At 55.1% G+C, this 56501-nt stretch carries 61 protein-coding genes, 1 tRNA gene, 1 riboswitch and 1 other annotated feature (2 of these 64 only partly in view); of the genes, 51 read left to right on the plus strand and 11 right to left on the minus strand.

The genetic code is table 11. The annotated features are described in order from the left end of the window. Positions 1-589, minus strand: the 5' portion of a protein-coding gene (gene polA, locus D7024_RS02935; protein WP_121452434.1) for a DNA polymerase I. Its footprint begins 2078 nt before the window's first position; the window shows 589 of its 2667 coding nt (coding positions 1-589); its start codon is at positions 587-589; its stop codon lies off the left edge, out of view. 176 nt (positions 590-765) lie between these two features. Between polA and D7024_RS02940 the strand changes: the two genes are divergently transcribed. From D7024_RS02940 to D7024_RS02960, 5 genes are all read left to right on the plus strand, one after another. Further along, positions 766-2250, plus strand: a complete 1485-nt coding sequence (locus D7024_RS02940) for a S41 family peptidase (RefSeq protein ID WP_121450453.1) — start codon at positions 766-768, stop codon at positions 2248-2250. A 99-nt stretch (positions 2251-2349) separates the two neighbouring features. After that, the gene (locus tag D7024_RS02945) at positions 2350-3849 is read left to right on the plus strand and encodes a DUF7986 domain-containing protein (protein ID WP_121452435.1); all 1500 of its coding nucleotides are present in this window, start codon (positions 2350-2352) and stop codon (positions 3847-3849) included. Between the two features lie 79 nt (positions 3850-3928). Next, the gene (locus D7024_RS02950) at positions 3929-4540 is read left to right on the plus strand and encodes a DedA family protein (protein ID WP_121450454.1); all 612 of its coding nucleotides are present in this window, start codon (positions 3929-3931) and stop codon (positions 4538-4540) included. A 134-nt stretch (positions 4541-4674) separates the two neighbouring features. Continuing rightward, positions 4675-5898 (plus strand): D-alanyl-D-alanine carboxypeptidase family protein, encoded by a 1224-nt coding sequence (locus D7024_RS02955; protein ID WP_121450455.1) that lies wholly within the window; start codon positions 4675-4677, stop codon positions 5896-5898. Positions 5899-6019: 121 nt separating this feature from the next. Further along, positions 6020-6094: transfer RNA gene (locus tag D7024_RS02960), tRNA-Val, on the plus strand. Here the strand turns inward: D7024_RS02960 and D7024_RS14915 are convergent. After that, complete coding sequence (locus D7024_RS14915) at positions 6080-6244, minus strand: hypothetical protein (RefSeq protein ID WP_207666885.1); 165 nt, start codon at positions 6242-6244, stop codon at positions 6080-6082. The two genes, D7024_RS02960 and D7024_RS14915, sit on opposite strands and share 15 nt — an antisense overlap. Before the next feature lie 202 nt (positions 6245-6446). Between D7024_RS14915 and D7024_RS02965 the strand changes: the two genes are divergently transcribed. After that, a complete protein-coding gene (locus tag D7024_RS02965; protein ID WP_243113669.1) occupies positions 6447-6632 on the plus strand; it encodes an aspartyl-phosphate phosphatase Spo0E family protein in 186 nt (61 codons plus the stop codon). Between the two features lie 64 nt (positions 6633-6696). Here D7024_RS02965 and D7024_RS02970 read toward each other — a convergent pair whose 3' ends face one another. After that, a complete protein-coding gene (locus tag D7024_RS02970; RefSeq protein ID WP_125185608.1) occupies positions 6697-7119 on the minus strand; it encodes an efflux MFS transporter permease in 423 nt (140 codons plus the stop codon). A gap of 189 nt (positions 7120-7308) precedes the next feature. Here D7024_RS02970 and D7024_RS02975 point away from each other — a divergent pair, with 189 nt between their 5' ends. From D7024_RS02975 to D7024_RS02985, 4 genes are all read left to right on the plus strand, one after another. Further along, positions 7309-7644 (plus strand): nucleotidyltransferase domain-containing protein, encoded by a 336-nt coding sequence (locus tag D7024_RS02975; protein WP_121450457.1) that lies wholly within the window; start codon positions 7309-7311, stop codon positions 7642-7644. Beyond that, the gene (locus D7024_RS02980) at positions 7641-8060 is read left to right on the plus strand and encodes a HEPN domain-containing protein (protein ID WP_243113670.1); all 420 of its coding nucleotides are present in this window, start codon (positions 7641-7643) and stop codon (positions 8058-8060) included. Before D7024_RS02975 ends, D7024_RS02980 begins: the two co-directional genes overlap by 4 nt. Positions 8061-8386: 326 nt before the next feature. Continuing rightward, a complete protein-coding gene (locus D7024_RS14560) occupies positions 8387-8617 on the plus strand; it encodes a hypothetical protein (RefSeq protein ID WP_125185609.1) in 231 nt (76 codons plus the stop codon). A gap of 48 nt (positions 8618-8665) precedes the next feature. Continuing rightward, a complete protein-coding gene (locus D7024_RS02985; RefSeq protein ID WP_121450458.1) occupies positions 8666-9505 on the plus strand; it encodes a DNA adenine methylase in 840 nt (279 codons plus the stop codon). A 253-nt stretch (positions 9506-9758) separates the two neighbouring features. Here the strand turns inward: D7024_RS02985 and D7024_RS02990 are convergent, their stop codons facing one another. After that, entirely contained in the window at positions 9759-10940 is a 1182-nt protein-coding gene (locus tag D7024_RS02990; RefSeq protein ID WP_121450459.1) for a YkvI family membrane protein, read from the minus strand. 118 nt (positions 10941-11058) lie between these two features. Between D7024_RS02990 and ytxC the strand changes: the two genes are divergently transcribed. The 11 genes from ytxC (at position 11059) to D7024_RS03045 (ending at position 20652) form a co-directional block, all read left to right on the plus strand. Then, positions 11059-11937 (plus strand): putative sporulation protein YtxC, encoded by an 879-nt coding sequence (gene ytxC / locus D7024_RS02995; protein WP_121450460.1) that lies wholly within the window; start codon positions 11059-11061, stop codon positions 11935-11937. 67 nt (positions 11938-12004) lie between these two features. Then, positions 12005-12604, plus strand: a complete 600-nt coding sequence (locus D7024_RS03000; protein ID WP_121450461.1) for a DUF445 domain-containing protein — start codon at positions 12005-12007, stop codon at positions 12602-12604. A gap of 81 nt (positions 12605-12685) precedes the next feature. Continuing rightward, positions 12686-12928: a binding site (T-box leader), on the plus strand. A gap of 45 nt (positions 12929-12973) precedes the next feature. Further along, complete coding sequence (thrS, locus tag D7024_RS03005) at positions 12974-14884, plus strand: threonine--tRNA ligase (protein ID WP_121452438.1); 1911 nt, start codon at positions 12974-12976, stop codon at positions 14882-14884. Between the two features lie 514 nt (positions 14885-15398). Continuing rightward, on the plus strand, positions 15399-15620 hold the full coding sequence (locus D7024_RS03010; RefSeq protein WP_013821630.1) for a NifU family protein: 222 nt from the start codon (positions 15399-15401) through the stop codon (positions 15618-15620). A gap of 57 nt (positions 15621-15677) precedes the next feature. Continuing rightward, positions 15678-16511, plus strand: coding sequence for a carbon-nitrogen hydrolase family protein (locus tag D7024_RS03015; RefSeq protein ID WP_121450462.1), 834 nt, complete (start codon positions 15678-15680; stop codon positions 16509-16511). A 36-nt stretch (positions 16512-16547) separates the two neighbouring features. Next, a complete protein-coding gene (gene ychF, locus D7024_RS03020) occupies positions 16548-17639 on the plus strand; it encodes a redox-regulated ATPase YchF (RefSeq protein WP_121450463.1) in 1092 nt (363 codons plus the stop codon). A gap of 49 nt (positions 17640-17688) precedes the next feature. Further along, complete coding sequence (locus D7024_RS03025; protein WP_121450464.1) at positions 17689-18582, plus strand: radical SAM protein; 894 nt, start codon at positions 17689-17691, stop codon at positions 18580-18582. Between the two features lie 163 nt (positions 18583-18745). Continuing rightward, entirely contained in the window at positions 18746-18970 is a 225-nt protein-coding gene (locus D7024_RS03030) for a hypothetical protein (protein ID WP_121450465.1), read from the plus strand. A 32-nt stretch (positions 18971-19002) separates the two neighbouring features. Next, positions 19003-19305 carry a spore coat protein gene (locus tag D7024_RS03035; protein ID WP_072869820.1) on the plus strand — a complete coding sequence of 101 codons (303 nt, stop codon included), beginning with the start codon at positions 19003-19005 and terminating at the stop codon, positions 19303-19305. A gap of 355 nt (positions 19306-19660) precedes the next feature. Next, on the plus strand, positions 19661-19879 hold the full coding sequence (locus D7024_RS15070) for a hypothetical protein (protein WP_243113671.1): 219 nt from the start codon (positions 19661-19663) through the stop codon (positions 19877-19879). A 143-nt stretch (positions 19880-20022) separates the two neighbouring features. Further along, positions 20023-20652: an ATP/GTP-binding protein gene (locus tag D7024_RS03045; protein ID WP_121450466.1), complete on the plus strand. Its 630-nt coding sequence runs from the start codon at positions 20023-20025 to the stop codon at positions 20650-20652. A 128-nt stretch (positions 20653-20780) separates the two neighbouring features. Here the strand turns inward: D7024_RS03045 and D7024_RS03050 are convergent, their stop codons facing one another. Both D7024_RS03050 and D7024_RS03055 read right to left on the minus strand, forming a co-directional pair. Next, a complete protein-coding gene (locus D7024_RS03050) occupies positions 20781-22877 on the minus strand; it encodes a heavy metal translocating P-type ATPase (RefSeq protein WP_243113672.1) in 2097 nt (698 codons plus the stop codon). 7 nt (positions 22878-22884) lie between these two features. Then, the gene (locus tag D7024_RS03055; RefSeq protein ID WP_165859249.1) at positions 22885-23199 is read right to left on the minus strand and encodes an ArsR/SmtB family transcription factor; all 315 of its coding nucleotides are present in this window, start codon (positions 23197-23199) and stop codon (positions 22885-22887) included. Positions 23200-23454: 255 nt separating this feature from the next. Between D7024_RS03055 and D7024_RS03060 the strand changes: the two genes are divergently transcribed. Continuing rightward, positions 23455-24837 (plus strand): DNA recombination protein RmuC, encoded by a 1383-nt coding sequence (locus tag D7024_RS03060; RefSeq protein ID WP_121450468.1) that lies wholly within the window; start codon positions 23455-23457, stop codon positions 24835-24837. A gap of 20 nt (positions 24838-24857) precedes the next feature. Then, complete coding sequence (locus tag D7024_RS03065; RefSeq protein WP_243113673.1) at positions 24858-25712, plus strand: carbohydrate deacetylase; 855 nt, start codon at positions 24858-24860, stop codon at positions 25710-25712. On the opposite strand, the gene D7024_RS15325 is transcribed toward D7024_RS03065, so the two are convergent. From D7024_RS15325 to D7024_RS03085, 4 genes are all read right to left on the minus strand, one after another. Continuing rightward, positions 25709-26566, minus strand: coding sequence for a methyl-accepting chemotaxis protein (locus tag D7024_RS15325; RefSeq protein ID WP_121450470.1), 858 nt, complete (start codon positions 26564-26566; stop codon positions 25709-25711). The genes D7024_RS03065 and D7024_RS15325 overlap by 4 nt on opposite strands. 331 nt (positions 26567-26897) lie before the next feature. Next, a complete protein-coding gene (locus tag D7024_RS03075) occupies positions 26898-27128 on the minus strand; it encodes a UPF0175 family protein (RefSeq protein WP_279220965.1) in 231 nt (76 codons plus the stop codon). Then, a complete protein-coding gene (locus D7024_RS03080; protein ID WP_121450471.1) occupies positions 27106-27327 on the minus strand; it encodes a hypothetical protein in 222 nt (73 codons plus the stop codon). The genes D7024_RS03075 and D7024_RS03080 overlap by 23 nt, the downstream gene beginning before the upstream one ends. Before the next feature lie 82 nt (positions 27328-27409). After that, positions 27410-28531 (minus strand): PRK06851 family protein, encoded by a 1122-nt coding sequence (locus tag D7024_RS03085; protein ID WP_121450472.1) that lies wholly within the window; start codon positions 28529-28531, stop codon positions 27410-27412. A 202-nt stretch (positions 28532-28733) separates the two neighbouring features. On the opposite strand from D7024_RS03085, the gene D7024_RS03090 reads away from it, so the two are divergent. After that, positions 28734-29309 (plus strand): ANTAR domain-containing response regulator, encoded by a 576-nt coding sequence (locus D7024_RS03090; RefSeq protein ID WP_121450473.1) that lies wholly within the window; start codon positions 28734-28736, stop codon positions 29307-29309. A gap of 27 nt (positions 29310-29336) precedes the next feature. Here the strand turns inward: D7024_RS03090 and D7024_RS03095 are convergent, their stop codons facing one another. Then, complete coding sequence (locus D7024_RS03095; protein WP_125185611.1) at positions 29337-29528, minus strand: hypothetical protein; 192 nt, start codon at positions 29526-29528, stop codon at positions 29337-29339. Here D7024_RS03095 and glnA (D7024_RS03100) point away from each other — a divergent pair. The 27 genes from glnA (D7024_RS03100) to D7024_RS03230 all read left to right on the plus strand — a co-directional run. Further along, a complete protein-coding gene (gene glnA / locus D7024_RS03100) occupies positions 29521-30840 on the plus strand; it encodes a type I glutamate--ammonia ligase (protein WP_121450475.1) in 1320 nt (439 codons plus the stop codon). The two genes, D7024_RS03095 and glnA (D7024_RS03100), sit on opposite strands and share 8 nt — an antisense overlap. 232 nt (positions 30841-31072) lie before the next feature. Next, entirely contained in the window at positions 31073-32653 is a 1581-nt protein-coding gene (locus tag D7024_RS03105) for an FMN-binding glutamate synthase family protein (RefSeq protein ID WP_121450476.1), read from the plus strand. Between the two features lie 230 nt (positions 32654-32883). Further along, positions 32884-33465, plus strand: coding sequence for an ANTAR domain-containing response regulator (locus tag D7024_RS03110; protein ID WP_121450477.1), 582 nt, complete (start codon positions 32884-32886; stop codon positions 33463-33465). Between the two features lie 116 nt (positions 33466-33581). Further along, complete coding sequence (glnA, locus tag D7024_RS03115) at positions 33582-34913, plus strand: type I glutamate--ammonia ligase (RefSeq protein WP_121452440.1); 1332 nt, start codon at positions 33582-33584, stop codon at positions 34911-34913. A gap of 286 nt (positions 34914-35199) precedes the next feature. After that, a complete protein-coding gene (glnA, locus tag D7024_RS03125; protein WP_121450479.1) occupies positions 35200-36531 on the plus strand; it encodes a type I glutamate--ammonia ligase in 1332 nt (443 codons plus the stop codon). A gap of 244 nt (positions 36532-36775) precedes the next feature. Further along, positions 36776-37222 carry a 4Fe-4S dicluster domain-containing protein gene (locus D7024_RS03130; protein ID WP_121450480.1) on the plus strand — a complete coding sequence of 149 codons (447 nt, stop codon included), beginning with the start codon at positions 36776-36778 and terminating at the stop codon, positions 37220-37222. Between the two features lie 15 nt (positions 37223-37237). Beyond that, positions 37238-38545: an NAD(P)/FAD-dependent oxidoreductase gene (locus tag D7024_RS03135; protein ID WP_121450481.1), complete on the plus strand. Its 1308-nt coding sequence runs from the start codon at positions 37238-37240 to the stop codon at positions 38543-38545. Next, the gene (locus tag D7024_RS03140) at positions 38526-39665 is read left to right on the plus strand and encodes a class II glutamine amidotransferase (protein WP_121450482.1); all 1140 of its coding nucleotides are present in this window, start codon (positions 38526-38528) and stop codon (positions 39663-39665) included. Before D7024_RS03135 ends, D7024_RS03140 begins: the two co-directional genes overlap by 20 nt. Positions 39666-40070: 405 nt before the next feature. After that, entirely contained in the window at positions 40071-41585 is a 1515-nt protein-coding gene (locus D7024_RS03145) for a glutamate synthase-related protein (protein WP_121450483.1), read from the plus strand. Between the two features lie 4 nt (positions 41586-41589). Further along, positions 41590-42441, plus strand: a complete 852-nt coding sequence (locus D7024_RS03150) for a GltB/FmdC/FwdC-like GXGXG domain-containing protein (protein ID WP_121450484.1) — start codon at positions 41590-41592, stop codon at positions 42439-42441. Between the two features lie 351 nt (positions 42442-42792). Continuing rightward, the gene (gene ilvN / locus D7024_RS03155; protein WP_121450485.1) at positions 42793-43296 is read left to right on the plus strand and encodes an acetolactate synthase small subunit; all 504 of its coding nucleotides are present in this window, start codon (positions 42793-42795) and stop codon (positions 43294-43296) included. Positions 43297-43397: 101 nt separating this feature from the next. Then, positions 43398-43667, plus strand: a complete 270-nt coding sequence (locus tag D7024_RS03160) for a CopG family ribbon-helix-helix protein (RefSeq protein ID WP_121450486.1) — start codon at positions 43398-43400, stop codon at positions 43665-43667. Between the two features lie 4 nt (positions 43668-43671). Beyond that, positions 43672-44022: a type II toxin-antitoxin system PemK/MazF family toxin gene (locus tag D7024_RS03165; RefSeq protein WP_121450487.1), complete on the plus strand. Its 351-nt coding sequence runs from the start codon at positions 43672-43674 to the stop codon at positions 44020-44022. 46 nt (positions 44023-44068) lie between these two features. After that, the gene (locus D7024_RS03170) at positions 44069-44794 is read left to right on the plus strand and encodes a gamma-glutamyl-gamma-aminobutyrate hydrolase family protein (protein WP_121450488.1); all 726 of its coding nucleotides are present in this window, start codon (positions 44069-44071) and stop codon (positions 44792-44794) included. Positions 44795-44800: 6 nt separating this feature from the next. Next, positions 44801-45958 carry an amidohydrolase gene (locus tag D7024_RS03175; protein ID WP_121450489.1) on the plus strand — a complete coding sequence of 386 codons (1158 nt, stop codon included), beginning with the start codon at positions 44801-44803 and terminating at the stop codon, positions 45956-45958. A gap of 311 nt (positions 45959-46269) precedes the next feature. After that, positions 46270-46680 carry a response regulator gene (locus D7024_RS03180; RefSeq protein ID WP_121450490.1) on the plus strand — a complete coding sequence of 137 codons (411 nt, stop codon included), beginning with the start codon at positions 46270-46272 and terminating at the stop codon, positions 46678-46680. 63 nt (positions 46681-46743) lie between these two features. Beyond that, positions 46744-46918, plus strand: a riboswitch (TPP riboswitch). A 54-nt stretch (positions 46919-46972) separates the two neighbouring features. Continuing rightward, positions 46973-48061 carry a thiamine phosphate synthase gene (locus tag D7024_RS03185; RefSeq protein WP_121450491.1) on the plus strand — a complete coding sequence of 363 codons (1089 nt, stop codon included), beginning with the start codon at positions 46973-46975 and terminating at the stop codon, positions 48059-48061. Then, positions 48058-49359, plus strand: a complete 1302-nt coding sequence (thiC, locus tag D7024_RS03190; protein WP_121450492.1) for a phosphomethylpyrimidine synthase ThiC — start codon at positions 48058-48060, stop codon at positions 49357-49359. Before D7024_RS03185 ends, thiC begins: the two co-directional genes overlap by 4 nt. 15 nt (positions 49360-49374) lie before the next feature. After that, complete coding sequence (gene thiL / locus D7024_RS03195; RefSeq protein ID WP_121450493.1) at positions 49375-50382, plus strand: thiamine-phosphate kinase; 1008 nt, start codon at positions 49375-49377, stop codon at positions 50380-50382. A 104-nt stretch (positions 50383-50486) separates the two neighbouring features. Then, positions 50487-50969 carry a tRNA (adenosine(37)-N6)-threonylcarbamoyltransferase complex ATPase subunit type 1 TsaE gene (tsaE, locus tag D7024_RS03200; protein WP_121450494.1) on the plus strand — a complete coding sequence of 161 codons (483 nt, stop codon included), beginning with the start codon at positions 50487-50489 and terminating at the stop codon, positions 50967-50969. After that, positions 50950-51654 carry a tRNA (adenosine(37)-N6)-threonylcarbamoyltransferase complex dimerization subunit type 1 TsaB gene (gene tsaB, locus D7024_RS03205; protein ID WP_121450495.1) on the plus strand — a complete coding sequence of 235 codons (705 nt, stop codon included), beginning with the start codon at positions 50950-50952 and terminating at the stop codon, positions 51652-51654. Before tsaE ends, tsaB begins: the two co-directional genes overlap by 20 nt. Positions 51655-51662: 8 nt before the next feature. After that, positions 51663-52139, plus strand: a complete 477-nt coding sequence (rimI, locus tag D7024_RS03210; protein WP_121450496.1) for a ribosomal protein S18-alanine N-acetyltransferase — start codon at positions 51663-51665, stop codon at positions 52137-52139. Next, positions 52140-52286 (plus strand): hypothetical protein, encoded by a 147-nt coding sequence (locus tag D7024_RS14695; protein ID WP_165859250.1) that lies wholly within the window; start codon positions 52140-52142, stop codon positions 52284-52286. A gap of 262 nt (positions 52287-52548) precedes the next feature. Then, the gene (locus D7024_RS03215) at positions 52549-52803 is read left to right on the plus strand and encodes a sulfurtransferase TusA family protein (protein ID WP_121450497.1); all 255 of its coding nucleotides are present in this window, start codon (positions 52549-52551) and stop codon (positions 52801-52803) included. A 1-nt stretch (position 52804) separates the two neighbouring features. After that, positions 52805-53233 carry a hydrogenase iron-sulfur subunit gene (locus tag D7024_RS03220; protein ID WP_121450498.1) on the plus strand — a complete coding sequence of 143 codons (429 nt, stop codon included), beginning with the start codon at positions 52805-52807 and terminating at the stop codon, positions 53231-53233. A 3-nt stretch (positions 53234-53236) separates the two neighbouring features. After that, positions 53237-55945, plus strand: coding sequence for an FAD-dependent oxidoreductase (locus tag D7024_RS03225; RefSeq protein WP_121450499.1), 2709 nt, complete (start codon positions 53237-53239; stop codon positions 55943-55945). Further along, positions 55942-56501: the 5' portion of a CoB--CoM heterodisulfide reductase iron-sulfur subunit A family protein gene (locus D7024_RS03230; RefSeq protein ID WP_121450500.1), read on the plus strand. Its footprint extends 1174 nt past the window's final position; the window shows 560 of its 1734 coding nt (coding positions 1-560); it begins with the start codon at positions 55942-55944; the stop codon falls past the right edge of the window. The genes D7024_RS03225 and D7024_RS03230 overlap by 4 nt, the downstream gene beginning before the upstream one ends.

Raw genomic sequence — 56501 nt, forward strand, 5'->3', positions numbered from 1 at the left:
TTCCCGGTACGCCGGGAATATTGTCGGAAGGATCTCCTACCAGCCCTTTATAATCTGGAAACTGTGCCGGGGTAATGCCAAAACGTTCCCATACCCGGCCTTCAGTGTATTCCTCCAGTTCACTGATTCCCTTACGGGTGAGGAACACCCTGGTCAGGGGTGAAACCAGTTGCAGGGTATCCTGGTCACCGGTAACGATAATGCTGGAGATTCCCGCTTGCTCTGCCCGGCCGGCCAGCGTACCTATTAGATCATCAGCCTCGTATCCCTCACACTCCAGCACGGGGATGTTCATGGCCGCTAAAACTTCTTTGATCAGGGGGAACTGGGGGCGCAATTCATCGGGGGTACCCGGACGGTGGGCCTTGTAGTCCTCATAATGATCGTGGCGAAAGGTAACCCTCCCCTTATCAAAGCAAACGGCTGCCAGGTCGGGTTTGACCTCTTTGAGGACTTTAAAAAGCATATTGGTAAAACCGTAGACGGCATTGGTTGCTACCCCTTGACTGGTCGCCAGGTGGGGTATGGCATGAAAGGCCCGGTGGGCCAGGCTGTTGCCGTCCAGGATTAGAAACGTGCTTGCCTGCAAAACCACGCACCTGCCTTTTTTTTAATTATTTCACCGTGTAAATCTGCAATACCTTCCGCATAAAAATGTTGATAAATTTAAACATGCCCCTGTTTTCTTTCGGAGGTTCCGGCAGGAGATTAACCCGGGCAGGGCGAATTACAACTTATGGATCATAAGCTTTGAGGTGAGCCGGTTTGCAAATAAGAATAATCCTTTTGGTGATGGCTTTATTATTTTTTCTGCCTGTTTTTCCTGCCGGTGCGGGCGACGACCTGGAACGGGCAGCTGCTACGGTGTCAGAAGTGATGGACTATGTTTACCATTACCATATTGCCCGTCCCGGTGTGGACCAGCTGGTTGACGGGGCCATTAATGGCCTTTTAAGCAGGCTGGGTGACCCTTATACGGAATATTTTACTGCCGAAGACCTTGATAATTTTACCAATTCCCTGGAAGGAAATTTCGCCGGAATTGGCGTGGAACTGGAAGGATGGCCCCCTTACCCGCAGGTGGCCAGGGTACTGCGCGACTCACCTGCTTACCGGGCCGGAATCAGGGAAAAAGACCTGATTATCCGGGTGAATGGGGAAGATACAGCCGGGTTGACCCTTTCCCAGGTGGTGGAAAGAATTCGCGGTCCTGCCGGTTCCCGGGTGCAACTGACCATTCGCCGTGGAGGTGTTCCCGATTTCAATGTGGAACTTGTACGGGAAAAAGTGAGCAGTTCCACGGTTGAATGGGAGGTGCTTCCTGGAAATATCGGCTACGTTAGAGTGCATTTTTTTAGTTCCAGGACGGTCGAGGAATTTGGTATCCTGATGCAGGAATTCCGGGCCAGGGGGATCAAGGGAATGATCCTGGACCTGCGTAACGATCCGGGGGGATACCTGCAGGCTGCCGTTGATCTGGCCGGTTATTTCTTGCCGGCCGGTCAGGTGGTAGTCACCACGGTGGACCGGAATGATCAAAAGGAAGTTTATTATACCGCCGGTAAAACCCCTGCCCTTGATCTGCCCCTGGTGGTCCTGGTCAACAACATGAGTGCCAGTTCCGCCGAAGTTCTGGCCGGAGCATTACAGGACTACCGGCGGGCAGTGCTGGTGGGCGACCGTACTTACGGCAAGGGGGTTGTCCAGGCCATCATTCCCCTGGAAACGGGAGGTGCACTGAAATTAACCATTGCCCGTTATTTAACTCCGGGAGGCAGGTCAATTGATGGCCGCGGCGTTGAGCCCGACCGGTGGGTTTCCACGCCATCCCTGCAACTGGTGGCTGCCCGGCAGGAATTGCAGCCCCGGTCACCGCGTACCGTATTATTTAATCTATCGGGTACCGGTGTCTTCGTTAACGGGGAAAAAATAAGCGATCATTTATCACCCCTGATTCAGGCCGGGGAAACCTGCGTTCCCCTGCGATTTACCCTGGAGGCTCTGGGGTTCAGTGTCCACTGGCAGCACGAAGGTCATAAGGTTTTAGCCCGCGCCGGTGACCGGGAGCTTATTCTGGACGTGGGCATGAAAACGGCCATAATCGGGGGACAAAAGTTGGGATTGGGATCTCTCATGATCCGGGGAGGAAGTATATACCTGCCGGTTTCCCTTTTTTCCCGGTTGGGAGTAAAAGTCGAACGGGAGGGGGAACAACTAAAACTGGAATTATTGCCGGTTAAGCAGGAATAATGCTGCCCGTGTTGAATCACTTAGAATAAACTAAAATAAACAAGAATGATTGCACAACCCGCGGGCCAGGTTCGCTGCCGGTAAAGGAGGTGTTTTGGAATGGCTGACTATCTTTGCCCTTGCGGGAGCGGGAAGTCTTATCGTAACTGCTGTGGTATCAGGGAAAAGGTAATTTTTTTGGAACAGTACAGGTGGCGGCGTGCCGGTCAGGAGTTACGCCGTAAACTGGGCGAATTTGCCGATAGCCAGTGTTTTGCCCAGGAAGTGGTTAAGGCGCAGGAAAAGTATCTCAATTGCCTTGATCCGGAACTGGTTGACCGCGATGACGAATTTACCATGGAAAGATGCTTTGAATGGTTTATTTTCGATTATGTTCTCCCTGACGGGTTAACCATCATTGAAACTTTCCGGCAGAATCCTGATCTCTCGGAAAGGGAGCAGGCCTTACTGGCAGACTGGGCCGCGGCGAGGATTTCCCTTTATGAAGTGCTAAAGGTTCTGCCCCGCAAAGGGGTTGTGTTACGGGATCTCCTTCAAAAAAGGGAACTAAAGGTACATGATATAAATGCAGCTGCCGAGCTTCAGCCGGGGACTATCCTGCTTATGCGGGTTTTAAAGGTGGGAGACGAGTACGAGTTTTCTACCAGTGGTCTTGCTTTACCGGGTTTCTGCAAAGATGTCCTGTTGAAAAAGCTGCGCCGGGACCTGCGGTTTTATGCCCGGAAACGGAATGCTCCTACCAGGCAGGTGCTCAGTGATTACCTGCGGGATCGTTCCCATATCATCAACGCCATCGTGGTGGAGATGGGGTTTAATTATACCCTGCCCCATTTAGTTGATGATAGTGAGGGAGACGAGTATTTTCCGCCGGTCAACGATGCCCTGTTTGACAGGATTTCGGCCCGGATTGCCCAGCAAATTACCGAGGCTGTGTTGGATGAATATTACGACCGCTGGATCGATAAGCCCGTTCCGGCCCTGGATGGGAAAACTCCCCGGGAGGCCTGCCGTACTGCCGAAGGCAGGGCCAGGCTGGAAGAGCTATTTCGCGAACTGGAATTGGTGGAAACCAGCCGGGAATTAAAGGGAGAACCCCATTATGACCTGCAGAAGCTGCGTCGCAAGCTGGGGCTTTTGCCGGCCGGTGGGAATGCAGAGGAGGGTTCCCGGGAACAGGAGAACTTTAAAAAGCCCGAGGATTACCAGTGGCCGACGGTAACCCATGCCGATGTGGCCCGGGGTGTGATGGAAGACCTCCGGGTGAGAGGTTACGGGCCGGGTCAGGTTCAGGGAGCTCTGCACCTGTGGCATGACTACTGTTCCAAGGTGCAGCCCTCCTTTCGCAAGCCCGAGCTGTGGGTGGCCACGGTGGTATATGCCATGGCCCGCCTGGAGTGCGACCATCGAATCAGCCAGCACGAGCTGGCCAGGCAATATGGGGTGGCTCCCTCGAGTATCTCGGCCAATTTCCGGGCCATGTGCCGGGCGCTGGATCTGGTGGTCTTCGACAAGCGCTATTCCACACGCAAGTCGCCGCTCGCCGGACTGAAGGAAGCTGATCCGCTTCTGGCCCAGATACTGGAGAACCTGAAGTTATAACCCTGGTTGAGATACATGATATTGCAAGGGAAAAGGGCGGGTTAAGCACCCGCCCTTTTTCAGGTGGAGGGATTGCTGGTTGGGTTATCTTTCTTCCTTACTGGAAATTGTTGTTGAATGGGTGGTTGGTTTTATTTCCGACCTGGGCTATTGGGGGATTGCCATTGGCATGGCCATTGAGAGTGCCAATATACCCCTGCCCAGCGAGGTCATCCTCCCCTTTGGCGGCTACCTGGTATCCACAGGCCGGTTGGATTTCTTCTGGGCGGCAATGGCCGGTACCATTGGCGGTACCGTGGGGTCGATCATCTCTTATTTTATCGGTTTGTGGGGTGGACGCCCTTTTTTACTGCGTTACGGGCGCTACATTGGGATTTCCCACAAACACTTCGAACTGGCAGAGAGATGGTTTCATCGCTATGGTGAGGCAACGGTATTCTTCACCCGGTTGATGCCTGTTGTGCGTACCTTTATTTCCTTGCCGGCGGGAATCACCGGCATGAACTTTCCCCGTTTTGTCATTTACACCTTTTTAGGTTCCTTGCCCTGGTGCTTTTTCCTCACCTACCTGGGTGTAAAAATGGGCCAGCACTGGCAGGATTTGAAATACTGGTTTCACCGCCTCGATCTGGTGGTGGCCCTTGTGCTGCTTGTGCTTGTGCTTTACCTGTGGCGCAAACGGAAAAGATAGGCCGGATTTTGTCCGGCTGACGGGCATTGAACGAGTTCTGTTACAACCAGCCTTTTCTTACGGCTGGTTTTTTTTGTTTTCATAAAGCGCCCGGCAGGCGAGGAAAAATAAAGGGGTGAAAGGAAGGGGTCGCTTTGAAACGGAAAACAGGTGAAAAAACGGGCGACAAGATGCCCTTTAAAAACTCAGCCGTCATCCGGTATTCCTTTATTTTAAGCCTGACATTGTTCCTGTCTGGCGCTTTGCTTTTATCCTTCCCTGCGCCTGCAGGAGCAGTCCCGCCTTCTGTCACTGCAGATGCTGCCGTGCTCATGGATGCACGCACGGGGCAAATCTTCTATGATAAAAATGGCCTGCAGAGGCGCGAGCCGGCCAGCCTGACCAAGATCATGACGGCTATCATTGCCCTGGAGTACGGCCGTTTAAACGACGTGGTAACCGTAAGCCGCAATGCCGCCGCCGTAGGCATGGGTTCCGTGCTGGACCTGCGCGCCGGCGAAAAAATTACCCTGGAAAACCTGCTCAAGGCCGCCCTGATTATGTCGGCCAACGACAGCACCGTCGCCATCGCCGAACATGTGGCCGGCTCCGAAGAGGACTTTATCAGGATGATGAATGCCAAGGCACCGGTCCTGGGGGCCCTGCACACACGCTTTGCCAATACCAACGGTTATCATGATCCCCGGCATTATACCTGCGCCCGCGACCTGGCCGTGATTACCCGTTACGCCCTGCAAAACCCCCTTTTTAACCGGATGGTACGCACCCGGGAAACAACCATCAGCTTTTGTGATTCCAAGCGGAAAGAAACCATTTCCAACACCAACCGCCTTTTGCGCGAAGGCAGTTGCCCGGGCATTGACGGGGTAAAGACCGGTTCCACCCCCCGGGCCGGCAATTGCCTGATTGCATCGGCCACCCGGGGCGATCGCCAATTGATTGCGGTGGTGCTCCACAGTGCCAACCGCTACCGGGACGCCGTCACCCTTCTGGACTATGGTTTTAACGAAGTGGAACGGGTGACCCTGGGTGCTGAAGGGGAAGAGGTGGCCCGGCTACCCGTTTCCAACGGCCTGGCCGGTACGGTACCCGTTGTTATTGCCACCCCCGTGGAGGTTGACCTGGCCCGCGACCAGCTTTCCCGGGTGCGAAGGGAAGTCAGGATGGTGCCGTCTCTTACCGCCCCCGTTAAGGCTGGAGAAAAAGTGGGCGAAATCACTTTTCGTTTAAAGGATGAGGAACTGGGCCGGTCGGCCCTGGTGACTGCACGGGACGTACCGAAAAAAGGCTTGTTTGCCCGCTGGCGAAAAGGTACCCGGGCGAACACACCCAATGGCAGGGAAATTATCCGCGAATGACCCAGCGCAAAGAGGCTCACATTATGCAGTCTGATTTTCTGGCCAGGCTACAACTTTCCCGGGGGCACCCCTTGACATCCTCCCCGGTTTGCGTCATAATATAGGTGTTATAACCGCATACGGGCGGGTAGTTCAGTGGGAGAACGTCTGCTTGACGCGCAGAAGGTCGTAGGTTCAATTCCTACCCCGCCCACCAGGAAAATAAAGGTGTCGTCAGCCCATCATTAGCCTTCCTGAACGGAAGGCTTTTCTCTTTGCCTTCAGAAGTTCGTTTGGTCGCCGCCCGCTTCACCAGCTCCGGGCTGGTGTGGGTGTAAATATCCAGCGTGGTTTGCAGATTGTTCATAACTGATGGATAACTCCCACAACCCGCCAAAACAATATTTTTGCCAGACCTGGAAGCCAGTTCAGGAGTTGCCCAGGTCTGGATCAATTTTTTGGGGGTGGTGAATATAAGATTTCTTTTTGTCACCGTTCGACAGGTTTTTTCTTGACGCATTTTCCTGGAAGTGGTTCAATTGAACCTGGTGCAAATTGGCGGAAGGGGGATGCTTCTGTTGGATCTTGGCAGGGTGATCCTGCGGCTGGAGAAGGCCAGGAGGGAGCTCCTGGCTACCGACCCTGGCGATAAAGAAAAGCTCCTGGCGGCCAGTCGTAAATTGGACGAGTTGATCGTGGAGTATTATCGGGCGAAATTAGGCCCCAAAATGGCGGGGTCGGCAGCAGGTAGATAACTTTTTCCGTTCCAGGGCAGGAACCCGCACGGAAAATTGGGAAAAATATCAGGTTTTGACACCCTCATTCCATTGCCGGCTGGTCATCCCACCGCGCCTTTAATTCCCGGTCCTCGAGAAACAGGGAAGCCATCAGACCCCCCGTCAAAAGGATGGCTCCGATGAAAAACCCGTGGGTAATACTGAGAGAAAAAGCATGTTTCAGCAGAGACAGGCGGGGATCGCCGGGCATCTGCATCAAACGGCCCAGAACCTGACCGGGATCAATTTTTGCCGGTGCACCGGGTGGCAAAAGATCCGCCAGACGGTGGCTTAAATCGGTCAAAACAATATTGCCGGTAAGGGCGCTGCCAAAAACGCCGCCAATACTGCGGAACAAGTGGGAAGCGGCCGTAACTGTTCCCAACTCCGTGCGGCGCACGGTATTTTGTACGGCCACGGTAAAGGTGGGCATGGCTATACCCATTCCGGTACCGCTGATAATCATGCCGGCGACGGCCAGGGGTACCACCGCGCTTGAGGTAAGAATGTAGGCGGTGGCCAGCCAGCTATAGAGGTCCAGTCTGTGTAAAGCGTGAAAAAAGCGGCCGCCTTTTGGCTTGTCGCTTTACGTTGCTCATGCTGACAGGATATGGTATAATCCATTCAATCAGCTTTTCGAAGGAGTGAAGTACTTATGATGGCCTTCTTGAATCCTCTGGAAGAAAAGGCCATTCGGGAGTTTTCTTCAAAAGTTAAAAGTTCACTTGGCAAAAACCTCCTCGACCTGAAACTTTTCGGTTCAAAATCAACCGGTAAATTTCATGAGGAGTCCGATATTGACATTCTTGTTGTTGTAAACGAAAGGGATGAGCAACTTTTGGATGCCATAAGCGAAATCCTCCTGGATGTCGAGCTAAAGTACAATTCCATGCTTTCCCCCGTGGTTTTAACGGCCGCCGAGTTCCTGCAGAACCAAAAACACCAGACCCTGTTTTACCACGAGGTAGCGCGGGACGGGGTGACCCTGTGAGCGAGACGAACCTTGACCTGGTCAGGCACCGCTTCCAAAAAGCGCGTGACCACCTGAAATCCGCGGAAATATTGTTGGATGCGGGGATGTACAGCGATTCCCTGAGCCGTTCTTACTATACCATGTTTGCCGCGGCCCGGGCGCTTTTGGCATTAAAACAGCTTGATAGTAAGAAACACAGCGGCGTGATTTCCCTATTCAATCAGCACTTTGTTAAACCCGAAATCGTCGACCGGGCAACAGGCAGGGATTTGAGCAAAGCCAGGGTCAGAAGAGAATCATCCGACTATACCGATTTCTACCTGGTTACCAAAGAAGAAGCCGCCAGCCAGCTGGAAACCGCGAAGAGATTCCTTGCGAATATTGAAACTGCCCTTGAGAGAATGATGACGGGCCTGGAAAATAATAAGTTATGAGCTTTGTGAATGTGTCGTTGCGAGCGGCACATTTTTTCTGTTCAGGAATTATATAACCCTCGGCAAGAGCAACTTTCTGGTCGATTCCAACAGGTATTAAATATTTTAGTTTTACCGAGAACTTGAAGCTGGGTGGCGAAAACCTGAAACGTTGCCATCGCCCATAGAGGAATCTGAGCTCTGCTTCGCGCAGGAACTACTTCCTCCAGCGCCACAATTTCCTGGAAGAACTAGCGGAAAACGAAGCGGTCAGAATTATCCACGTCCCCTTCGACAGGGAGCGGTACTCCAGGTGGCTCCTGGAAAACCCTCACTGAGAGGATGGGGTGAAAGCCAGGATCGCTGGAAGTGGCAAAAAACCGGCGGCTCTCAAAGAAGTTGTGTCCTTACATCCCATCTTGCCCGCACCGCACCTGGAGGAGGAGCTTACCGTACTGGTATATTACAGTGTTGCCGTGGTTCTGGTGGCTTCCGGCGAGATCGCGACAATTTCTGGGAGGTGTCGCAACAAGATGTTGCGCAGGTTGCGCTTATCGTGCAGGAGTTCGCCCCCTTAAGGGCGAATTTTTGTTTGCATAAGTTGATCCGGAAGGACGATGATAGTTATGTTTGAGACATTCCCTGCCCGCATGGTGGGGAGCGGTCCCAGGCCGCCGGTCAAGTGGGCGGGTGGCAAGGGCCAACTCATTTCGCAGTTCGAGCCGTTGTTCCCTAAAAGAGAGTACGGCTTCTACATAGAACCCTTTGTCGGCGGCGGTGCTGTTTTCTTCCACCTTTTGCCCTCCAGGGCGATACTGATTGATAGCAATGACGAGTTGATTAACTTTTACCATGTTGTCCGGAACGACCTGGAAGCCCTCCTTAGAGATTTGAGGAAACATGAGAACACGGCTGAATATTATTACCGTGTCCGTGCCCTGGATCCCGAACAGCTTACCCCTGTGGAAAGGGCCTCCAGGTTTCTTTACCTGAACAAGACGGCTTATAATGGGTTGTGGCGCGTTAACAGCCGGGGGAAGCACAACGTGCCCTTCGGGCGGTATAAAAATCCCAGGATAATGGACGAGACGAACCTGCGCCTGGTGAGCCGGGTTTTGAAAGACGCGGAAATCCTTTGTGACGACTTCAGCCGGGTGCTGGAATATGCCGGGCCGGGCGCTTTCGTTTATATGGATCCACCCTACCACCCGCTTTCGGAAACGGCCGATTTCACCAGCTATACCCCTGATGCATTTGGAGAAGACGACCAGCGCCGGTTGGCGGAAGTTTTTCGAAAGCTGGACTCAATTGGCTGCCTCGTCATGTTGAGTAATTCGGATACACCATTCATCCGCGGGCTTTATAAAGGCTATGACGTACAGGTGGTTTACGCCAGAAGGGCCATCAATTGCCGGGCTGATAAACGTGGTCCGGTACCGGAGCTGGTTATTCGTAATTATTGCTAGCCGGGAGTGGGAAGATTGTCACCAGATGTCTCTTCCAGGTATAATACGATGCGGCGGGGACAATGTGAATTTTGGACGGTGGATGAAAAGTTGGTAAACCTCTTAAACGGGCGAAGAGACCATGTAAGGTTGTTGAAGGTATTGAACGAACCCGGCGAGCCTTGACCTGTCCGGGTGTCGCTTTCAAAAGCGCGTAACCACCTGCAATCCGCGGAAATACTGTTTTGGAAATACTTACCCGCCGTTTTACCCGTTACTCATGCTTTTTACCGCCTCCCTCCTTTTCCTCCCCCGCCAGTTCCTCAGCCACTTCGAAGGCCATGGCCGGGGCGGGTTGGCGGGCCAGGACACTCTCTCTTGCTTCCCTTGCTGGCTCCACTTTTTTATCCTTAATAAAACCGTATACCAGGGAACCCAGTAGCAACAGCCCCGCAAAGCCTACCGCCGGGAATAGGGTGCCCACCAGCTTTGAAAAACCAAATTGGGCCAGGCCGAAGGCCATAACACCTGCTCCGATGGTTATCAAGCGGTACTTTGACGTACCCTGTCTGGCCAACCGGGCCACAAAACCGTAGAGGCTGCTAACCGCCGTGGTATAAATTTCAGCGAGAAGCACAATGATATACCCGATACGGGCCAGGGGTGAAATGGTGCCTGCCACATAGATCATGGGTATTTCAAAGTTTGTTGCCCGGCCGATATGCGTTAAAATAGAAAGGTTAATGGCGGTTGCGCCCACTCCCAGGCCGATTCCTCCCAGAATGGCGCCTATTTTTAATTTCCGGGCATCGGACATGCTGCCCAGGGGAGCAAGTATGGCCACCGACAGCACCAGGTTATAGGAGGCATACAAAAGGGCCGTCAGGGGCCAGAAGGGTACCGGTGCTTTTCCGGGGTTGGCGTAGACCCTGAGTGTCGACGCCAGGGTGCCGAAATCTGTGGTGATGGTATATATGGCCACCCCAAACACTGCCGCCAGCAGCAGTGGCACTACGAAACTGATGGAAGTAACCACCCCGGCAATGCCGGTAAGCACCGTGACAAGGGAAATGACAATCATTGCCAGGCTGCCCCAAAAGAAGGGCAGCCCTAATTGTTCCGTAAAAATTGCCCCGGCCCCCGCTCCCATGGTGACCAGACCGCCAAACAGGAAAAGGGTAATCACCCAATCTATAGCCGTACCCACCCATTTTCCGCCGGCGTAACGAACAAGAGGTAAGTGAGAATCCGCGTTAAGCCTCCTTCCCAGGTCCAAAATCAGGTAACCAAAAAAGGCCAGAAGAACTGTAGTCAATACCAGTCCCAGCATTCCGGGCAGGCCAAAGTAACCGAAAAACTGCAGTACTTCCTGGCCGGACGCAAAACCTGCCCCTACCACTGTTCCAATGTAGGTTGCGGCGATTGTGAAAACGGAAAGCAGCTTTTTCTTTGTCATATCCTTATTTTTAGATAAATGGCCCGAATTTAAACAGCCACATTATTACGGGAAAGGCTGGTTGTATACCGGTTTTTAGCCGCACATATACTAGATTAAAGAAAGGACGGTGAAATTGATGGCAGATATCTCCATCGGGACTGCCCGGCACATAGATCTAATTAAAATCCGGCTGGGAAGGGATATGAAAAATTTAGAAAAAGAGGGGTTGAAGGTCAGGCTGAAAGAAAGCTCAGCCGGCAGGTTTAATTTTGTGTCCTGTCAGGTAATGCCCGATGGAGGCCAGAAGGGAGACATCCAGGCCATTTTTCGCCACCATATTGCCCGCTCTCTCTCCGATTTGATTTTGGGCCAGTGGCAGAAGTTGCTGCTTAAGGATATGATCAGGGAGAACTACTACTACTTCAACGAGGAGGAACGGCAAAACATTTTTAAGTATGCCTTAAGCCATGTGGGTTATGGTCGGGGCGGGCGAAAAGCAGTTTGCCAGCAACTGTTTAAAAAGAGAATCATGGAAAAGATTCTGGATTTTTTGAGGCATAATAACCAGATCATTGTTGAAGGATTTATACGCTTCCGTCTTAAGGATTATGTGGAACAATTGGAACAGGCCGTGGAAAGGGCAGTGGACGACTTCCTGATGGAAAGGGAGTATCAGGAATTTATCCAGCTGCTTAAATATTTTGTGGAAATTCAGGAATCCCGGGTTGAACTGGTGCATGTGCTCAAGCTGCCCGGGGGGGCGTTTCAACTTTTAGACGAGCAAAAACAGGTCCTCAGGGTAGACTACCTGGAAAATCTATTTATGGATTTAACGGAAGGGGAAATTAATTATGAGGACATGCTTATCAGCACCTTAATTACCCTGGCGCCCAAACAAATTGTCATTCATAACCCGGACTGCGAGAAAAAAAACACCGTCATGGAAACGATTAACCTCGTCTTTTGGGGCCGGGTAAGGGAATGCACCGACTGCTCCTTATGTCGAAAAAAATAATTTGTTGCCCGTTTTTTTTTGTTCTGATATATTTCTTACAGGAATGCCAGAACGGGGTGAGAAGGATTTGCATTGGACGCAGGCCGTGCTGTTGCCGGTAGTGGGGGCCCTGATCGGGTGGCTGACCAACTGGCTGGCGGTACGGCTGATCTTTCGTCCCTACAAACCAGTTCGTGTGCTTGGCTACACCATCCAGGGGGTAGTACCCAAAAGGCGTGGTGAGCTGGCCAGGGTCATCGGCAGGGTGATTGAGGAGCAACTCCTTCCCAAGGAGCAACTGCTCAACTACCTTCGCTCAGAACAATTAAACGAAGATCTGATCTGTTCCGTGGATACGGCTGTCCGTGCCAGGGTGATGGACAGGCTGCCCGGTTTTTTACCCCTGTCCCTGCGGCGAATGATTTCCGACGCTCTGGCCGAACAGATCAAAAGGGAACTGCCACCCCTGGTTAATGAACTGGTAGACCGCTTTGGGGAAAAGCTAAAAGTAGATTTCTGTTTGTCCAGGGTAGTGGAGGAGCAGGTAAATAGTTTTTCGCTGGAACAGTTGGAAAAAGTCATTATCTCTGTTGCTTCCCGGGAACTAAAACATATCGAAATCCTGGGAGGCTTGCTGGGGTTTATGATTGGTCTTTTGCAGGTGGGCATTTTGGGGCTGTATAAATAGGCGTTGTGCTGAAAGCCTCCGGGTCGCCTTTCAGTTGACACAAGCACAGATTCCCAATATAATAACGTAACGAAGCATAAAGCAATGGTGATGAAGGGGAAGAGTAGGCCCTGAAATGCCCGTCCCCAGAGAGGGGGTGCCGCGGCTGGAAGCATCCCTGGATGGGAGGGGCTGAAAACCACCCCGGAGCTGCCCTGCCGAACGCCGTGACACGCGGTAAATAAGCGGGGCCGGTGAGGACCGTTACCACCTTAGAGGCGGGCTGGCCTTTTTTATCTTTTGGTCGCCAAGCAGGGTGGAACCGCGGATTATTTCGTCCCTGAAACAGGGACGTTTTTTATTTCGGTATTAAAAGAAAGGGGTTCTTCTATGGTCAAGGTAACCTTAAAAGATGGTTCCGTGCGGGAATACGAGCCCGGTACTCCTTTGAGCCGCATAGCGCAGGACATCAGTCCCCGCCTGGGCAAGGAAGCCCTGGTGGCGGCGGTGGACGGGCGGCTGGTGGACTTGAGCTACCCTTTACACAGGGATGCCGCCGTTGAGTTCTACACCTTTGAAGATGAGCCGGGGCGGGATGCTTTCCGCCATAGCGCCGCCCATGTCATGGCCCAGGCCGTGAAGCGACTCTTCCCGGAAGTCAAGCTGGCCATCGGCCCGGCCATTGCTGAGGGGTTTTACTACGATTTTGATGCGGAAAAGCCCTTCACGCCTGCGGACCTGGAGAAAATTGAAAAGGAAATGCAGGCCATTGTGAAGGAAGATCTTCCCTTTAAACGGTTTGAAGTATCCCGGGAGGAGGCACTGGAGCGGTTTTCTGCCGCCGGGGAAAAGTACAAGGTGGAGCTTATCAATGAGCTGCCGGGAGATGCGGTAATTTCCTGTTACCAGCAGGGTGAATTCGTGGACCTCTGTGCCGGTCCCCACATTCCTTCCACCGGCAGGCTGAAAGCCTTTAAGCTCACTTCCGTGGCCGGGGCTTACTGGCGAGGCGACGAGAGAAATAAGATGCTCCAGCGCATTTACGGCACCGCTTTTCCTAAGAAATCCCAGCTTGAAGAATACCTCTTCCGTATTGAAGAGGCCAAACGCCGGGATCACCGGAAGCTGGGAGCGGAGCTGGACCTGTTCAGCATCCAGGAAGAAGGGCCGGGCTTTCCCTTTTTCCATCCCAGGGGCATGGTCCTGCGCAACCAGCTGGAACAATTCTGGCGGGAAGAGCATTACAAGAGGGGTTACCAGGAAATCCGCACGCCCATCATCTTAAACCGCTCCTTGTGGGAAAGGTCGGGGCACTGGGAACACTACCGGGAAAACATGTACTTTACCCGGATCGATGACGTGGAATACGCCATCAAGCCCATGAACTGTCCGGGGGGCATCCTGGTGTACAAGAGCCGCCTGCACAGTTACCGGGAACTGCCCATTCGCCTGGCGGAACTGGGTCTGGTGCACCGGCACGAACTTTCCGGTGTGCTCCACGGCCTCATGCGGGTGCGTTGCTTTACCCAGGACGATGCCCACATCTTCATGTTGCCCTCCCAAATCCGGGAAGAGATCATCGGGGTCATTGACCTGGTGGATTATTTCTACAGCATCTTTGGTTTCAATTATAAAGTGGAACTCTCCACCCGTCCCGAAAAATCCATGGGCTCCGACGAGATCTGGGAGATGGCTACCACTGCCCTGGAAGAGGCCTTAAAGGCTAAAGGTATGGCGTATAAGGTAAATGAAGGGGACGGCGCCTTTTACGGGCCCAAAATTGACTTCCACCTGGAGGATTGCCTGGGGCGTACCTGGCAGTGCGGCACCATTCAGCTGGATTTCCTCATGCCGGAGAAGTTTGATCTTACCTACGTTGGTGAGGACGGCCAGAAGCACCGTCCGGTTATGATCCACCGGGTGGTGTTTGGCAGCATTGAACGTTTTATCGGCATCCTTACCGAACATTTTGCCGGTGCCTTTCCCACCTGGCTGGCCCCGGTCCAGGTCAGGGTTCTGCCCATTGCCGACCGGCATGCCGGCTACGCCCGGCAGGTGGTGGAGCGGCTGGAAAGGGAAAATATCAGGGTAGAGCTGGACGCCCGCAATGAAAAGGTAAATTACAAAATCCGCGAGGCCCAGGCACAAAAAATACCCTACATGCTGGTGGTGGGTGACATGGAGGCCCGGGAAGGCACTGTGGCTGTCCGCCACCGCGCCCGGGGGGACCAGGGTGCCCTGCCCCTGGAGGAATTTATCGCCCGCATTCTGGAGGAAATCCGCACTAAAGCTATTGGTTAGGAAAGTATGAAGGGGTGGGTTGTTTTGGTTGGTTTCCAGGCCTGAAGTATCCCCAGTTTTTTAAAGCCCCTGTTTTGGCTCGGTAGCGAGCGACTTGAGCCGAGCACTAGTTTGGCCCGCGAGGCTCACCGGAGCGAGCAGGAGCCAAAACAGGGTAGTTGGAAAGTGGGGATAACTCAGGTTTGAGCCAATTGCGATGTTCGGAAGTAGAGATGAATAGGCCGTTTTAGGGCAGTGGCAAAAATATTTTACCCCGGCACGCGTGCCGGGGTAAAATATTTTTGCCACTGCCCTAAAACGGCCTATTCATCTCTACTTCCGAACATCGCAATTGGCTCCTCTGAAGCGCGCCCAAAAGACCACGGTGGAGTTTGTTTTGTGTGAAAATTCTTCTTGCCAGCAGGACCAATTGCAGGTAAAATAGGGTAGGGCAAAACGCCAGAGAATAAGTTTTCAGGGGCAAACCCATACTAGGTTTAACCATCTTTAAAAATCAGGAAAGGGGGAAAGGGGATTGCGGGAAAAAGTTGAGGAAGTACTCAATAAAATACGCCCTGCCCTGCAGCGGGACGGTGGCGACGTGGAACTGGTAGATGTCGGTGCCGATGGTGTGGTGAAGGTCAGGTTAAAAGGTGCCTGTGGCGGGTGACCCATGTCCACCTATACCCTGAAAATGGGGATTGAGCGGTCGCTCAAGCAGGCAATTCCGGAGGTTAAAGAAGTCATTCAAGTTTAAAAGCCGCGAAAAAAGCCTCTGCACCAGCAGGGGTTTTTTCTATAGGGGGTGGCCCAGGTGCAACGGTACAATGTGGCCGTATGCCAGATGACCATAAACCAGGAAAAAGAAAAAAATCTTGTCCGCGCCCGGGAGATGATTGCCCGCGCCGCGAAACAGGGGGCCAGGCTGGTGGTTCTGCCGGAAATGTTTAACTGTCCTTATGTGGCCAGGCTCTTCCCCCAGTATGCAGAAAGTTACCCGGAGGGGCCCAGTTTACAGATGCTGTCCCGGGCAGCCCGGGAGGAGGGGGTTTACCTGGTGGGTGGCTCCCTGCCGGAGCGGGATGGCGACCGGGTTTATAACACCAGTTTTATATTTGCCCCGGACGGGCGGTTACTGGGCAAACACAGAAAGATGCATCTTTTTGATGTGGAACTGGCCAGCGGATTAACGGTTAAAGAATCCAGCACCATTGGTGCCGGAAATCAGGTTACGGTGATTCCCTCAGAACTGGGCGGCCTGGGTGTGGCCATCTGCTATGATATCCGTTTTCCCGAGCTCATGCGGTTGATGGTGTTGAAAGGAGCCCGGGTGGTGGTGATCCCGGCGGCCTTTAACATGACCACCGGCCCGGCCCACTGGGAGCTAATTTTCCGCATGCGGGCCATTGATAACCAGGCCTATTTCATCGGGGCCTCTCCGGCCCGGGATCCCATGGCACCCTATGTGGCGTATGGCCACTCCCTGGTAGTGGATCCCTGGGGGAATGTGGTCAGCATGGCCCGGGAAGGGGAAGAGATTATCTATGCCGAGATAGATCTGGATTTGATTGAGAAGATTCGCTCGGAACTGCCTTTGTTGCGTCACCGGCGTACGGATGTCTATGCCCTGGAGTTGCTCGCCCCGTAATCCCTCTGGTAGAATAGAAAAGAATGGGGTGAGCAGATGTTAAGTTTTGGCATTGTGGGCCTGCCCATGGTGGGCAAGACAACCATCTTTAATCTGGTCACCGAAAGCGGTGTACAGACTTCAAACTTTATGACCGGCAAAACCGAGACCAATGCAGGTATGGCCCGGGTGAGGGATCCCCGGGTGGATTTTCTTTCCCGCCTGTATAACCCCCGCCGCACCATTTACGCCCAGGTACAGTGCAGTGATGTGCCCGGCCTGGTGCGAGGAGCCAGTGAGGGCAAGGGATTGGGAAACCAGTTCCTGGAAGGCATCCGGGGGGTGGACCTGCTGGTTCATGTGCTCCGGGCTTTTGCCAACCCGGATGTTCCCCATGTGGATGGGGAAATTGACCCCCTGCGGGATCTGGAAACGGTTAGCTTGGAGTTGCTCCTGGCCGATATGGAATTGCTGGAAAAGCGCATCGACCGCATTAAATCCGGTAAAAAGATTAACAAAGAAGGCGCTTTGGAACTGGAAGTGTTGGAAAAGTGCCTGGCTGCCCTGGAAAACGAGTTGCCTTTGCACCAGGTGGAGCTTACCGAAAAAGAAAGGGCGGTACTGCGCAATTATAATTTTTTAACCGAAAAACCCGTGATTTTAGTAGTCAATACCGATGAAGAGCAGTTTAAATCGCGGCGGTATGCGGGACGGGAGGCCCTGGAGGAGGCGGCGTCGGCCCGGGGTCTAAAAATGATTGAGATTTGCGGCCAGATGGAGATGGAAATCAGCCAGCTATCGCCGGAAGACCGGGAGTTGTTCCTGGCTGATCTGGGGGTTAAGGAACTTGGCTCGGACCGGTTGGTGCGGACTGCTTATGAGGAGCTGGGTTTAATTTCTTTCTTTACCGTTGGCGAGGATGAAGTCAAGGCCTGGACCATCCGCAAGGGTACCGATGCCAAAAGAGCCGCCGGTAAAATCCATTCCGATATCGAGCGGGGGTTTATCCGGGCGGAAGTGGTGACCTTTAATGACCTGCACCAGCTGGGTTCTATGGCTAAGGTCAGGGAAAAAGGCCTTGCCCGCCTGGAAGGCAAGGACTACATTGTTCAGGATGGAGACATCATCAACTTCAGGTTTAATGTATAAGGTAAAAATGTATAATAGAAGAAAATGGCAATTGGGGGCTTCTTGAGCTATGGGTTACCGCGATCTTTTTCCAGACGAACTGGCGGCCCGGGTGGAAAAGGCGGTGGAGCTCCTGGCTGATTGCACTGTTTGCGCCCAGTACTGTCATGTCAACCGGTTGGAGGGGGAAAAGGGGTTCTGCCGGGGCGGGCGGCTGGCGGCGGTGAGCAGCTGGGGTCCCCATTTTGGGGAAGAGGAAGTCCTGGTGGGCCGGCACGGTTCGGGGACCATTTTTTTCGCCCATTGCAACCTGGCCTGCCGCTTTTGCCAGAACTGTGACATAAGCCAGTACGGCGAAGGCAGCGAACTGACCGCCCGGGAACTGGCCGGCGCCATGCTGGAATTGCAGGATATGGGCTGCCATAACATTAACCTGGTTTCCCCCAGCCACTATGTGCCGCAAATCCTGGAAGCCCTGTATATTGCCGCCGGTGATGGCTTAACCCTGCCCCTGGTTTACAATACCGGTGGATATGATGCCCTGCACACTTTAAAGTTATTGGACGGGGTAGTGGATATTTACATGCCCGACATCAAGTTTGGCGATGACGGGATTGGTGAGCGCTATACCAGGGCGGCCAATTATTTTACGGTGGCCAAACAGGCGGTTAAGGAAATGCACCGGCAGGTAGGGGATCTGGTGGTGGATGAGCGGGGTATGGCCGTCAGAGGACTGCTGGTGCGCCATCTGGTCATGCCCGGCGATCTCGCCCGTACCGGGGCGGTGATGAAATTCCTGGCCGGGGAGATATCCCCCAACACCTTTGTAAATATTATGGATCAATATTACCCGGCCCATGAGGCCCGCCGCTATCCGGAACTATCCCGGCGGATTACCCGTGAGGAGTTTCGCCGGGCGGTGGAAATTGCCCGGGAATGCGGTTTGCAGCGCATTTATTCGTAAAACTTAAATATCATCTTCACCGCTTGGGCGGCGGTCGTTCCTGATCCGGCAAGGGGTCCGGAACGACCGCCCTTTTTTTATGGGGTTTGACAACAGTGTTTTAAAAAGGTGGTATAAAATACTTTTCCTGTGAAATACTAGGCCGCGAGAGGAGGTGGAACAAATGCATCACTGGCGGATGACCGAAATGGAGAAGCTTCACATTATGGAGCAGTTAAGGGCTGAGGAACTGTGCACAAAGAAAGCCCGCTTTTACCTCACTCAGACCCGGGATCCGGCCATCCAGGGACTGCTGCAGCAGTGCATTGACAAAGGGCAGCGGCATATCAGCACCCTGAACAACCTGCTCCGGGATGCCGGGTTATCGGGCATGGCGGCGCAACACTAATTTCCAATTGCCACACACAGGAGGTGTTAGCAGTGCAGTTTTCCGACCGGGATATCCTGGCCGATATGCTCACCGGAGCCAAGATGATCTCCACGGGTTATCACATGGCCGTGCTGGAAGCGGCTAATGACCGGGTGCGGAACACCCTTATCCATATCAACAATGAAGAAATGAACACCCAAAAGCAAATCTTTGATTTGATGCACTCCCGGGGCTGGTACCCCCTCGATCCCGTTTTCACGGGTACGCCTATGGGACCGGAAGCTACCAACATCCGTGGGCCCGAGGGGCCTATGGGGAGAATGGCTCCCGGAATGGGTCCCGCGCAAATGTAAGCTGACTCTGGACTCCCGTAAACGAATACGGCCAGAAGCCTGCCACTGGTGGGCTGCCTGTAGGGAAGAACAAGAAAGGGAAGACCGGGGAGGAAGAGGCCCGGTCTTTTTTCCTTTGTGCCCGGTCGCAAGCCTTGTGTCGTGTTCAAAAACAGTTGCCGGAAGGTTACTAAGAAGGCGGGTTTTAAGGGGGAGGGTGTAAACCGTGGGAACAATGCCCTGCCGGAAGGTCACCAGGCATAGTACGGTAAATTGCTGGTAGGCCCATTTTTCCTGCATCTGGGGAAGATTTTTTGCGTTTCAGAAGCCGAAACGCGCACCACGCAGCCCCTTTTGCATTGGCGGATCCATGATAATGGCTGTATTTGGGCCGGCCGCCCATGGCTCTGGAAGAGCCTCCCATAGAAGGACGGGATATCGCCGATATTGTACCGGCATGGCGGAGTTAAAATATCCTAAAAAGGTGGTTCTGGGCGAAATCGCCGTGCGGGATGGCTTCCAGCATGAAGAAAAGTTCATCCCCACCCTGGCCAAACTGTGGGTTCTGGAGGACCTACGGAGCATAAGTAAATGACGGGGTTTGACCATTAAAGGCCCCTACGCCGCACCGGGCGGAAGGGGTCTTTTTTATCTGGTGCATTTTATTTACGAAAGGGAACTGGTGGCCCTCCGGCGAATGTTTAAAGCACGAACATTGGAGAAGGGAGGAGTGAGAATATGGCCGAGGGTAAAAAGACCAGAAAGATTGCCATTCTTGGTGGTCCGGGTACGGGTAAAACAACGTTATGTAAACAGTTAGATGTGGATTACAGCATGGCCGGCTATATAAGTGACGTTTGCCTGGAATTTGCCCGCTCATACATTGCCTGGTACGGGGTGCCCAGGAGCATTTTTGAACAGTTTCTGCTCTATGAGGGGCAAAAACGCCGGGAAGAGGAGCTTTCCTACTGCGACATTATTTTCTGCGACAACGCCACCATTTTGAATTACGTGTACGGCCTGTTGAGCTGCGATTTCAAAAACCCGAAGGAAGTTTACGCCTTGATGAAACTGTATGAGTGGGCCATGCGAGACCTGCCCGAGTATGACATCTTTTACGTGCCCCGGGAGTTTGATGTGGAAAAAGACGGAATAAGGTACCAGGACAGTGATTTTGCCGTGGTCGTGGATGCCAAGATAAAAAATTTCCTGGATATCATGAATGTACCCTACACCATAGTAAGAGGGGACCTGGAAACCAGGGTAAAGACGGTTAAGGAAAAAATCGGTTTTGTAGAAAAGCGCAAGCGCTGTACTGCCATCCACGAGGTGGCTTTACGGAACGATAATGGAAGCTGTCCGGTTTAATGGCTTCTCGATGAGAAAGGGCGGCGGTCGTTCCGGAACGACCGCCGCCCAATTATTATTATTATTATTATTATTTATGTTCGTACAGGTCCGGTGCCCGGGCCTGGGCCTAGATGGCCTGGCCATATCTACCCGGTTGTGCATTTTGTTCCACGCGTGGCATTGAGAATGGCCAGCAGGGCGACCCCCACGTCGGCAAAGACGGCCTCCCAGATGGTGGCCAGCCCCAGGGTTCCCAGGCCAAGAAAGAACGCTTTCATGCCCAGGGCCAGGATGATGTTTTGTTTGACAATTGCCCTGGTGTGACGGGCAATTTCCATGGCCGTGGCCAGTTTGGAGGGAGCATCCTCCATGAGCACCACGTCGGCGGCTTCAATGGCCGCATCGGAACCCAGCCCGCCCATGGCCACCCCCACATCGGCCCTGGCAATAACGGGGGCATCGTTGATACCATCACCGACAAAGGCCAGCTTTTGCCGTGGAGGCAGGTTGGCCTTTAGTTCTTCCACCCGCCGGACCTTGTCCTCCGGCAGGAGCTGGGCATAATAGTGATCTATGCCCAGCGTTTCGGCCACCCGGCGGGCAGCCCTTTCCTCATCGCCGGTCAACATGACCACTGTCTTTACCCCGAGGGCTTTCAACCTGGCAATGGCCTGGCGGGCATCGGGTTTAATTTCGTCGTTGATGACAATGTACCCGGCCAGGATGCCGTCAATGGCTACAAATACCGTATTGCCTTCTACGCAAGAGATATCGTGGGAAATCCCCTCCCGGTCCAGGAGGCGGTCCCCCCCAACCAGAACGTTTTTGCCCGCGACCCGGGCCAGGATGCCGTATCCCGGGATTTCCCGGCAGTCGCTCACACTGTCCAGGGGAATTTCCCGCCCCCAGGCCCGCCGGATGGACTGGGCTACGGGGTGGGTGGAATAAGCTTCGGCCGCCGCAGCGTAAGCCAGCACTTCCTCCCGTTGAAAGCCGTTTTGAGCTACCACCCGGTTGACCCGGAAAACCCCCCGGGTTAGGGTTCCCGTTTTATCAAAGACCACCGTATGCAGGTTGGCTAAGGCGTCCAGGTAATTGGCTCCCTTGACCAGAATGCCCTGGCGGGAGGCCCTGCCGATGCCGCCAAAATAGGACAGGGGTATGGAAATGACCAGCGCACACGGGCAGGAAATGACCAGGAAAATCAGTGCCCGGTAGAGCCATTGGGACAAGGTGGCACCGGGAACCACCAGCGGGGGTATAAAGGCCAGCGCAAGGGCTCCCAGCACTACTGCCGGGGTATAGTAGCGGGCAAAGGTGGTAATGAACTTTTCTACGGGGGCCTTTCTGGCCGCGGCATTTTCCACCAGTTCCAGGATCCGGGCTACGGAGGAGTCCTTAAAAGGCCTGGTTACCTTTACGGTCAGAAGGCCCTGGCCGTTGATCATGCCGGCCAGGACTCTTTCTCCCCTTTCCACCTTGCGTGGTACGGATTCTCCCGTCAGCGCCGAGGTATCTACGAAGGACACGCCTTCCAGAACCTCGCCATCCAGGGGCACCCTTTCGCCCGGGCGGACCACAATGATCTGGCCCGTTACCACTTCCTCCGGTTTTACCTGCCTGGTTTCGCCGTTCACCAGCAAATTGGCGTAATGGGGACGGATATCCAGAAGGGCGGCTATCGAGCGGCGGGATCGATTAACGGCCCTTTCCTGGAAGTACTCCCCGATGGAATAAAAGAGCATTACTGCCACCGCTTCGGGCAACTGGTGAATGGCTATGGCCCCGAGGGTGGCCAGGCTCATGAGGAAATTCTCGTCAAAAACTTTTCCGCGCACAAGATTTTTCAAAGCGGTTCGGAGGATCTCCCTGCCCACCAGCAGATAGGCGGTAAGCAGGACCAGGTACTCGGCCCAGGAGTAAGGGGTTTGGTGCAGGGATTCCTGGAAGAGAAAGCCAATAACCAGAAGGGCGGCCGAGATGCCGGTTACCAGAAGGTTTCTTCTACCGTTCGCATGTTCCCTTGCCTGTTTGGCCTCACGGGGTTCTACCAGCCTTACCTCGGGTTTAATGCGATGAATAGCCTCCTGTGCCCGCCTCGCCAGCTCCGGGGGCAGCTCCAGAGTGCGGTTGGCAAAGTTGATGGTAGCATGTTCCAGTCCCTTAATCTGTTGCAATTCGTGTTCTATTTTGGCTGCACAACTGGGGCAGTCAAGACCAACCAGGGTGTAGCGCATGGACATACTCCTTTCACCGCTCTTCCGCAAAGTGCGCCTGGGCTTCACGGATCAGGTTGACGATATGGTCGTCATCCAGGGAATAATAGACCATTTTCCCTTCCCGGCGGTACTTCACCAGACGCATTGCCTTCAGCAGCCGGAGGTGGTGGGAAACGGCAGGCAAACTCATTTCCAGGATTTCCGCCAGATCACATACACAAAGTTCCCTGTAGGACAGGAGGTAGAGGATCTTGGTGCGGGTTTCGTCTCCCAGCACCTTAAAAAGTTCGGACAAACCGGCTACTTCCAGCACTTTGCCCTTAAGATCTTCGATTGCAGTGGACACACAAAAGGTGTCACAGACGTCGTTATTGGGAAAATATCTGGTCGTATGAAATACCCCCCTTATCCTTAAAAGATTAAACAATTACTTAATTGAATTATATTTTTGCCAGTCACCATTTGTCAAGCTGCTAAAATGTTATCGGCGTGAATCCTGTCCGTTGGGCCCCGGAGGGGGTATGTTTGCCGGTTGTTGCTTCCTGTGCCCGGGCTGGAGTAAAATGGAGATGTTCGGTGGAAAGGAGATGATCTAACGGACATGTTTGAAGCTTTGTACTTGCTGGCAGGGGTAGCTGCCGGGGTGCTGACCGGTTGGCTGTTGGCCGGCATCCGTATACGGGCCCTGTCGGCTGAGGTTGTGGCCGCCCGGAGCAGGGCGATGGCGGCGGAAGGCATTAATGCCGAGCTGCGCCAGCAGCTAAACCAGGTGCAGCAGGAATTAAATGATCTCCGCCTGCAGGTGGTCCGGGAACACCAGGCCCGGGTTAGGGCGGAAACTTCCCTGGAAGAGGCCAGAAATAGCCTTACCGAGCAGAAAAAACTCCTTGCCGAAGCCACCCAGCGCCTTACCGATACCTTTAAAGCCCTTTCTGCCGAAGCTTTAAAAAGCAACAATCAGGCTTTCATTGAATTGGCCCGTCAGGTGCTGGAAGGCGTGGTTGTGGAAGCCCGGGGCGATCTCCAAAAGCGGCAGGAAGCCATCGATGCCCTTATTAAGCCCCTGAAAGAAGAGCTCATCCGGTATGAGGCCCAGGTGCGGGCCATGGAAAATGCCCGCCAGGAAGCTTATGGAAGCTTGAAAAGACAGCTGCAGGAGCTTAGCCAGACCCAGCAGTTGCTGCACAGGGAGACGAGCAACCTGGTAAACGCCTTAAAAACCCCCCAGGTGCGGGGGAGATGGGGAGAAATAACCCTGCGCCGGGTGGTGGAAGTGGCGGGCATGTCCCCGTACTGTGACTTTGTGGAACAGGTTTCGGTGGAAACGGAAGGGGGGCGGCTGCGTCCCGACCTGGTGGTAAAGCTTCCGGGGGGCAGGACGGTGGTGGTGGATGCAAAGGTCCCGTTAAAGGCCTACATGGAAGCCACCGAGTCCGCCGATGAAAACGCATGGCGCCTGGCCATGCAAAGACATGCCCAGGCCGTGCGGGCGCACATGCAGTCCCTGGGTTCCAAGGCCTACTGGAGCCAGTTTACGCCCGGCCCCGACTTCGTAGTTCTTTTCCTGCCGGGGGAATCCTTTTTCAGCGCCGCCGTGGAGCAGGACCGGCGGTTGATTGAAGATGCCCTGGCCAGCCGGGTGCTGCTGGCTACTCCCACCACATTAATTGCCCTTTTGCGTACAGTGGCCTTGAGCTGGCAACAGCATCATATGGCCGAAAACGCCCGGCAAATTGCCGAAGCGGGCATGGAGCTCTACGAGCGGGTGTGCAAGTTTGCCGGACACCTGGCTAAAATAAAGGATGGCCTGCAGAAGGCCACCCAGTCTTTTAACAATGCAGTCGGTTCCTGGGAGAGCCGGGTGGTGCCGGGAGCCAGGCGTTTAAAAGAACTGGGAGCTGCCATGCCGGGTAAGGAACTTTTACCCTTAAGCCAGGTGGAAATCGCGCTGCGGGAATTGCCCCCGGAGCGGGAGCGGGAGTAGGGCGTGGGGGGCAGCCGTGCTTGAATTCCTGCAGGGTGCCGTCCCGCCTGTTCTGCGGGCAAAACGCGGGTGGAACACGGTGCAAGTGGGGGTGCAGCTGCGTGCTGCTCATCGTCAACGCCGATGACTTCGGTTACACGGTGGGAGTAAACCGGGGGATTATTAAAGCCATGGAATGCGGGGTGGTCACCAGTACCAGCCTGATGGCCAACCAGCCGGGTACCGGGGATGCCCTGGCTGTTTTATGCCGGGGTAGGCTGAAGGCTGCCGGGGTACACCTTTGCCTGACGGCGGGCAGACCCCTGTGCGACCCGGCAGCTGTACCTTCACTGGTAGATGGCCGGGGATGGTTCAAAAAAAGGGACGCCCTTCTCTCGGGGTCCTTAAACGGGGAGGAAGTGAGGCGGGAATTCCTGGCTCAGGTGGAAAAGGTCAGGGCGGCGGGAGTACGGGTAAGCCACCTGGATACACACCATCATGTCCACACACATACCGTAATATTGGAAGCCCTGCTGGATGTGGTCCGGCGCTACGGGCTGCCTGTGCGGAGCCTGGACTCTTCCATGCGCCAGAGGCTTATCCGGCAGGGTGTACCCACCCCCGATTATTTTTGCGGCCACTGGTTTGGTGAGCAGGTCTCCGGGGAATCGTTTCGCCGGTTAGTTACTGCCGGGTTGCAGAGCGGTGCCGGGGTAATGGAGTTGATGACCCATCCCGGCATAGTGGATGAAGAACTGAGGCAGCGGAGCAGCTACACCTGGCAGCGGGAGAGGGAACTGGCCATTCTCTGTGACCCGGGCACCAGGCAGTGGCTGCTTGAGCAGGGGGTCAAACTGGCGAGTTATCTGGATCTGGCAGGTCGCCCCCCTGGTTAGAGTTTGGAGGCCACTTCATGAAGGTGAGAGCCGATTTGCTGCAGTTTCTCCACCATTTCAGCTATCTTTTCCATCGTCCTGGCCTGTTCCTGGGTTATGGCGCTGTTTTTTTCAATGCCGGCGGTAACCCTTTCAATGGAACTCTTGAACTGGTTTAAAGTCTTCTCTATCTCCCTGGCGGAGCGGCTGCTTTCTTCGGCCAGCTTGCGTACTTCCTGGGCTACCACGGCAAATCCCCGCCCCACCTGGCCGGCCCGGGCTGCTTCAATGGCGGCGTTCAATCCCAGGAGCTTGGTCTGGTCGGCCACGTTCTGGATGAAGGTCAGGATCTGGGTGGTACTCTTTACCTGTTGGGCTGCTTCCTGCGACTCCCGGACAAGGGTCTCGCCGGTGGCGGCCAGCTCCTGGGAGGAAGCGGTAAATTCATGGATGGCATGCGCCGCCTGCTGGATGGCTTCTGCCACCGCCTCGGCCTGGGCCTGTATCTGTGCCTTCATTTCCTCGTCCCTGAGCATCTTAACCACCAGGGCCGAGGCAATCCGGGCTATGGGCTGCACGATTTCCAGCTTGCCGGCAATCCCGAAGGTGCCGATTTTTTCCCCGTTTGCCTTGATGGCCAGGTTAAAACCTTCCTTCATGGTCCCGCCCGAGGCGGCGGCCTCCTCGGCGGTCACGCTGTACTCGTCCACCGGGGAATTAAGGATGGTCCGGGCACCTTGATGGGCTACTCCCATACGCGTTTGGGCGGAGTCGGCAATGATGGTGCCGGTCCGGTCGCAGACAATGGTGTGGTGTCCTGTTTCCCGGTAAATGAACTCGGTGATTTGCCTGGCCACGTCCAGCTGCAATTCCACTACTCTCACTCCTTTATAAAATACTTGAGCTTGCACTACGGCAGAATATCGTTCTCCCTCTAATGTTGCCTTTATGATGGTCTGGCCAATCCAGTAAATAATTCGGCAAAAATTAAACTTTCCTTACCGGGGTCCGAAAAAATTTCGTGTAACTTGAAATAACAAAGGCGGCCGGTAGTCCCGCAGCAAGGAAAACAAGGGATACCGCCGCCCGGTTGGGCCATACGAGACCTGCTCATATGACATCTTTTAAGTGTCCCGGGAGCTTGATGCGGTTGTTTCCGCTATAAAACATTCTGTGTGAGGGTACAAGCCCGGTAATGCATATGGTTTACGGGTTTTTCCCAAAGGAATCTTCCAATTCCGGCAACAGTGTTGCCAGGCCTTGTTCGGGTTCGGGCATGATGTTTATATTTTCAGACTTGAGAATTTCGTTCATTTCAAAGTAATCGACTCCCAGCATGTCTGCGCACTGCCGGATAGTCATCCGGCCCTCCCGATATGCTTGTACGGCCCCTACGTGGTTGCTAATGAACAGCTTATAAAGATCTTTCGCCCCCATACAAATCCTCCTTGTACTTGCGGGAGCCAGTACCCGGTCCCTTCAACATGCCGATTAACACTGCCAGGGGGTCATCAGAGCCGCCACGCAATTCTTCGTTTTCTGGTATGGGAAGGGTGATTCCTAATTTGCGGAATAACTCTTCCTTTTGCTTTGGGGTCAATTTTTTGATTTCTTCAACCAAACGTTCAACTGCCATTTGATTTCACCTCGTTATCCAGTATACCATATCCTGTAAATAAGAGCAACAATTATGCGGTGAGCTATCATGCCGGCCAATTCTATCCCTGTTGCCCGTTTACCTCTTCCGCCAGCTCCAGGATCCTGGCCAGCACCTTTTGCCTGCGGGCTTCGATGTCCTGGAAGTTCATGTTCGGGATGTAGCAGGCTTCCACTTCATCGTGGACCTTTTTGGCGCGGTGGATGAAGTCCACGGCTTCTTCCATGCAGCGCCGATACATCTCCCGGGCGGTATCCCTTTCGGCCTGCAAAACCGGGCCGGACACGGGCCTGACACAGGTCATGGTGTCCACAACCACGTCGCCGTTTTGGGGTTTATAATAGTGGGGCTCCACGGAATTAACCACCGCCAGGTTCAGCCCGGGGATGACCAGGTGTTCGATCCGGGACGGATCCAGGGCACAGTGGTAGGCTTCAACGTCGTACCCGCGCATTAAAGCGGCATCCATAATCCGCCGGACCAGGGTGGTCTTGCCCGTACCGTCGTCGCCATTGATAATATAACGTTTCTTTAAATGGCCAACAATAGTGTCCAGGTAGCTTACCGTTCCGTCAGGGGTGATGGCCGTAGCAAAAAGGTGGCGGGCTTTGGGGTTGTCTGTCTGGCGCGTTTGTCCCGCAAAAATTTCGTGGGTCAAATCAAGCGCGAGCTTATCAAAGGCACCCACATTAAAGGCGCCGGTTTCCCGGTAATGGCTGCGCACCTCTTCCAGAAAGAGGTGGGCGGCGGCCAGGTAGCTGTAGGCCCGTTTAAACAGCCGCCCTATTTCCTGGTTTAAAGCCAGGATTTCCTTTTTATGTGCCCGCAGGCCTTCTTCGTTCCAGTGGTCCCCGAGGTGAACAATTTCATCCACCGCTCCCGGGTTCTTGGGATCAACCACGTGCGGGGCGGTGCCGTCCAAGAGCGCCACCCTGATGGCCGGGATAACTACCCCGTCCAGGGACCCGTTGTCCGAAGAGCAGCAGTGGAACTCCACGTCGTAACACCGCTCCAGCATTTCTTCGCCAATCTTGCGCATAAAAGTTGACTTACCGACACCGGGTCCTCCTTTAATAACAAAAATGCGGGTGGCGTCGGGTTCAATAATGTAGTCGTAAAACGAGTAAAATCCCCGGCAGGTGTTGCCCCCCGGGAAAACCTTTTTTAGCCTGCCCTTATTCAATATGCGTACCCCCCAGATTGTTTTTGGGGAAATATATGCTTATTTGCAAGTTAAAATGACACGTTGCTGCAATATTGGGATTAAAAAACCGGCTTCAAGAGAGTATGGCACCCTGGAAAGGCAGCCCTGGCAGCGGTTCCCCGCATCAATAGCCGCATGTTATAATGTAATTCAGTGACGAAAAAGGTGGAGTGTGGTCCCGGTGTACAGGACCCGCATTGTTGTTGCCGAAAGCGACAGGGATTTTCGCGCCCGGCTTAAAGAGATCCTGCGCCATGCAGGATACATGGTGATTGGGGAAACGCAGGACGGCCGGTCCTTGCTGCAGATGGTCTTTCAAACCACCCCGGAACTGGTGATTTTGGAATACCGCCTTCCGGGCAGTGAGGGCATAGATGTGGCCGGCATTATCGAAGAGCATCATGTAGCCCCGGTGGTGCTTACGGCCGACTTGCACCAGCAAAATGTGGCCGAGCTGGTTCGTTCGCCCGGGGTTTACGGGGTGCTCCCCAGGCCATTGCAGGAGGAAATGGTGGTGCCGACCATTGAAATGGCCATGGCTTCCTTTGAGCGGACCATGCGGCTGGAAAAGGAAATTAGAGGCCTGCGCAAGACTCTGGAAGAGCGCAAGTTGACGGAGCGGGCCAAAGGTTTGCTTATGGAGAGAAAAGGAATGACGGAGCGGCAGGCCTATAAATACCTGCAAAAGATGAGTATGAATCGCTGCGTACCTTTAGCCCGGGTGGCCCGGGAAATTATTATGGCCCTGGAAAAGTAAGGGTATTTGTAAATTTTTGCGGCGGGGCTAACTGTATACAGTATTTCTTGTTAAGAACATCTTGATCTCCCGGGCAATCCTGTTATAATCATCATTGTACGGTTTTTTCAGGGCAATGGCGTCCTGATTCAGGCCTGTGGAAAGTAAACGCGGGCCTGAAGCAGGGCGTTTTTTGTTTTCTTGTCCCTGAGTTTTGGAAGGAGAGATCACCATGCCCACCCTGACCTCCGAAGACGTCCTCCACAAAGCCCGGGAATACAATGTCAAGTTTATCCGGTTACAGTTTACCGATATTTTTGGTGTCTTGAAAAATATAGCCATCACTGTAGAGGAATTACCCCGGGCGCTGGAAGGCCGGGTGATGTTTGACAGTTCGGTGATCGAGGGTTTCGTCCAAAACCGTGAGTCGGACATTTACCTGCTCCCCGACCCGGCAACCTTTGTGATCTTTCCCTGGCGGCCCCGGGAAGGGGCAGTGGCCCGGTTGATCTGTGATGTGCTGACCCCCCAGGGTGAACCTTACGGTGCCTGTTCCCGGGCGGCTTTAAAGCGTGTGCTGGCCAGGGCGAAAGAAATGGACCTGGAGTTCCGGGTAGGAGCGCAGATCGAATTTTTCCTTTTCCATACCGATGCCCAGGGCAAACCGACCGTTATCACCCACGACCGGGCAGGGTATTGTGACCTTACGCCGGTGGATCTGGGTGAGAATGCCCGCCGGGATATGGTGCTCACCCTCCAGGAGATGGGCCTGGATGTTTCTTCTTCCCACCATGAGATTGCGCCGGGGCAGCATGAAATCTTCCTTAAAGAAGATGACGCTTTAACTGTGGCCGACAGCATTGCCACCTTTAAATTTGTGGTGCGCACCATTGCCCAGCGGCACGGCCTGCACGCCTCCTTTATGCCTCGCCCCCTGGCCCGTTACAACGGTTCGGGAATGCATTTGCACCAGTTTCTGTGGCGGGACGGTGAAAATGCCTTTTACGATCCTGCCGGGGAGCACCAGCTGAGCGAACTGGCCTACCGTTATATAGCCGGGTTGATTACCCATGCCGGGGCCTTAACGGCCATTACCAATCCGCTGGTCAACAGTTACAAGCGTCTTATACCCACCGACCTGGCTCCGGTACTGGCCGCCTGGTCGGAGGAAAACCGCAGCACCATGATCCGCGTGCCGGCTCAACGCCAGGAAGGCACCCGGATAGTTTTACGCAGCCCCGACCCCACTGCCAATCCCTACCTGGCTCTGGCTGCTTCCCTGGCGGCCGGACTGGACGGTATCGAACACGGCCTGGTGCCCGGGGCACCCCTGTCGGAAAACCATGCACCGGTACGGGAGCTAATTCGCCGCATTGGCCTGCCCCGCCACCTGGCCGACGCGTTACGTGCCCTGGCCGGTGATGCGGTGATTCAGAACGCTCTGGGACGGGAGATCACCGCTCGCTTCCTGGAAGCCAAGGAAGACGAATGGGAGCGCTATCAGGCCGAGGTACACCAGTGGGAGCTGGATGAATATTTGACTAACTTCTAGTTCCGGGATTTTGTTACCAGGACACTTTGTGAAAGAAACAATCCGGGGTGTTCCCGGTGGAAAAATAGATGAGAAAGGGGGGATGGTTGGCAAAGAATTGGCTGGATAGAGAGAAACGGCGGATAAAAAAAGTCCGGCTTGATGTTGACCACCAGGCCGGCACTGGAGAAGAAAACATTTTTAGAAAGAACCATTACCTTAATTTTACCGTGTTTTTTAGGAGGATGGAACAATGAGTTTTAGTAAAGGTGTTAACGCTACTGCAGCTACCCTGACCCGGCTGCGCACCGGTGAGAGCTATTGTCCCTTTAGCGGGATGTGTGTGACCTGTCTGGACGGTTGCCCCGGCCTTTGTGAAATAGGTAAATCTTCCGTGCGGGGCAAGGAAGTACTTTATCCCCAGCCCTTCGGCAAAACTACCTCTGCTTCCCAGAAGGATTACCCGGTGGATTATTCCCACTTCAACATCCTCGGTACCGCCGTGGGCGCCCACGGTATTGAAGCCGATCCCGACAGGGCCATTTTCCCGGCGGTCAGCCTGGAAACCGCCGTGGGAGCCAGCGCGGATTTAAGACTCAACCTGCCCATTGTAATCGCCGCCATGGGGTCCACCAATGTGGCTGCCAATAACTGGGATCACCTGGCCGCCGGGGCGGCTATATCCGGGGTGGGCATTGTTATTGGTGAAAACGTATGCGCCATGGACCCCAATGCGGAAATAAAGGATGGGCGCGTTGTCCATTCCCCCAACCTTGCCAGGCGGGTGAAGGACTTCCAGGAATGGTACAACGGCAGGGGATTTATTGCCGTGCAGGCCAATGTGGAAGATACCAAGCTGGGGGTCCAGGAGTACGCCATTGAAAAGCTGGGCGTGGAGGCCGTGGAACTCAAGTGGGGCCAGGGGGCCAAGGACATCGGCGGCGAAGTGAAGCTGGACAGCCTGGAGCGGGCACTGCAGCTAAAGAGCCGCGGGTATATTGTGCTGCCCGATCCCACGGACCCCAGGGTACAGGCGGCCTACCGGGCCGGTGCTTTCAATGAGTTTGAGCGCCATTCGCGCATTGGCATGGTGGAATACGAGTCCTTTATGGCCCGGGTGGAAGAACTGCGCAAGGCCGGGGCAAAGTACGTCTTCTTGAAGACCGGCGCCTACCGTCCGGCCGACCTGGCCCGGGCAGTAAAATATGCCTCTGATGCCAGGCTCGACCTGCTGACCGTTGATGGTGCCGGCGGCGGTACCGGCATGAGCCCCTGGCGGATGATGAATGAGTGGGGCGTGCCCACCGTCTACCTGCAGGCGCTTCTGGTTAAGTACCTGGATAAACTGGCAGCCAGGGGCGCCTATGTCCCGCCGGTGGCCATTGCCGGTGGTTTCACCCTGGAGGATCACATGTTCAAGGGACTGGCTATTGGTGCTCCCTACGTGAAAGCCATCGGCATGGCCCGCTCGCCCCTGACGGCGGCCATGGTAGGTAAGACCGTGGGCGAAGCTGTAAAATCCGGCAAGGTGCCCAATGAGTACAAGAAATACGGTGAGTCCCTTGAGCAGGTCTTCATTGCTGCCAGCGAGCTGAAGGAAAAACTGGGTGCCGAAGCCTTTGAAAAACTGCCCGTGGGAGCCATCGGTGTCTACACTTACTTTGAGCGGCTGGCCCAGGGCCTGCGGCAGTTCATGTGCGGCGCCCGCAAGTTTGCCCTGTCCTACATCACCCGGGACGATGTGACCGCCCTGACCAGGGAAGCAGCTGAAATTACCGGCATCAGGTACGTCATGGATGTGGATGCCGAAGAGGTTGAAGAAATTTTAGGTTAACACTAAAAAACTGTTGCCAAGGGCCGGGGTACGGATTATAATAAAAACATGCCAAAGGTTTATTTGTAGGGTACAATGATGTGCCCGGCTATGAACAGGCAATGACGCCCTCGACAGGCCATACGGCCTTGAAGAGGGCATTTTTCTTCCCGGGAAGGTGGTATTTTTTCCAGTAGTCCGGCAACGCCCGGCGGATTGGTTACCAGGAACAATTTGGGAGGAAAATCTCCATGGCGGAACAGAGAATAGTGCTGGTAGATAGCGATGCCACCTGGAGAAAGTCCATTAAAGCCGTGCTCACCAAGCTGGGATACTGGGTCGTGGGTGAGGCATCGGATGGCCTTTCGGGCCTCAAGCTGGTGCGCAGCCGGCAGCCGGATCTGCTGATCATCGAGGCCGGGGTGCCGGGCATGGACGGGCTGGAAGTGGCACGCATTCTCCATGAGGATAAATTGGCCCCAGTGGTCGTGCTGGTTAACTCCATGAGTCCCGGCCTTTTAGAGAAAGCCAAAGAGGCGCGGGTATCGGCCCTCCTGACCAAGCCGGTGGATGAAAGTACCCTGTTGTCCGCCGTGGAACTGGCCCTGGCCAACTACCAGGAAATCATCAAGCTGGAAAGCCAGGTCCAGGAATTAAAGGAAGCCCTGGAAACCCGTAAATTGGTAGAAAAAGCCAAGGGAATCCTGATGGAGACACTGGGACTCACGGAAGCCGAGGCATTCCGGCGCATGCAAAAAAGCAGCATGGACAAACGCATTTCCATGCGTCAGGTTGCCGAAGCCATCATCCTGGCCCACAACTTAAAAAGTTAAGGTATAATGACGTACCAAAAAATGGGCAAAGGCGCCCTGTGGGGAATTAAGTCAGTATGAACTATTCCCTTGGGGCGCCTTTCCATTTTGAAAAATTTCAAGAAGGTGGTTGTTTTATGGACGAAGCAATTAAAAAAGAAGTACTGGCCAAAGCGAGGGAAATGGGCGTAAAGTTCATCCGCCTGCAGTTCACCGACATTCTCGGTGTGCTCAAGAACATGGCCATCACCGTGGAACAGCTGGAAAAGGCCCTGGACGGGGAGCTGATGTTTGACGGCTCTTCCATTCACGGATTTACCCGTATTGAAGAGTCCGATATGTACCTTCGTCCCGATCCCAAAACCTTTGCCGTATTTCCCTGGCGTCCCCGGGACGGTGCCGTGGCCCGCCTCATGTGCGATGTCTATAATCCCGACGGCACTCCTTATGCCGGCTGCCCCCGCAACACCCTCAAGCGGGTACTGGCCCAGGCGGCGGAAATGGGCTTTACCATGAATGTGGGACCCGAGCTGGAATTCTTCCTTTTCCAGGTGGATTCCGAGGGACGTCCCACCCTGCGCACCCACGATAAGGCCGGTTACTTCGACCTCAGCCCTGTGGATCTGGGGGAGAACGCCCGCCGGGCTATGGTGCTTACCCTGGAAGAAATGGGTTTTGAAATTGAGGCCTCCCACCACGAGGTGGCTCCCGGCCAGCATGAGATTGACTTTAAGTATTCCGATGCCCTGGATTGTGCCGATAAAATTGTGACCTTCAAATTTGTGGTGCGGACCATTGCTCAGCGGCACGGTTTGCATGCCACGTTCATGCCCAAGCCCGTCTATGGCATTAATGGCAGCGGCATGCACACCAACCAGTCCCTCTTCCGGGGGAACGAAAATGCTTTCTATGACCCTTCCGCCCCCGACGGGTTGAGTGATATTGCCCGCTACTACATCGGCGGTCTAATGAAGCATGCCCGGGCCCTGGCCGCGGTAACCAACCCCACGGTAAACTCCTATAAACGTCTGGTGCCCGGTTATGAGGCCCCGGTTTATATTGCCTGGTCGGGGCGCAACCGCAGCCCGCTCATCCGCATCCCGGCCAAGCGGGGCATGTCCACCCGCATTGAGCTGCGCAACCCCGACCCATCCTGCAACCCCTACCTGGCCCTGGCGGTCTGTCTGGCGGCCGGCCTGGATGGGATTAAAAACCGCATTGAGCCGCCGCCTCCCTGTGATCGCAACATTTACGAGATGACCGCTGCCGAGCGGCGGGAACTGGGTATCGAGAGCCTGCCCGCCAGCCTGGAGGAAGCCCTGCAGGAACTGGCCAGGGATGAAGTGATCAGGGGAGCTCTTGGTGAAGACATTTACACCAAGTTTGTCGAGGCCAAACAAAAGGAATGGGAAAATTACCGCGTCCAGGTTCACCCCTGGGAAATTGAAGAGTATCTAACCAGGTTTTAAACAGGTTTTGTTACCATCCTCCTAATAGCCCTGCCGGGGATACACCGGTAGGGTGTTTTTTCCAGGGCAAAAAATTTGTCAAAAAGCCCTTTTCTTTTGAGGTATTTATGGTATATACTATAAACTAGCTTTAAAATAATGGTGCAAGAACATAATTCGGGTACGATGTTGTATCCGGGAGGGGCAATGGGGCCCACATACAGCAGGTGAATCATAATCCTGCAGGTGTGGCCTTTTTTTCGTAAATAGCCCCCGGTGTTTTTTGAAGGGAGAGGTGTAAGGGCCCGTGGCTCAGTTGACTAACGATGATGTAAGGCACCTGGCCAAAGAACTGGGAGTAAAATTTATCCGCCTGCAGTTTACCGATATTTTCGGAGTATTAAAAAACGTATCCATTACCGTGGAACAGCTGGACAAGGCTTTAAACGGAGAGCTTATGTTCGACGGCTCTTCCATTGAAGGTTTTGTCCGTATCGAAGAATCGGACATGTACTTGCGTCCCGACCCGGCCACCTTTGTGGTCTTTCCCTGGCGCCCCCGGGACGGGGCGGTGGCCCGGTTGATATGTGACATTTATAACGCCGATGGGACGCCCTTTATCGGCGACCCCCGTTACGTGCTCAAGCGTGTTATAGCCGAAGCCCGGGAAATGGGTTTTACCATGAACGTGGGGCCCGAGGCGGAGTTTTTCCTCTTCCACGTAGACAGTGACGGCCGTCCCACTACCATCACCCACGACCGGGCGGGCTATTTTGACCTGACGCCCGTGGATTTGGGTGAAGATGCCCGGCGGGACATGGTCCTCACCCTGGAGCAGATGGGTTTTGAAATCGAGGCTTCCCACCATGAGGTGGCTCCCGGGCAGCACGAAATTGATTTTAAATATGCCGATGCCCTGGATACCGCCGACAAGGTGGTCACCTTTAAGTTTGTGGTACGCACCATCGCCCAGAGGCACGGGCTGCATGCCTCCTTCATGCCCAAGCCCATATTCGGCATAGCCGGTTCGGGAATGCACTTAAACCAGTCCCTCATGAAAAACGGGGAGAATGCCTTTTACGATCCCCAGGCACCCCTGCAGTTGAGCGATACGGCCCTGTATTACATCGGCGGCTTGATGAAGCACGCGCGGGCCATTGCCGCCATAACCAACCCGACGGTAAACTCGTACAAGCGTCTGGTTTCCGGTTACGAGGCACCGGTGTATATCGCCTGGTCCTCCCGCAACCGCAGCCCCCTCATCCGTATTCCGGCCAAACGGGGCCAGTCAACCCGCATCGAGCTGCGCAGCCCGGACCCGTCCTGCAACCCGTACCTGGCCCTGGCAGTGTGCCTGGCGGCGGGGCTGGACGGCATTAAAAACCGCATTTTGCCTCCGCCGCCCTGTGATTGCAACATTTATGAAATGAGTGCCAGGGAACGGGAGGAGCGGGGCATCGGCTGCCTGCCCGAGAGTTTGAAGGAAGCCCTGGATGAGCTGGAGCGGGACGAGGTGATCAAGGAAGCTCTCGGCCCCCACGTGTTCAGCCGTTTTATGGAGGCCAAGCGCATTGAATGGGACCGTTACCGCGTGCAGGTACATCCCTGGGAGATTGAAGAGTACCTGACCAAGTATTAAGCTTGCTCGCTCCAGGCCGGAGCACCGGACGACGAGGAACGCCCGCTACCCGAAGTGTGCGACATAATAAAACAAACGAAACCGGCACAACGGTGTGCCGGGGCAACGAGGGCAACGAGGCCCACGTGCAGGTCACCTTTCGAGGAGGAAAATATCCATTTCCATCCCACAGGCCTGCCGTGGGCTTTTTTTTACTCTTTTTAACCACCTTAGTCTATAGTCTATCGGGGAAGGAGCGACGGAAATGCCTCGAGTTGTGGTCAAGCCGGAAGTCTGTATTGGTTGCCACCTGTGTGAGGTCTGGTGCGTGGTGGCACATTCACGCAGTAAAAACATTCTCAAAGCATTTCTCCATGAAACACCACGGCCGGTACCCCGGGTGGTGGTGGAAGAAAACCTACCCTTTACCCTCCCCGTGCATTGCCGGCACTGTATCGAACCGTCCTGCGTGGAGGCATGCATCAGTGGGGCACTGTACAGGGACCCCCTCACAGGCCGGGTGGAACACGACGCCGACCGCTGTGTGGGCTGCTACAGCTGCGTTATGGCCTGTCCCTACGGGGCAGTGGTCATTGATGAAGTCAACCGCAAAATAGCCAGGTGCGATCTGTGTAAGGAAATGGGAGAACCGGCCTGCGTGAAGCAGTGTCCCAACCGGGCACTGGTTTATCAGGACTCGTTCACCAGTTAGGCAAGGAGGAAGCTTATGGAGAGGTTTGATTATCTGATCATTGGTAACTCGGTAGGTGCGGTGGGTTGCATTGAAACCCTGCGTTCTTTCGATAAAGGTGGTTCCATAGCTGTTATCGGGGAAGAACCTCACCATGTCTATTCCCGGGCTCTGCTGCCCTATTACCTGGATCAGGAAGTGCCCGTGGAGAAAATGCTCTACCGCCCGGTGGATTTCTATGAGCGTCTGGGAGTTACCCCTGTGCTCGGCCGGCGGGTGGTTGGCCTGGATACGGCCGGACACGTGGTAAAGCTGGATGACGGCCGGACCATCTCCTATGGAAAACTGCTGCTGGCCACCGGCGGGCGACCCATTGTACCCCCCATACCGGGACTGGATACGGAAAAGGAGAACATCTGTAACTTTGTGGCGTTGCAGGACCTGCAGCGCATCAGCCGGTTGCTCCCGTCGGCCGGGCGGGTGGTGGTGCTCGGTGGGGGGATCATCGGCCTTATGGCTGCCGAGGCACTGCATAAAAAGGGTCTGGAGGTCGGCGTGGTGGAACTGGCTCCCCGGGTGCTGGCGCCGGTGGTGGATGAGTTTACCTCCCGGTTGATTGAGGAGGCCTTCCGCCGGTCCGGCGTGGCCATATATACCGGAACCACCTTTAAAGAAGTCCAGGGCGGGGAGCGGGCCACCGGAGTGGTGCTCACCGACGGTACTTCCCTCCCCTGCGACCTGCTGGTGGTGGCCGTGGGTGTGGTCCCCCGGGTGGATCTGGCCAGGGAAGCCGGACTGGCCGTGAACCGGGGTATTCTGGTGAATCAACAGATGGAAACATCCGCTGCCGATGTTTATGCCTGTGGAGACTGCGCCGAAGTTTACGACTTCCTGATGGGTAACCGGCGCGTGCTCCCCCTGTGGCCCAATGCCTACGCCGGCGGCCGGGTGGCCGCGTACAACATGCTGGGTATGAAGCGGGAATATGACCGGGCCACCTCCATGAATGCCATGCACTTTTTCGACCTGAACATTATCACGGCCGGTCTCAACACGGCAGGTGAAAAGGATGGCTTTGAGGTTATCAGCCGTTTTGATGCCGGCTCCCGCAGCTACCGGAGGTTTGTGTTGAAGGACGACCGCATTCACGGGTTTACCCTGGTGACCGGGATTGCCCGGGCGGGCATCTTCCTTCACCTGATGCGCCGGGGTTGCGCCGTTACTTCCTTTAAAGAGAAGCTCCTGGAGGGGGAATTCGGTTACCTGACCATTCCGGAAGGCCTGAGACGGGAGCTACTGATCGATGAAGGAGTGATGAGCGAACATGCAGCCGCAAATCAGTGAGCGTTATCTGCCTGAAAAAGATTCCCAGGCCTGCGGTTTGTTTGGAGTAATGAACACGGCCGGGGAAAGGTTTGGCGGGGAAATGGCCATAAATGCCATGGTAAACATGAAGGTTCGGGGTAACGGCCTGGGCGGCGGTTTTGCTATTTACGGGCTTTACCCGGAGTACAGGGATTATTACGCCCTGCACATCATGTTTGAGCGTCATCAACTGGGGGCCAAAGAAATAGTGGATGAATTTCTGGCCGACCATTTCCACGTGGTCTATGATGAAGAAATCCCCACCAATAAAAAGGCAACGGTTCTGAACCCGCCGGTGGTGTGGCGTTATTTCGTATCTCCCCGGCAACAACTGGAAGAAGAAAATAACCTGTCAGATGATGAGTTCGTGGTGGAAAAAGTGATGTACATCAACACCCGGATCGATGGTGCTTACGTCTTTTCTTCCGGGAAGGACATGGGCGTTTTTAAAGGGGTGGGTTTCCCCGAGGAGATTGCCGATTATTTCATGCTTGACCGGTTGTATAAAGGATACATCTGGACCGCCCACAGCCGTTTCCCCACCAATACGCCCGGATGGTGGGGCGGGGCACACCCTTTTTCCATCCTGGACTGGACGGTGGTGCATAACGGTGAGATTTCCTCCTACGGCACCAACCGGCGTTATCTGGAAATGTTTGGCTACTACTGTACCCTTTATACGGATACGGAAGTGATGGCCTATGCCGTGGACCTGCTCATGCGCCGGCAGGGCCTGCCCATAGAGGTGGTGTCCAGGATCTTCGCCGCCCCCATGTGGGACATCATTGAGCATATGGAACCGGAACGCCGGGAGCTTTATAAGACCCTGCGCATGGCCTACGCCCCTCTGCTGATGAACGGCCCCTTTACGGTTATCGTCGCCCATCATAACGAAATGTTCGGCCTGACCGACCGCATCAGGCTGCGGCCAATTACAGCTGCCGCGGCGGGGGATTTTGTCTTTCTTTCTTCCGAAGAGGCGTCCATCCGGGCCGTGGCTCCCCGGCTGGACCTGGCCTGGACGCCGCCGGGGGGCGAGCCGGTAGTGGCCCGGCTGCATACCAGGGACCATCTGGCCAGCCTGGCCCGTGCAGTGTAAAGTTAATAAGGTACCCAGGCACCTTACTAACGTTATTCAGTGAACCCGGTTGGATGCGGCGCTGTCCCCGCTTACTCCAATGCTCCGCGCCGACAGCACCGCGGCTCGCTTCGGGCCGGCTCTGGCTCTCTGCGGATTGCTCGCCACTAATCATTCTTCGTTGATACCTCTTGAAACAATATGTTTAAAAGGTCTTCTTCCGAGTAGTTCGTCGTGCGTCCTCGAGAGCCGAGCCGGCAGCCTCGCTTCACCGGGTGCTGTTACCGGCGCTTCGCAAGTCGTTCGCTCCGGACAGCGCCGCATCCTCCTCATAACGGTTTTATTGAATATTCACTTAATTAACTTATGTTAACTTATGTGCTGACCGGCATTTAACAAGATCACACATAATGAGGGTGAGATAGCATGTTTTCCCATCTGTTACCGGAGTTTCTGGTAGAACGCCGCAGTGACCGGTGTATAAAATGCCGGGTCTGTGAGCGGCAGTGTCCCAACGGGGTTCACCATTACGATACAGAACTGGACTTGATGTTCAGCGATGAAAGCCCGTGTGTGGGGTGCCAGCGTTGTGTGGTGTTCTGTCCCACCCATGCCCTGTCTGTGTATCCGCACCCCACGACCTACCGTCCCAATGCCAGCTGGACCAGGGAGAAGCTGCAGGATTTAAAGAAACAGGCCGAGACCGGAGGGGTTATTCTGACCGGCAGCGGCAATGACAAGCCCTACCGGATTTACTGGGACCACCTGGTCCTGAATGCCTCCCAGGTAACCAACCCTTCCATTGACCCGCTGCGGGAGCCCATGGAACTGCGTACTTACCTGGGGCGTAAGCCGGACACTCTGGAAGTGGAAGTATGTGGGGACAAAGTGTCCATTACATCCCGGCTTTCACCCAATGTGCCCGTGGAAACGCCCATTCTTTTCTCGGCCATGTCCTACGGTGCCATCAGCTACCAGGCCTTTGTGTCCCTGGCCATGGCTGCTAAAGAGTTCGGCACCCTCTTCAATACCGGTGAAGGCGGTCTGCCCCGGGAAATGCGGGAAAAGTTCGGCCAAAATGCCATCGTGCAGTGTGCCAGCGGGCGCTTTGGGGTTGACCCGGAGTATTTAAACTCGGCAGCCGTGGTGGAAATCAAGATCGGCCAGGGGGCCAAACCGGGTATTGGCGGTCACCTGCCGGGAGAAAAGGTGGCGGCCAACATTGCCCTGACCCGGATGATCCCTGAAGGTACCGATGCTCTCTCCCCGGCGCCGCAGCATGACATTTATTCCATTGAAGACCTGTCCATGCTCATCTATGCCTTGAAGGAGGCCACCAACTACGAAAAGCCGGTATCCGTCAAGATTGCAGCGGTGCACAACGTGGCGGCCATTGCCTCCGGCATAGTCAGAGCTGGAGCAGATATCGTGGCCATTGACGGCCTGCGGGGCGGTACTGGTGCCGCGCCCAAAGCCATCCGGGATAACGTGGGTATTCCCATCGAGCTGGCTTTAGCGGCAGTGGACCGGCGGCTGCGGGAAGAGGGCATCAGGCACAAGTGCTCAATCATCGCGGCCAGCGGTATCCGTTGCAGTGCGGACGTGGTCAAAGCCATTGCCCTGGGAGCGGACGCGGTGTACATCGGCTCGGCGGCACTGGTGGCCATGGGCTGCACCCTGTGCCAGAAATGCTATACCGGTAAATGTGCCTGGGGTATCTGCACCCAGGATCCCTACCTCACCCGCCGCCTGAACCCGGAAATCGCCAGCCAGCGGCTGGTCAACCTGCTGCGGGGCTGGAGCCATGAGATCAAGGAAATGCTGGGCGGCATGGGCATTAACGCCATTGAAAGCCTGCGGGGCAACCGGGAACACCTGCGCGGGGTGGGCCTGGAGAGCTGGGAACTGGACGTGCTGGGAGTAAAAGGAGCGGGGGAGTGAGAACATGGCGGTAAGCTGTGCCCGATATGGTCTGCGGGAAATGTTTTTAGGTGGTGTTAGATCCCTTGATGAACTGAGGAGCCGTCTTTCAATAGATGGACAGGAGGCGGAAATAGACGCCCGGGATCTTGTGCACAAGGAAATAAATGATCTGATTCGGGAAGCGGCCCTTTCCGGCGCCCGCAAGATCACTCTGCTAAACGTTTGCGGCCAGCGTTACATCGGGACGCGGCTCTTCCTCCCACAGCAGGAAGGCAAAATAGAAATTCATGTTTATTCCACGCCGGGCAACGACCTGGGAGCTTTCCTGGCCGGGCACCGCATCGTGGTGCACGGCAACGCCCAGGACGGGGTGGGCAATACCATGGATGACGGCGAGATTGTGGTTCACGGGCGGGCAGGGGATATCGTGGCCATGGCCATGCGCGGCGGCAGGATTTTTATCCGGGACAGCGTCGGTTACCGGGCGGCCATTCATATGAAGGAGTATACCGGCAAGGTGCCGGTACTGGTAATAGGCGGGACGGCCCAGGACTTCTTTGGCGAGTACATGGCCGGGGGTATTGTGATCCTGCTGGGCTTAAACCTTAAGCCGGGTGAGCGGCACCACGCCCATTATATCGGCACGGGCATGCACGGAGGGGTGATTTACCTGCGGGGAGAGGTTGCCCCCTACCAGCTGGGCAAGGAAGTGGGCGTGCTGGAGCTGGATGACAAAGACCGCCGGCTTTTACACCAGTACGTTGGTGAATTTACCCGGCACTTTAAACTCAATGCGGAAAGCATCCTGGATGACCGTTTTGTCAAACTGATGCCGGTATCCAAAAGACCTTACGGCAGGATTTACGCCTATTAGACCACAGAAGATAAATGGCCGCCGTTTTGCACGAAGCGAGCGACCTTGAGCCGAGCAGGTGCCAAACTTGGCGAGACCGAGGGCGGAGGCGGGGCCGAGGGCATGGATGCCCGAGGCCGGCCCCTGAGGCATGGATGCCGAATGGGCCGGGAACCCCGCCGGAGCCCGAGGTCGAGCACTAGTTTGGCCTGCGAGGCGAACGGAGCGAGCGCGTGCAAACGGCGGCAATTACTATTTTCAGGGTAGAGATACCTACTGGATCTTGACCACGGACTCTTGCGTTAATCCGATATTCAATGTGCGGGTTTTATGTTAAAATAAACTTATTCCAGAAAGAACGGGGGGATAGGCGTGAAACATACCTTGGCGGTGCTGGTGCTGAACAAGCCGGGGGTGCTGGCCCGGATTTCCGGCCTGTTGAGCAGGAGGGTATTCAATATAGAAAGTATTGCCGCCGGTTACACCGAGGAGCCGGACATCACCCGCATTACCATTGTGGTTAACGGCGACGACCGGGAACTGGATCAAGTGGTTAAACAACTATCCAAGCTGGTGGACGTGATCAAGATTCAGGAACTGCACAGCAGTGAATCCATTGAGCGGGAGCTGGCCCTGATCAAGGTGAAGGCTGATGCGGCCCGCCGCTCCGATATTGTCGATATTGTCGAGATCTTCCGGGCGAACATTGTGGACGTCAACCGGGAAACAATGGTTATTGAACTGACGGGCGATGAAGAAAAGATCAACGCTCTGTGCGCGGTGCTGGAGGATCACGGCATTGTCGAAATGGTGCGTACCGGTAAAATTGCCTTGTGCCGCGGCCCGGGAGCAGCCAAGTATTATCAGGAACAGTAAATAATACCCCTTTTTAACCAGGTATTGACATAACCCGCGCCCAGGTGTATATAATATGTTATACTGGTAGTTTTGCCTCGAATTTAAGGAGGGTATGGCTGGTGGCTCAGGTGAAAAGAATTATGGTTAGCCTTCCCGACAATCTCCTGGCCGAGGTAGACGGGATTGTGGCTGCAGAAAGATTGAACAGGAGCGAATTGATCCGGGAGGCCATGCGCTTCTACATTGCCGAACGCAAGCGCCGGCAATTACGGGAGCAGTTGAAAAAGGGGTATCAGGAAATGGCCAAAATCAACCGGGAATTAGCCGCTGAACACTACCGGCTGGAGGCGGAAGCGGTAAGACAATATGAGAAGGCGGAGGTAAAATAAATCAATGCAGGTCCGCCGTGGCGACATCTTTTATGCCGACCTCAGCCCGGTGGTGGGTTCGGAGCAGGGTGGTACCCGCCCCGTTCTAATTCTGCAAAATGATATTGGCAACCAGTACAGTCCCACCACCATTGTGGCGGCCATTACTTCTCAAATTGACAAGGCCAAGCTTCCCACCCATGTGGAAATGCCCGCAAGTCCGGGCGGACTGGAGAAGGATTCGGTCATTCTGCTGGAACAGATTCGCACCATTGACAAGAGCCGCCTGATGGAAAAAGTCACCTCCTTAAGTCGCGAAACCATGCTCAAAGTGAACCATGCCGTGGAAATCAGTCTGGGCCTGGTGGACATCTAGAGCGCCTGCAGCAGGTGCTTTTTCTTTTTGAAGCGGGGGTGCTTTAATGCTGCCGGTAATTGGCATTACCTGCGCCTGGGATGAGGAAAAAACGCGGTTTTTTTTAAGCCGTTTTTATACCGGGGCGGTGGAAGCCGCCGGTGGGTTACCGTTATTGCTGCCGTACACCAAAAGAGAGGCCGGTTTGAATACATGGCCGGAGCTTTTAGACGGGTTAATTCTCTCCGGGGGCGGCGATGTGGATCCCGTCCATTTTGGGGAAGAACCCCTGCCGGGTTGTGGAGAAATAAGCCCGGAGCGGGACGACTTTGAACTGAGTCTGGCCCGCCGGGCGTTATCTTTGGGCCTGCCCGTCCTGGGCATTTGCAGGGGGGCCCAGGTATTGAATATTGCCGCCGGGGGGGATATTTATCAGGATATTGTTGCTCAGGTTCCGGGTTGTTTGAAGCACCAGCAGCGGGCTCCCCGCTGGTGCGCCACCCACGGAATTATGGTGGAGGAAAACACCTGCCTGGCCGATATATTTGGTGCAGGGGTTATGCGGGTGAACAGCTTTCACCACCAGGCGGTACGACGGCCTGCTCCGGGGTTTATTGTTTCTGCCCGTTCCGTGGATGGTATTATCGAAGCCATAGAAAGCACCGCCCGGGGTTTTGCCCTGGGGGTGCAGTGGCATCCCGAAACCATGTGGGAGCGGGACGGGCGCTTTTTAGGTCTTTTTGCGGCCCTGGTGGACGCCGGCCGGGAGTACAAAAGACAAAAGGGGAGATGAGAAAATATGCTGGCCATAACCGGTGGAAAAGTGATTACCATGACCGGACAAATATACGAACCGGGCATGGTGCTTATAGAGCAGGGCAAAATTGTCTCCGTAGGCCCTTTAAACGGGGTTCCGGCAGGAGTTGAGGTGGACGATGCCACCGGCTGTGTGGTAATGCCCGGGTTTATCGATGCCCACTGCCATGTGGGCGTGGCCGAGGAGATTTACCGGGAGGAGGGGGATGATACCAATGAATATACCGATCCGGTTACCCCTCACCTGCGGGCCATCGATGCCGTCTACCCTGCAGATTTGGGCTTTGAAGATGCCCGGGCCGGGGGAGTGACCACCGTGGCCACCGGTCCCGGCAGCGCCAATATCATCGGTGGGGAGATGGTGGCCCTCAAAACCGCCGGCGAGGTGGTCGACCGGATGGTGCTCCGGGCCCCGGTGGGCTTAAAGGCTGCCCTTGGTGAGAATCCCAAGCGCACTTACGGGCGCGAGAAAAAAATGCCCGCCACCCGCATGGCTTCGGCGGCCCTCTTAAGGGAGGCGCTGGCTAAAGCCCAGGATTACCAGCGCAAGCTGGAAGCGGCAGCGGCCGGGCAGGGTGAACGTCCCGACCGGGATCTAAAAATGGAGTCATTGGTACGGGTGTTACGGCGGGAAATTCCATTAAGGGTGCATGCTCACCGGGCTGATGACATTATGACCGCCCTGCGCATTGCCCGGGAATTCAATCTTTTGCTGGTAGTGGAGCATTGCACTGAAGGCTACCTGGTGTCGCAGGAGCTGGCGGCCCATGGGGTGATGGCCGTGGTGGGGCCGATGATTACCAACCGGGCCAAGGTAGAGCTAAAAGGGATTTCCCTGCAAACTCCCCGGGCCCTGGCCGAGGCTGGTGTCACTTTTGCCATCATGACCGATCACCCGGTGGTGCCCATTCAGTATCTGGCCCTATCCGCCGCCCTGGCCGTCCGGGGCGGACTGCCGGAGGAAAGGGCCCTGCGGGCCATTACCCTGGATGCAGCCAGGATACTGGGCCTGGAAAACCGGTTGGGTAGCCTGGAGCCGGGTAAGGATGCCGATATAGTCATGCTAAACGGTCATCCCTTTGATCCCCGCACCCGGGTGGTTAAAACATATATTGATGGGCGGCTGGTTTACAGGGCTTGAAATATATTAACAGTTAGTGTGCTGCTTAAAAGAAGTGAAAAATATGCTTGGTCACGAAATGAGAGTGAAATATCATGAGGAAATGATGAATTGTAATGATGAACTATATCATTAAAGTTAGTTTTTTCATAAAATAATGACAGAATTATTAAAAAATTAGATTATATCGGTGAAATTAAATATTTTTCAATGGAATTTACGGATAACCTGGCAGGATTAAATGAATTGGTGTCGAACATATAAGTCAACAAAAAACGGAAAGATTAAACTTCAATGTAAATTCATGTCATGCTTTGTCGGAGGTGCGATGTTTGAGAAGGGAGACTTTTGATGTTCTAATAGTTGATGACCAACCCGGGGTGCGTTATTTGCTGGAGATACTTGTCAGGGAATTTGGTCACCGGGTGCATACCGCGGAGAACGGACTGGTGGCCATTGAGAAGGTGCGCCAGATTCACCCGCAGGTCATTTTTATGGATGTGAGGATGCCTTTAATGGACGGCCTGGAGGCGCTGCGGCGCATTAGAAGGATTGCCCCGGATACCATTGTTATCATCATGACCGCCTATATTTCCGAGCAGACCAGAGAGCAGGCACTGAAAAACGGCGCTCTTTGCTGCATGGCCAAACCCTTTGACATTGAAAAGGTTAAGGCTTTGATCCAGGATTTGACCTGGAATCAAAAACAGAATTATTTTTGGGGTGAAAGTTATGTAATTTAAAATTTAAAGCAGGAAAAATTTTTTTGTTAACGAACAATTATACAATATACAAGTAAAAAGGTTTTATACCCATGGGGGTGCCCGGTACCAGTACATCGCAGCCCATTTTAAGTAGAATACGGGCCATGGTTCTCTTGTTTGCTTGGCGCGGTGCCGGGCTGAGAAAAGCGTTTTTTCGCTTTACCCTTTGAACCTGATCTGGATCATACCAGCGTAGGGAAATGGGTGACCGGCAGTGTATTATACCCATCTCCTTATCAGGTGGATGGGTATTTTTTATGGGGGTGGTTCTATGGGAGATCTTTACCGGGTCCTGGATGCCAATTTTAACCGCGCCCGGGAAGGGTTGCGGGTGGTGGAAGAAGTGGCCCGCTTTGTTCTTGACGATGCCGGGATGACCATGCGCATAAGGGATATGCGGCACCGCCTGGGTATATTGCAGGAAAGTTTTCCCGGGCGGGGGACGGTTCTGGTGCAGGCCCGGGATGTGGAGGGTGACGTGGCCGCCCCCGCCCCCCCGGCCACGGGAGAGGAAAAGACCAATCTTATACAGCTGGTTATGGCCAACTTTAAACGGGTGCAGGAAGCTGCCCGGGTGCTGGAAGAGTATGCCCGCCTTTTGCCGGTAACCGCTCCCTTTAAGGAGATCCGCTATGTTGCTTATTTGGTGGAAAAGGAAATGGTGAGCCGCCTGGCGCAGTTGGACGCGGGTGAAGCTCCTTCTTGTAAACCGGGGGCCCGCAGAGTTGATTACAGCCTCTACGTAATTACGGGGGATAAGTTTAGCCGGGGCCGGTCGGTGGTGGAAGTGGCCCGGGCAGCTATTGACGGCGGGGCAACAATTTTGCAGCTGCGGGAAAAGGCTTTTACCGCCCGCCAGCTAATTGACGCCGGACACCAGCTGCGCCGCCTGACCCGGGAGAAGGGGGTAACCTTTATTGTCAACGACCGGGTAGATGTAGCCCTGGCGGTGGAGGCCGACGGTGTACACTTAGGCCAGGATGATCTGCCCATCGGCATGGCCCGGCGCATTCTCGGCCCCGGCAAAATTATCGGCATCTCCACCCACAGTGTGGAGCAGGCCCTGGAGGCCCAGCGGCAGGGCGCCGACTATATCGGTGTAGGTCCCGTCTTTGAAACTCATACCAAAGATGATGTCCAGGCCCCGGTGGGTGTGGACCTGGTGCGGCAGGTGGCGTCGGTGGTAAGCATACCCAAAGTGGCCATCGGGGGCATCAAGGCATACAACGTAGAAGAGGTGATTGCTGCCGGGGCTGACGGGGTGGCAGTGATCACGGCAGTGGTGGCAGCAGAAGATGTATCCGGCGCTGCCCGCGAACTGCGTTCCCGGATCGAAAAAGCAAGGAGGTATTTGCCATGACCCAACTTTTAGCAGCCCGGGCAGGGGAAGTAACGGCGGCCATGCGCCGGGTAGCTGACAGAGAAAGGGTGCCGGTGGAAGAAATTTTAAGGAAAGTAGCTGCCGGTACGGTGGTTATTCCGGCCAATAAAAACCACGTCAACCTGGATCCCTGCGGCATCGGAGAGGGGTTGCGGACCAAAATCAATGCCAACCTGGGAACATCCACCGCCTTTGCCAGTATCGAGGACGAATTAATCAAACTGGAAACCGCCTTAAAGGCCGGGGCCGATGCGGTGATGGACCTTTCCACCGGAGGAGACCTGGATGGCTGTCGCCGGGCGATTATTGCCAGGAGTTCCGTACCCGTGGGTACCGTACCCATTTACCAGGCGGCAGTGGAAGTCCGGGAAAAACGGGGTAGTATTGTGAAGATGACGGCCGACGACCTTTTTGCCGTGATTGAAAAGCAGGCCGCCGATGGGGTGGACTTCATTACCGTGCACTGCGGGGTCACCCTGGAGGCCATTGGGCGCCTGCAAAGGCAGGGGCGCGTTACCGATATTGTCAGCCGGGGCGGTTCTTTCCTGGCCGGGTGGATGCTGCACAACGGCCGGGAGAACCCCCTTTATGAACAGTTTGACCGGCTGCTGGAAATATGCCTGCGTTACGACGTCACCTTGAGCCTGGGGGACGGCCTGCGGCCGGGATGCCTGGCCGATGCCACCGACCGGGCCCAGATCCAGGAATTAATTGTACTGGGCGAACTGGTGGACCGGGCGCGGGCCGCGGGTGTGCAGGCCATGGTGGAAGGGCCGGGACACGTCCCCCTGGATCAGGTGGCAGCCAATGTACAGGTCCAGAAGACATTGTGTAAAGGGGCGCCCTTTTACGTTCTGGGTCCCCTGGTTACCGACGTGGCCCCCGGTTACGATCATATTACCGCCGCCATTGGGGGCGCGGTGGCCGCCATGGCCGGAGCGGACTTCCTGTGTTACGTAACCCCCTCCGAACACCTGGGGCTGCCTACCATAGATGATGTAAAGGAAGGTGTGGTGGCGTCCCGCATTGCCGCCCACGCGGCGGATCTGGTCAAGGGTGTGCCGGGAGCCCGGGAATGGGATCTGGCTATGGCCCGGGCCCGCAAGGCCCTGGACTGGGAGGCCCAGATTAATCTGGCCATTGACCCGGAAAAAGCCCGTGCATACCGTGAGAAGCGCAACCCCGCCGGGACTAAGGCCTGCACCATGTGCGGCGACTTCTGTGCCATGGAGATTGTGGCCAGGTACCTGGGCGCGGAAAGGGTGGAAGAGTGCTGAGGGGGTGGTAGAGCCTTGAAGCTCAGCGATCTGGGCGAATTTGGCCTCATAGACCGTTTGTCCCGGGATTTGATCAACCGGCCGGGAGAGGTGGTGCAGGGCATAGGGGATGACGCGGCGGTTTTAAATCTGGAAGGTCCCTGGTGGCTGTTGTTCACCACCGACATGCTGGTTGAAGGGGTCCACTTTTCGCTGGATTATGCCACTCCCGCCCAGGTAGGCATCAAGACTGTGTCGGTTAATGTGAGCGATATTGTGGCCATGGGCGGCTGGCCCGTCCACGGCGTGGTTTCCCTGGGCCTGCCTACCCGCCTGTTCGTGGAGGAAATAGAAGAACTGTACCAGGGTATCAGGCGGGCTGCCGGTGAATATGGCCTCAATATCGTGGGTGGAGACACGGTGATGAGCCCGGAGCGGCTGGTAATAAACCTGGCCCTGCTGGGGTTCGTGGAAAAAGGCCGGGCGGTCTACCGCAGCGGGGCCAGGGTGGGGGACTTGATCTACGTAACTGGCAGTCTGGGTAAATCCGCAGCCGGGCTATACCTGTGCCAGCATCCGGATTTAACTATTGACCCCGGGATGGCAGCTTTCCTTAAGCAGGCTCACCTGGAGCCCCGGGTGAAATTGCGGGCCGGGCGGATTTTATCCAGCGCCGGGGTTACGGCCATGGATGACGTCAGCGATGGCCTGGCCGCCGAACTGCGGGAAATCTGCCGGGCCAGCGGTGTGGGCTGCCGGGTGCGGGCGGGGGATATTCCCGTGGATTACCGGGTAAGGACGGTGGCCGCCCTGGCCAATCACGACCCCCTGGATTGGGCCTTTTCCGGGGGGGAGGATTTTGAGCTGGTCTTTACCGTTCCACCGGATTTAGCCCGGGGTGTGGAGGAAAAGCTTGCGGCGGCCGGGGAAGAATACCGGTGTATTGGTGAGATTATCCCGGCGGAAAAGGGAATGGTTTTGGAACTGGCCGGCGGCCGTTGCGTCCCCCTGGAGGCCCGCGGCTACGATCACTTTGCCCCTTAGCCCTGAGGTTATTCAGCTCACAAAGAGTTTTGTCCCGGCCCGCCCATGGGTTATAATACTGGCAGGCTTCTTTTTTACGTGTAGAATACGAATCAGGTGGTTTCATGGCTTTGGTATGGCGAACCCGTTCTGCCGGGGAAACTGAAGAATTTGGCCGCCTTTTGGCCACCGTCTTACTTCCCGGGGATGTCCTGTGCCTGCACGGTGATCTGGGTGCGGGGAAAACGGTGCTGGCCCGGGGCATCGCCCGTGGCCTGGGGATCACCGGGCCGGTGACCAGTCCCACTTTTACTTTAATTAACGAATACTCCGGCCGGTTGCCCCTTTACCATATGGATGTCTACCGTTTGGACGGGCCCGGGGACATGGCCGACCTGGGCTATGAAGAATACTTCTATGGTGATGGAGTGACCCTGGTGGAGTGGGCGGGGCGGATCGAAGAGGTTTTGCCTTCCGAACGGCTGGACATTTACCTCAAGGGATTCCCCGGGGAGCCGGAATTACGGGAAATTCTTTTAATCCCCCGGGGAAAGCGCTATGAAGAACTGGTAAAGGAGCTGAGCGCCCTTGCTCGTGCTGGGTATTGAGGCCGCCACTCCGGTGGCTGCAGTGGCCGTGGTACAAGGGGAAAGGGTGCTGGCCGAGCGGATGGTTAATAACCAGCGCACCCACTCGGTGAACCTCCTGCCCATGATCAAAGCGGTACTGGAAGACGCCCGGGTTGCCCGGGAGGATCTGGGCGGTATCGCTGTTTCCTCGGGGCCCGGTTCTTTTACCGGCCTGCGCATAGGCATGGCCACGGCCAAAACCCTGGCCCAGGTCTGGGGGTTACCCATTGTGGGCATCAGCACCCTGGATGCCCTGGCGTATCCTTTAACCGGCCAGGGCGGGTTAATTTGCCCCATTCTTAACGCTCGAAAAGACGAGGTCTATGCGGCGGTATATCGAACGGTCGAGGGGAAACTGGAACGCCTGGAAGGTCCCATGGCGGTCCGGCCTGAGGAACTTGTTCGACGCTTTGAACCCCTGGAGCTTCCCGTTACCCTGCTGGGCGACGGCGTGCCTATTTATGGCGAATTCTTTAAAAAACAACTAGGTAGCCGGGTTTTTCTGGCCCCGGGCAGTGCCATGTGGCCCCGGGGTGCCCCGGTGGCCGAACTGGGTTACCGGTTGCTGATGGCCGGGGAAGGAGAGGATCCCCTGGAACTATTGCCCAATTACATCCGGTTATCCGAAGCGGAAGTGAAATGGCTTCAAAAACAAAAAGGGTAAGCCGGTGTATGTCTATGGAACTGACTTTTGCCGAAATGTCCTGCGATCATCTGGATGAGGTACTGGCCATTGAGCAGGTCTCTTTTATCACTCCGTGGTCCCGCCATGCCTTTACATATGAATTGTTGCAAAACGAGTTTGCCGTATACATCGTCGTTCTGGCGGGTCAAAAGGTGGTCGGCTATGCCGGGATGTGGCTGGTTCTGGATGAGGCCCACGTGACCAATGTGGCCGTTCATCCCCAGTATCGCCGGCGCCATATCGGACGGAAACTGATGCAGGAACTCATGCGCCGGGCGGTCACGCTGGGAGCCAGCCGTATGACCCTTGAGGTGCGTACCTCCAACCACGTGGCCCGGCACCTTTATACATCCCTGGGTTTCGTAGAACGGGGCCGGCGCCGGGGATACTACACCGACACCAACGAGGACGCCGTGATCATGTGGAAGGACCCTCTTGATGGCTTCACAGGAGGTGAGTACTAGATGAACCGTAACGTGCGCTTGCTGATCCGTCTGGCCGGCCTCGGGGTGGCCATGGTAGGGTTGCTGGCCAATTTACCCACGGGCTGGACCATTGGGCTGGTGGGTGCCGGTCTGGCCGCATTTTTACTGGCTGGGGGCGGGGGGTGAGGTTGCTAACAGCAGCGGGTGGTCAACCCGTATGATCTGAATAGCACCTGTAAGTTCGGTAACATTGGTAAAAAGATAAGTCAAGTCTTGACAACTTGTGAAAAATGTGTTAATTTATACTCAATTAATACCCTTACCGGTATTAGTATTTCCGTATACTGGTATGGGTAGAAAGGATGCGCGCACTAGCGGAGGGCGACGTGTACCTCAAGCAAGGTAGCTGAAAATCTCATCCTAAATTTTTAAGGAGGCGAAAGTTTTTATGACCACTGAGGAGCTGAAAAACATTAAGGCCAGCAAGGTTGTGGACGCAAGGGGAGTTTCCTGCCCCGGACCGATTATGGCGGCAAAAAAGGCCATAGCGGATGTTAAGGTGGGAGAAATTATGGAAATTCTGGCCACTGACTCCGGATCTCAAAAAGATATTCCGGCCTGGGCCAAAAAAATGGGACACGAGTTTCTCGGTGTGATTGAAGAAGCCGGTTACTGGAAGCTCTACGTAAAGAGGATGAAGTAATATGCCCGGGCAGGTTAGCACAGGCAAAGATTTTTCCCCCAGAATCCTCGTCTTTTCCACAAACAACATTTCCGACCCGGGCATTGACCTCGCCGGCAGTTCCCACATGCACTACCCCCCTTCGGTTATGGTCATCAGCATGCCCTGCACCAGCGGCATCAAGCCCGAATGGATTTTATACGCGGTGGAAAAAGGTTTTGACGGAGTTTTTTTGGCCGCCGACGGGGAAGAATGCGCCTATCTTCCGGATTGTGCGGAAAGGACGTCTGATATCGTGCAAGAGGCACAGGAGCTTCTCGTCCGGAAGGGGTATGAGCCCCAAAGGGTGAGAATGTCGGCCATTTGCTCGGTCTGCGCCGGGCCGTTCACCAACCATATGAAAGAATTTTCCGAGTCTTTGAAGAAACTCGGACCCGCCAGGAAGGGATAAAGCATGAGCTACGATGTTCTCGTGATCGGCAGCGGGATTGGGGGTATGGAGTCAGCCCTCAAACTGGGTGACATGGGCTATCACGTCCTGCTGGTGGAAAAGGAAGCCAGTGTTGGCGGTAAAATGATTCTGTTGAGCAAGGTATTCCCAACCCTTGATTGTGCCAGCTGCATCTCCACGCCCAAAATGGCCGCCACAGTGCATCACCCCAATATTGAGGTAATGATTTATTCCGAAGTGGAGGAGATCAGGAGGCTCCAAAACGGCAAGTTTAGCGTGAAGGTCCGCCAAAAGCCCACCTTTATTAACCAGACCCTGTGCACCGGCTGCCGGCAGTGTGAAATGAACTGTAACGTAGCGGTTCCGGATCAATTCAACTTCGATATGGTGGCCAGGAGGGCCGCTTATATCCCTTTCCCTCAGGCTGTTCCGAAAAAGGCCGTTATTGAGCGGGAGGGCACATCCCCCTGTTCCTTCACCTGCCCGGCGGGCATAAAAGCCCATGGTTACATTGCCCTGGTCAGGGGTGGGAAATACCGGGAAGCCTTTGACCTGGTACTGGAAAACACACCCCTGGTGGGCAGCCTGGGCAGGGCCTGCTATGCACCCTGCGAAGGTGAGTGTACCAGGGGCAGCCTTGAGGGGCCCCTGCCCATCAGGAGAATTAAACGTTTTATCGCCGACCGCTATTACCGGGAACACTCCGAGCCCGAATACAGCCCTCCAGAGGAACTTAAGGACAAAAGGGTCGCCATTGTGGGAGCGGGGCCGGCCGGCCTTACCGCCGCCTTCTTCCTGGCCAGGAAAGGCTACCGGGTGACCATTTTTGAAGCCCAGGCGCAGCCCGGCGGCATGTTGCGCACGGCCATACCTTCCTTCAGGCTCCCCAAAGACGTGGTGGACAGGGATATCAAAAATGTAACGGCCCTGGGGGTGGAGATCAAAACAGGGGTGAAGGTGGAAGACCTGGAGGAGCTGAAAAATAGCGGCTTTGACGCCATATTCGTGGCCACCGGTACGCCGGGCGCTAAAAAGATGCGGGTTGAGGGCGAAGACCTGGACGGTGTGGTCGGCTCACTGGATTTCCTGCAGCAGGTGAACCTGGGCCAGAAGATCTCCCTCAAGGACAGGGCGGTCATCGTGGTGGGCGGCGGTAATGTGGCCATAGATGCGGCCAGGGTGGCCGTGAGGCTGGGCGCTAAAAGGGTGGTCGTGCAGTACCGGCGAAGTAGGGCCGAGATGCCCGCCCATGACTGGGAAATTACGGCGGCGGAACGGGAAGGAGTAGAATTTCAATACTTAAGCGTGCCCAAAAGGTTTATCGGCCGGGATGGAAAACTAACCGAAGTTGAAAGTATGAAGATGGAGCTGGGTGAACCGGATGCCGGCAGGAGGAGAAAGCCGAAACCGGTTGAGGGCTCCGAATACAGAATTGCGGCCGACATGGTCATTACTGCCGTCGGGCTTGAGCCCGAGACAAAAGCTTTTCAAAAGCTGCTGCGTATTAACGACAACCATACCATCAGCGTTGATCCGGAAACCTTACAGACCACGGTACCTTATGTCTTTGCCGGGGGAGACGTGGTCACCGGGCCCTCCATGATTGTGAACGCCGTCGCCCAGGGTAGACGGGCGGCTTTCTTCATCGACCGCTATTTAAAAGGGGAGGAGCTTAAAGGGGCAGATTTTGATTACAGGACGCCGGTTGTGGATAAGGAAAAGGTTCTGGCCAGACAGCAAAGCTACCGGACCCTTTTCCCGGTGGGGAGTGGCGAAATCCTGCGGGAGAAACCCGGCGATTTTTCGGAAACGGAACTTCCTCTGAATGAAGAACAAGCGCGGTACAGCGCAGGAAGATGCCTTGACTGCGGGATATGCTCCGAATGCCGTCAGTGTGTGGCCACCTGTCCGGCCAATGCCGTTGACCTGTCCATGAAGGAAGAGAAAAAGGAGTTTCAAGTCAATGCCGTGATCATAGCCACCGGATTTCAACTTTTCCCCGCCCATCAAAAGCCGCAATACGGATACGGGAAATTTAAAAACGTCATTACCGGCATGCAGATGGACCGCTTGCTGGCACCCACCAGGCCATATAACGGTGTGTTGAGACCCTCCGACGGCAAGGTTCCCGAGAGCATAGCCTTTGTCCTCTGTACCGGGTCAAGGGACCAGTCCGTAAACAACCCCCTGTGTTCCAGGGTATGCTGCATGTATTCGGTCAAGCAAAATCAGCTCGTCATGGGTGCGCTGCCTCTTGCGGACGTGACGGTTTATTACATCGATGTGCGGGCCTTCGGCAAAGGGTATGAGGAGTTTTACGACCAGGCAAGGGCCATGGGTGCCAATTTTGTAAAGGGGAGAATTGCCAGGATCGAGGAAAAGGAAGACGGCAATCTCATTCTTTACTATGAAGACATCGATAACGGCGGGAAGCTGGCCCGGGCGGAACACGACCTGGTGGTTCTATCCGTAGGACTTCTCCCCAATCCCCAGGTACAAAATCTGTTTGCAGGCGAGAAACTGGAATTAGATGAGTACCTTTTCGTCAAGGAAGTGGATGAGGACCTGAACCCGGGCAAAACAAGTATCGATGGGGTCTTCGTGGCCGGGGCTGCTTCCGGTGCCAGGGACATACCCGACTCCATATTGCATGCCGGGGCGGCTGCAGCTCAGGCGGCAGCCTATGTGGAAAGGATAAGGGGGACAAGATGAGCGACCGGAGAATAGGCGTGTACATTTGCCATTGTGGCGGGAACATTTCCGATTATGTGGATGTGGACAGGGTAGTGAAGGCCGTTTGTGACGAGCCGGGAGTTGTGGTGGCCAGGACGGCCGTGTTCACCTGTTCCGATGCCACCCAGCAGGAAATGATTCAGGATATTAAAGAGCAAAACTTGGACGGCCTGGTGGTGGCGTCCTGTTCCCCAAAACTGCACCTTTACACCTTCAGGGACGTGGCGAAAAGGGCGGGGCTCAACCCGTACCAGTATACCCAGGTTAATATCAGGGAGCAGTGCTCCTGGGCCCATACCGGTGACAGGGAAGGAGCCACCAAAAAGGCCATCAGACTGGTAAGGGCGGGGATTGCCAGAACCAATTTAACCGAGCCGCTTCAACCCGTTAAAATCGACACAGTCCCCGGGGTGTTGATTATTGGCGCCGGAATAGCGGGCCTGCGGGCAGCCATTGGGCTGGCGGACATCGGCATCTGTGTTTACCTGGTAGAGCGGGCACCGGCCGTGGGCGGATGGGTTGCCCGGTTTGGAAA

It is taken from the genome of Desulfofundulus salinus, from assembly GCF_003627965.1.
In the GTDB taxonomy this organism is placed as follows: domain Bacteria; phylum Bacillota; class Desulfotomaculia; order Desulfotomaculales; family Desulfovirgulaceae; genus Desulfofundulus; species Desulfofundulus salinus.

Excerpts from the sequence above, each read along its gene's own strand:
- D7024_RS02945 (WP_121452435.1), top strand. The coding sequence starts at position 2,350 with ATGGCTGACTATCTTTGCCCTTGCGGGAGCGGGAAGTCTTATCGTAAC.
- D7024_RS14915 (WP_207666885.1), bottom strand. The coding sequence starts at position 6,244 with ATGAACAATCTGCAAACCACGCTGGATATTTACACCCACACCAGCCCG.
- D7024_RS02965 (WP_243113669.1), top strand. The coding sequence starts at position 6,447 with ATGCTTCTGTTGGATCTTGGCAGGGTGATCCTGCGGCTGGAGAAGGCC.
- D7024_RS02970 (WP_125185608.1), bottom strand. The coding sequence starts at position 7,119 with ATGATTATCAGCGGTACCGGAATGGGTATAGCCATGCCCACCTTTACC.
- D7024_RS02975 (WP_121450457.1), top strand. The coding sequence starts at position 7,309 with ATGATGGCCTTCTTGAATCCTCTGGAAGAAAAGGCCATTCGGGAGTTT.
- D7024_RS02985 (WP_121450458.1), top strand. The coding sequence starts at position 8,666 with ATGTTTGAGACATTCCCTGCCCGCATGGTGGGGAGCGGTCCCAGGCCG.
- D7024_RS02990 (WP_121450459.1), bottom strand. The coding sequence starts at position 10,940 with ATGACAAAGAAAAAGCTGCTTTCCGTTTTCACAATCGCCGCAACCTAC.
- ytxC (WP_121450460.1), top strand. The coding sequence starts at position 11,059 with ATGGCAGATATCTCCATCGGGACTGCCCGGCACATAGATCTAATTAAA.
- thrS (WP_121452438.1), top strand. The coding sequence starts at position 12,974 with ATGGTCAAGGTAACCTTAAAAGATGGTTCCGTGCGGGAATACGAGCCC.
- ychF (WP_121450463.1), top strand. The coding sequence starts at position 16,548 with ATGTTAAGTTTTGGCATTGTGGGCCTGCCCATGGTGGGCAAGACAACC.
- D7024_RS03025 (WP_121450464.1), top strand. The coding sequence starts at position 17,689 with ATGGGTTACCGCGATCTTTTTCCAGACGAACTGGCGGCCCGGGTGGAA.
- D7024_RS03030 (WP_121450465.1), top strand. The coding sequence starts at position 18,746 with ATGCATCACTGGCGGATGACCGAAATGGAGAAGCTTCACATTATGGAG.
- D7024_RS15070 (WP_243113671.1), top strand. The coding sequence starts at position 19,661 with ATGGCTGTATTTGGGCCGGCCGCCCATGGCTCTGGAAGAGCCTCCCAT.
- D7024_RS03045 (WP_121450466.1), top strand. The coding sequence starts at position 20,023 with ATGGCCGAGGGTAAAAAGACCAGAAAGATTGCCATTCTTGGTGGTCCG.
- D7024_RS03050 (WP_243113672.1), bottom strand. The coding sequence starts at position 22,877 with ATGTCCATGCGCTACACCCTGGTTGGTCTTGACTGCCCCAGTTGTGCA.
- D7024_RS03060 (WP_121450468.1), top strand. The coding sequence starts at position 23,455 with ATGTTTGAAGCTTTGTACTTGCTGGCAGGGGTAGCTGCCGGGGTGCTG.
- D7024_RS03075 (WP_279220965.1), bottom strand. The coding sequence starts at position 27,128 with ATGGGGGCGAAAGATCTTTATAAGCTGTTCATTAGCAACCACGTAGGG.
- D7024_RS03080 (WP_121450471.1), bottom strand. The coding sequence starts at position 27,327 with ATGGCAGTTGAACGTTTGGTTGAAGAAATCAAAAAATTGACCCCAAAG.
- glnA (WP_121450475.1), top strand. The coding sequence starts at position 29,521 with ATGCCCACCCTGACCTCCGAAGACGTCCTCCACAAAGCCCGGGAATAC.
- D7024_RS03105 (WP_121450476.1), top strand. The coding sequence starts at position 31,073 with ATGAGTTTTAGTAAAGGTGTTAACGCTACTGCAGCTACCCTGACCCGG.
- D7024_RS03110 (WP_121450477.1), top strand. The coding sequence starts at position 32,884 with ATGGCGGAACAGAGAATAGTGCTGGTAGATAGCGATGCCACCTGGAGA.
- glnA (WP_121452440.1), top strand. The coding sequence starts at position 33,582 with ATGGACGAAGCAATTAAAAAAGAAGTACTGGCCAAAGCGAGGGAAATG.
- D7024_RS03130 (WP_121450480.1), top strand. The coding sequence starts at position 36,776 with ATGCCTCGAGTTGTGGTCAAGCCGGAAGTCTGTATTGGTTGCCACCTG.
- D7024_RS03135 (WP_121450481.1), top strand. The coding sequence starts at position 37,238 with ATGGAGAGGTTTGATTATCTGATCATTGGTAACTCGGTAGGTGCGGTG.
- D7024_RS03140 (WP_121450482.1), top strand. The coding sequence starts at position 38,526 with ATGCAGCCGCAAATCAGTGAGCGTTATCTGCCTGAAAAAGATTCCCAG.
- D7024_RS03145 (WP_121450483.1), top strand. The coding sequence starts at position 40,071 with ATGTTTTCCCATCTGTTACCGGAGTTTCTGGTAGAACGCCGCAGTGAC.
- D7024_RS03150 (WP_121450484.1), top strand. The coding sequence starts at position 41,590 with ATGGCGGTAAGCTGTGCCCGATATGGTCTGCGGGAAATGTTTTTAGGT.
- D7024_RS03165 (WP_121450487.1), top strand. The coding sequence starts at position 43,672 with ATGCAGGTCCGCCGTGGCGACATCTTTTATGCCGACCTCAGCCCGGTG.
- D7024_RS03170 (WP_121450488.1), top strand. The coding sequence starts at position 44,069 with ATGCTGCCGGTAATTGGCATTACCTGCGCCTGGGATGAGGAAAAAACG.
- D7024_RS03175 (WP_121450489.1), top strand. The coding sequence starts at position 44,801 with ATGCTGGCCATAACCGGTGGAAAAGTGATTACCATGACCGGACAAATA.
- D7024_RS03185 (WP_121450491.1), top strand. The coding sequence starts at position 46,973 with ATGGGAGATCTTTACCGGGTCCTGGATGCCAATTTTAACCGCGCCCGG.
- thiC (WP_121450492.1), top strand. The coding sequence starts at position 48,058 with ATGACCCAACTTTTAGCAGCCCGGGCAGGGGAAGTAACGGCGGCCATG.
- tsaE (WP_121450494.1), top strand. The coding sequence starts at position 50,487 with ATGGCTTTGGTATGGCGAACCCGTTCTGCCGGGGAAACTGAAGAATTT.
- rimI (WP_121450496.1), top strand. The coding sequence starts at position 51,663 with ATGTCTATGGAACTGACTTTTGCCGAAATGTCCTGCGATCATCTGGAT.
- D7024_RS14695 (WP_165859250.1), top strand. The coding sequence starts at position 52,140 with ATGAACCGTAACGTGCGCTTGCTGATCCGTCTGGCCGGCCTCGGGGTG.
- D7024_RS03215 (WP_121450497.1), top strand. The coding sequence starts at position 52,549 with ATGACCACTGAGGAGCTGAAAAACATTAAGGCCAGCAAGGTTGTGGAC.
- D7024_RS03220 (WP_121450498.1), top strand. The coding sequence starts at position 52,805 with ATGCCCGGGCAGGTTAGCACAGGCAAAGATTTTTCCCCCAGAATCCTC.
- D7024_RS03225 (WP_121450499.1), top strand. The coding sequence starts at position 53,237 with ATGAGCTACGATGTTCTCGTGATCGGCAGCGGGATTGGGGGTATGGAG.